This is a genomic window from Rugamonas rubra (genome assembly GCF_900114705.1).
Lineage (GTDB): Bacteria > Pseudomonadota > Gammaproteobacteria > Burkholderiales > Burkholderiaceae_D > Rugamonas > Rugamonas rubra.
Map to the genome: position 1 here is coordinate 56219 of NZ_FOTW01000016.1, position 57445 is coordinate 113663.

Sequence of the window (57445 nt, forward strand, 5' to 3'; positions counted from 1 at the left end):
TGGCGCGCGTGCAGGCCGAGGGCGGCGGCGTCCGGGTTGGTCTCCGGCCGCGCGGCGCCGCCGCGCTGGTCGCCGGCGGCGGCGCCGTGCTCGTCGAGCGGCAGCAGGGGGCAGTTGAACTTCGCGCTGTAGCTTGACAGTTCCACCGAGGACGCGGCCGCCGCCGCGCACAGCAGCGCGCGCGGCGCGGCGTCGGCCAGGATGTGGCGCAGACGGGCGGCGGGCGCGTCCGGCTCCAATGGCACATAGGCGGCGCCCGCCTTCAGCACGGCCAGCATGGCCACCACCAGCGCACTGCCGCGCGACAGCAGCAGCACGACGCGGTCGTCCGCCGCCAGGCCGAGCGCCAGCAGGGCGTGGGCCAGGCGGTTGGCGCGCCGGTTCAACTCGGCGTAGCTGAGCCGTTCGGCGCCGCGGCACAGCGCCAGCGCGTCCGGCGTGGCGGCGGCCTGGCGTTCGAACTGCTGGTGGATCAGGCCGTCGCGCGGATACGGCGTGGCGCTGGCGCTGGCGTTGAAGTCGACCAGCAGTTGCCGCCGCGCCGCCGGCGCCAGCAGCGGCAGGCGGGCCAGCGGCAGCGTGTCGTCGTCGGCCATGGCGGCCAGCAGCACGCGCAGGCTGTCGGCCAGGCGCCGCGCGGTGGCGTTGTTGAACAGGTCGCTGGCGTACTCGATGTGGCCGCTGAGCCGGCGGCCGTCGTCGGCCAGCAGCAGCGACAGGTCGAAGTGGCTGGTGTTCTGCGGCAGGCTGGCTTCGCGCAGCGCCAGTTGCGGCAGCAGGTCGATCTGTTCGCCGCCCGTGTTGTCGAGCGCCAGGACGGTCTGGAACAGCGGTCCGTGGGCCATGCTGCGCGGTGGATTGAGCGCCTCGACCAGGTGGTCGAACGGCAGCTCCTGCTGCTCGTAGGCCGCCAGCGTGGTTGCGCGCACCCGCGCCAGCAGTTCGGCGACGCTCGGATCTCCCTGCAGGCGCAGGCGCAGCGCCAGCGTGTTGACGAAGAAGCCGATCAGCGCCTCCACTTCCGGCCGCTGGCGGTTGGCCACCGGCGTGCCGACGACGATGTCGTCGCCGCCGCTCAGGCGCGCCAGCAGGGAGGACCAGCCGGCCAGCAGCACCATGAACAAGGTGGCGCCGTGGCGCTGGCCGAGGCGGCGCAGCGCCGCGCTGGCGTCGGCCTCCAGCGCGAAGGCGACGCGGCCGCCGCGATAGCTCTGCCGCGCCGGCCGTGGCCGGTCGGTCGGCAGCGCCAGCAGCGCCGGCGCGCCCTCCAGGTGGGTGCGCCAGAACGCCAACTGCCGTTCCAGCGCGGCGCTTTGCGCCGGTTGGCGCTGCCAGGCGGCGTAGTCGGCGTACTGCAGCGCCAGCGGCGGCAGCGGGTCGGGCCGGCCCTGGCTGAAGGCGCCGTACAAGGCGCCCAGCTCGGCCTTGAGCACGCCCATCGACCAGCCGTCCGAGATGATGTGGTGTTGGATCAGCAGCAGTTCGTGCTCGTCCGGAGCCAGCCGCAGCAGCATCACCCGCAGCAGCGGGCCGGCGGCCAGGTCGAAGGGGCGGGCGATCTCGGCGGCGTACAGCGCGCCGCGCGCGGCGCCCTGCTCGTGCTCGTCGAGGTAGCTCAGGTCCTGCTCCAGCAGCGGCGGCACCTGGTCGGCCGGCGCGACGCGCTGCACCGGCGCGCCGTCTAGCATGGCGAAGCGGGTGCGCAGGCTGTCGTGGCGCTGCACGATGCGCGCCAGCGCGGCCTTCAACGCGTCCTCGTGCAACGCGCCGCTGAGCCGGTAGGCCACCGGCATGTGGTAGGCCTGGCCGGCGGCCGGGTCGAGCTGGTTGAGGAACCACAGGCGTTGCTGGGCATGCGACAAGGGCGCCGACTCGGCCGGCGCGCCGGACGTGCCGTCTGCGCCAAGTGCGGCGGCGCCCATCGGCACCCAGCGGGCCGGCGCGGCGCCGCTCAACTGGGCGGCCAGGGCGGCGACGGTCGGGTGTTCGAACAGCACGCGCGGCGCCAGCTCGACGTCGAACTGCTGGCGCAGCCGCGCCATCAGGCGCAGCGCCAGCAGCGAATGGCCGCCCAGCGCGAAGAAATTGTCGTGCCGGCCCACCTGCGGCAGCGCCAGCAGGTCCTGCCACAACAGTGCCAAGGCTTGTTCGCGGTCGCCCTGCGGCGCGCTGTAGTCGCCGTCGGCGGCGTCGGCGCGGGCCGGCGCCGGCAGCGCCTTGCGGTCGACCTTGCCGTTCGCGGTCAAGGGGAAGCGCGCCAGCACCAGCAAGGCGGCGGGCTGCATGTAGACCGGCAGCGCCTGTTTCAGCTCGGCGCGCACGGCGGCCACGTCGATTGGCGCGGCGTCGGCCTGCTGCGCCAGGTAGCCGACCAGGCGCTTGTCGCCGGGGCTGTCCTCGCGCAGCAGCACCAGCGCCTCGCGCACGCCGGCGCAGGCGGCCAGGCGCGCCTCGATCTCGCCCGGCTCGATGCGGAAGCCGCGCAGCTTGACTTGGAAGTCGTTGCGGCCGACGAATTCGATGTTGCCGTCGGCGCGCCATCGTCCCAGGTCGCCGCTGCGGTAGAGGCGGGCGTCGGCGTCGCCGCCGAACGGGTCGGCGATGAAGCGCTCGGCGCTCAGCTCGGGCCGGTTCAGGTAGCCGCGCGCGACACCGTCGCCGCCGATGCAGATCTCGCCGGTGGCGCCGAAGGGTAGCAGCGCGCCGTGCTCGTCGAGGATGCGCACCTGGGTGTTGCCGATCGGCCGGCCGATGGGGATGGCGCCGGCTTGCGCGGCGGCGGCGTCGACCTCGAAGGTGGTGGCGAAGGTGGTGGTCTCGGTCGGGCCGTAGCCGTTGAGCAGATGGCGCGGCCGGCCGGCCTTGGCCAGCACGGCGGCCAGGCGCTTCGGATCGAGCACGTCGCCGCCGGCCAGCAGCCAGGTCAGGCGGCCGAAGGCGGGCGCCAGCGCGTCGGCGTATTCGTGGAACAGGCCGGCCGTCAGCCACAGTGCGGTGGCGCCGCCGGCGAGCAGCGCGTCGTTGAACGCCTGCGGCCGCAGCACCGTGCCCGGCGCCAGCACCAACAGGCGGGCGCCGTTCAGCAGCGCGCCCCAGATCTCCCAGGTGGCGGCGTCGAAGGCCGGGTTGGCGCAATGGGCCACACAGTCGCGCTCGTCGAGCGGGGCGAAACCGCTGTTGAGCGCCAGGCGCAGCACGCTGCGGTGCTCGATCATCACGCCCTTCGGCGCGCCGGTCGAGCCGGAGGTGTACATGACGTAGGCCAGGTGGCGCGCCTGCAGTCCGCTGGCGGCCGGGTCGGGATCGTGCTCGGGCTGGCGCGCCAGGCGCTCGCCGTCGCGCGCCAGCTCGACCAGCGCCGCGCCGCAGTCCAGGCCGGCGACGGCGCTGGCGCTGGCGCACAGCAGCACCTGCGGCGTGGCGTCGGCCAGGATCTCGGCCAGCCGCGCCGGCGGGGTGGCCGGATCGAGCGGCAGATAGGCGCCGCCGGCCTTCAGCACCGCCAAGCTGGCGACCACCATGGCGATGCCGCGCTCGAGCAGCAGGGCGACGCGGCGGTCCGGCCCCACGCCCAGTTCGAGCAGCAGATGGGCCAGGCGGTTGGCGCGGCGGTTCAACTCGGCATAGCTGAGTTGTTCCGACAGATCGTCCAGCGCGATGCGCTCGGGCGCGGCGGCGGCAATCCGCTCGAAGATCTGCTGGATCACGGCCGCGCGGGGATAGTCGCGTGCCGTGTCGTTGAAGTGGACCGGCACCGGCTCGCCGGGGGTGGGAGTATCCAAAACCGAGTTGCTATTGACCATGTCGGGACGTCGCAAAAAGTGTTGAGAAATGGATGGTGGTAACCATCGTTCAGGCCAGCAATCAAACTGATAGTTGATGCATATTTGCCAACGGAAATATAGCACCGTTGTGACAATTTTTAGCAAAAATGTTCTTTTGTCACTTTGAACCAACAGATAATTTTGCCTGTCAAATTGTGGTATTACGCGGGCGGTTTATAGTGCGCATATGGCTCCGTTAGCCGACGTTAACTTACGTTATGAAAGTTTTGCCGGAAAACTGTTTGACTTGCTTGATGCGAGTGCTAGCGTCGGCAATTCGGAAATTTAACAATATGTCAAAATAAAGACACAAAAAATTTACCGAAAACACGATTCTTGTTTTACATTTTTGGTGCGGTGCGGAAATGTACCTGGGGCAAATATCTATGCTGAAAAGATAAGTGTTTTGGCTGCCGTGGCGAGGCGGATTTTTGCCGCCGAAGAGGGCGTCGGCAGGCCGTTTTGCGGCGCAAAAAAAGGCGGCACATGGCCGCCTTCGGGGAGGGGTGGGAGTGTCGTGCTAGCGGCTTAACCAGTAGTCCGGCCGCGCGTAAATCTCTTTGAGCATGTCGATGAAGAAGCGCACCTTGGCCGGCAAATGGCGCTGCTGCGGATACACCGCCACGATGTCGTACTGCGGCAGGGCGAAGTCGTCCAGCACCGTGATCAATTCGCCCGAGGCCAACTGCGACTCGATCTCCCACGACGAACGCCAGGCCAGGCCCAGTCCTTCGGTGGCCCAGCGGTGCAGCAGCTCGCCGTCGTTGCAGTTCAAATTGCCGTCGGCGCGCATGGTCACCTGCTTGCCGTTCTCCTGGAAGTACCAGCCGCGCTGCTGGCCGCCCTGCAGGTTGAAGGCCAGGCAGTTGTGCTGCGCCAGGTCGTCCAGCGTGCGCGGGATGCCGTTGCGCTCGAAGTAGTCCGGCGTGCCGCACACCACGCGGCGGTTGCTAGCCAGTTTGACGGCGACAAAGCTGGGGTCGATGACGCCGCCGATGCGGATGCCGACGTCGTAGCCGTCGCGCACCAGGTCGACCACGCGGTCGGTCAGGTTGAAGGAGATCTGCACGTCGGGATGGGCGCGCACGAAACCGGCGGCGTGCGGCGCCACGTGCTTGCGGCCGAAGGCGGCCGGCGCCGACACGGTGAGGTGGCCGGTGGCGCGGTGGCGGCCCTCGGAGACCATGCGGTCGGCGTGGCCCAGGTCGGCCAACAGCTTGCGGCAGTGGTCGAGGTAGAGCATGCCCTGTTCGGTCAGGGTCAGGTGCCGCGTGGTGCGGTGCATCAGCTTGACGCCGAGGCGTTTTTCCAGCGCGTCGATGCGCCGGCCCAGCATCACCGGGGTGATGTGCTGGCCCAGCGCGGCCTTCACCAGGCTGCCCTTTTCGGCCACGTCAACGAAGGCCTCGATTTGGGTGAGTTTGTCCATGGCCCATTATTCCACAAGTATTCGATACTAGGAGTATCGAATAAAGCGAGGTTTTGTCTTCTTATCACGGCCGCCCTTTGCCGCTACGATGCTCCTCATCAGTTCAAACATCATAGCCCAGGGAGACCAGCATGGCACGCATGACCGCAGCGCAGGCAGCAGCAATCGTTTTGGAAAAAGAGGGCGTACACCAAGTGTTCGGCGTGCCGGGCGCGGCCATCAACCCATTCTACGCGGGTTTGAAGAAGCAGGGAACGATCAAGCACATTTTGGCGCGCCACGTCGAGGGCGCCTCGCACATGGCCGAGGGCTACACCCGCGCCAGCGCCGGCAACATCGGCGTGTGCATCGGCACCTCCGGCCCGGCCGGCACCGACATGATCACCGGGCTCTACTCGGCCCAGGCCGATTCCATACCTATTCTTTGCATTACCGGCCAGGCGCCACGGGCCCGCCTGTACAAGGAGGACTTCCAGGCGGTCGACATCGAGTCCATCGCCAAGCCGGTCACCAAATGGGCCGTCACCGTGCGCGAGCCGGCGCTGGTGCCGATGGTGTTCCAGCAGGCCTTCCACATCATGCGCTCCGGCCGTCCGGGCCCGGTGTTGGTTGACCTGCCGTTCGACGTGCAGATGGCCGAGATCGAGTTCGACCCGGACACCTACCAGCCGCTCGAGCCCTACAAGCCGAAGGCGACCCGCGCCCAGATCGAAAAGGCGCTGGCCATGATGAACGCGGCCGAGCATCCGCTGCTGACCCCGGGCGGCGGCGTCATCAACGCCGACGCGGCCGAGCTGCTGGTGCGGTTCGCCGAGCTGACCGGCGTGCCGGTGGTGCCGACCCTGATGGCCTGGGGCGTGATCCCCGACGACCACAAGCTGATGGTCGGCATGGCCGGCCTGCAGACCAGCCACCGCTACGGCAACGCCACGGTGCTGGCCTCCGACTTCGTGTTCGGCATCGGCAACCGCTGGGCCAACCGCCACACCGGCTCGATCGAGGTCTACACCAAGGACCGCAAGTTCGTCCACATCGACATCGAGCCGACCCAGATCGGCCGCGTCTTCGGCCCCGACTTCGGCATCGTCTCCGACGCCGCCCACGCGCTCATGCTGCTGATCGAGGTGGCCACCGAGTGGCAGGCCGCCGGCAAGCTGCGCGACCGCTCCGCCTGGGTGGCGCAGTGCCAGGAACGCAAGCGCACCATGCAGCGCAAGACCCACTTCGAGCAAGTGCCGGTCAAGCCGCAGCGCGTCTACGAGGAGATGAACCTGGCCTTCGGCCGCGACACCTGCTACGTCAGCACCATCGGCCTGTCGCAGATCGCCGCCGCCCAGTTCCTCCACGTGTACAAGGCCCGCCACTGGATCAACTGCGGCCAGGCCGGCCCGCTCGGCTGGACCATCTCCGCCGCCCTCGGCGTGGTGGCGGCCGATCCCAAGCGCAGCGTGGTGGCCATCTCCGGCGACTACGACTTCCAGTTCATGATCGAGGAGCTGGCCGTCGGCGCGCAGTTCAAGCTGCCCTACCTGCACGTGGTGGTCAACAACTCCTACCTGGGCCTGATCCGCCAGTCGCAGCGCGGCTTCGACATGGACTTCTGCGTCCAGCTGGCCTTCGAGAACATCAACGCGCCGGAACTGAACGGCTACGGCGTCGACCACGTCGCCGTGGTCGAGGGGCTGGGCTGCAAGGCGATCCGCGTCACCAAGCCGGACGATCTGCAGGACGCCTTCAAGCAGGCCAAGGCGTGGATGGAGGAGTTCCGCGTGCCGGTGGTGGTCGAGGTGATCCTCGAGCGCGTCACCAACATCGCGATGGGTGTCGACATCAACAACATCAACGAGTTCGAAGAGCTGGCCCTCAGCGGGGCCGACGCGCCGACCGCGATCGCGCTGCTCGACTGAGCCCAAATCCGCACCCGAACCGAATTGACACGAAAGGAAGCGACATGAGCAAACTGGCAGCAAATCTGACCATGCTATTTAACGAAGTACCGTTCCTCGACCGCTTCGAGGCGGCGGCCGCCGCCGGCTTCAAGGCCGTCGAGTTTCTCTTCCCCTACGCCTACGAGGTGAAGGACTTGGCCTCGCGCCTGCAGGCCAACGGGCTGGAACTGGTGCTGCACAATCTGCCGGCCGGGAACTGGGAGGCCGGCGAGCGTGGCATCGCCTGCCACCCGCAGCGGGTCGAGGAGTTCCGCCAAGGCGTGCAGCAGGCCGCCATCTACGCCAAGGCGTTGGGCGTGAAGCAGCTCAACTGCCTGGTCGGCATTGTGCCGCCGGACGTTAGTTTGGAAAGCGCCGAGCGTACCGTGGTGGCCAACCTGAAGTTCGCCGCCGACGCGCTGAAGAAGGAGGGCATCCGCCTGTTGATCGAGCCGATCAACACCTTCGACATCCCCGGCTTCTTCCTGTCGCGTACCGGCCAGGCGGCCCGCATCATCGAGGCGACCGGATCGGACAACCTGTTCATCCAGTACGACATCTACCACATGCAGCGCATGGAGGGCGAGTTGAGCGCGACCATCAAGGCCTATCTGGCGCTGATCCGCCACGTTCAGCTGGCCGACAACCCGGGCCGCAACGAGCCGGGCAGCGGCGAGATCAACTACCGCTTCCTGTTCGCCCAGTTGGACGCCTTCGGCTACGACGGCTGGGTAGGTTGCGAGTACAAGCCGCGCGGCACCACGCTGGCGGGCCTGGGCTGGCGCGGCGAGCATGGCCTTTAGATACGGGACCACATCGAGGGTCAGACCCTAGGGTCTGACCCTGGTTTCAGCCCTTGGCTTAGCGGCTGTGCAAAACGAACAGCAATCTCACACACAAATGAAAAGGAAGATCATCATGTCTAGAGTCGGATTTATCGGTTTGGGTATCATGGGCGCGCCGATGGCGCAACACCTGCTGGCCGGCGGCCACAAGCTCTACCTGCACGACATCAAGAACCCGCCGTTCGCGCTGATCGAGGCCGGCGCCACCGTCTGCACCTCGGCCGCCGAGGTGGCCATGCGCGCCGACATCATCATCGTCATGGTGCCGGACACGCCGCACGTCGAAGCCGCGCTGTTTGGCGACAAGGGCGTGGCGGAAGGTCTGCGGCCGCGCTCCATCGTGGTCGACATGAGCTCCATCTCGCCGATCGAAACCAAGAAGTTCGCCCGCAAGATCAACGCGCTCGACTGCGACTATCTCGACGCGCCGGTGTCCGGCGGCGAGGTCGGCGCCAAGGCGGCCTCGCTGACCATCATGGTCGGCGGCCCCGAGGCGGCCTTCAACATCGTCAAGCCGCTGTTCGAGATGATGGGCAAGAACATCACCCTGGTCGGCGGCAACGGCGACGGCCAGACCACCAAGGTGGCCAACCAGATCATCGTCGCGCTGACCATCCAGGCGGTGGCCGAGGCGCTGCTGTTCGCCTCCAAGGCCGGCGCCGACCCGGCCAAGGTGCGCGAGGCGCTGATGGGCGGCTTTGCCGCCTCGCGCATCCTCGAGGTGCACGGCGAGCGCATGGTCAAACGCACCTTCAACCCCGGCTTCCGCATCGAGCTGCACCAGAAAGACTTGAACCTGGCCCTGCAAGGCGCCAAGGCGCTCGGCGTCTCGCTGCCCAACACCGCCATGGCGCAGGAGCTGATGAACGCCTGCGCCGCCAACGGCATGGGCGGCCTGGACCACTCGGCGCTGTGCCGCGCCATCGAGCTGATGTCCAACCACCAGATCGCCGAGGCCTGAGCGCGGCGGCTTGACCACGTTTCCCCCAGCGTGGCGGCGGAACGCCCCCCCTTTCGCCTTGCCGCCGCGCTCTTTTATGAAAGCACCAGGATGAGCACCTTCAATCCCCGCCAATTCCTCCTCGACCTGTACGGCAGCGCCGTCGCCGCCGTCAGCGCCGAGAAATGCCTGCCGGCCTATCTGCCCACGCCGCCCGCCAACGGCCGCACGCTGGTGATCGGCGCCGGCAAGGGCGCCGCCGCCATGGCCCGCGCCGTCGAACAGCACTGGCGAGGCGACATTTCCGGCCTGGTTGTGACGCGCTACGGGCACGGCGTCGACTGCCAGCGCATCGAAGTGATCGAAGCGGCCCATCCGGTGCCGGACGCGGCGGGCCTGCGCGCCGCCGGCCGCATGATGGAGATGGTGCGGGGCCTGGGCGAGAACGACCTGGTGCTGTGCCTGATCTCCGGCGGCGGCTCCTCGCTGCTGGCGCTGCCGGCGCCCGGTATCACGCTGGAGCAGAAGCAGGCGATCAACCGCGCCTTGCTGCGCAGCGGCGCCGCCATCTCCGAGATGAACTGCGTGCGCAAGCACCTGTCGGCCATCAAGGGCGGCCGGCTGGCGCTGGCCTGCGCGCCGGCCCGGGTGGTCACGCTGTTGATCTCCGACGTGCCGGGCGACGACCCCGGCATCATCGCCAGCGGCCCGACCCTGCCCGACCCGACCACCTGCGCCGACGCGCTGGCGGTGCTGCGTAAGTACGCCATCGAGCTGCCGGCCGGTGTGCGCGAGCATCTGCAGTCCGGCGCCGGCGAGACGCCAAAGCCGGGCGACCCGCGCTTCGCCCGCAACGAGCACCACGTCATCGCCGTCGCCCAGGACGCGCTGGAGGCGGCGGCGCGGCACGCCTGCGCCGCCGGCATCACGCCCTACATCCTGTCCGACGGCATCGAGGGCGAGTCGCGCGACATCGCCATCATGCACGCCGCCATGGCGCGCCAGGTGGCGGCGCGCGGCCAGCCGTTCCAGCGGCCCTGCGTCATCATCTCCGGCGGCGAGACCACGGTGACGGTGCGCGGCAGCGGCCGGGGCGGGCGCAACGCCGAGTTCCTGCTCAGCCTGGGCGTGGCGCTGGAGGCGCATCCCGCCATCCACGCCATCGCCTGCGACACCGACGGCATCGACGGCTCGGAGGACAACGCCGGCGCCCTGTACGCGCCGGACTCGCTGGCGCGCGGCGAGGCGCTCAAGCTGCGCGCCCGCACTCTGCTGGAAAACAACGACGGCTACGGCTTCTTCAGCGCCCTCGACGACCTGGTGGTCAGCGGCCCGACCCGCACCAACGTCAACGACTTCCGTGCCGTACTGGTGCTGTAGCGCGCCGTCCGTCACACAAAAAAATACACTAGGGGATCACATGCGACGTCTACGCCAGGCCAAAATAGTGGCCACACTCGGCCCAGCCAGCAGCAGCAAGGAGGCCATCCAGGCCTTGTTCGACGCGGGAGCGGACGTGTTCCGCTTCAATTTCAGCCACGGCAGCCACCAGGACCACCAGGCGCGCTGCAACATCGTGCGCGAGATCGAGCGCGCCGCCGGCCGGCCCATCGCCATCCTGGCCGACCTGCAGGGCCCCAAGCTGCGGGTCGGCCAGTTCGCCGAGGGCAGGGTGACGCTGCTGGCCGGCGCCGAGTTCACGCTCGACCGCGACCCGACGCCGGGCGACGTCCACCGCGTCTGCCTGCCGCACCCCGAGCTTTTCGAGGTGGTCGACGCCGGCCAGTCGCTGCTGCTCGACGACGGCAAGCTGCGCCTGGCCGTGCTGGGGCGCGGCGCCGACCGCCGCTCCATCCGCACCCGCGTGGTGAGCGGCGGCGTGCTGTCCGACCGCAAGGGCGTCAACGTGCCCGACGTGGTGCTGCCCATCCCGGCGCTGACCGAGAAAGATTTGCGCGACCTCGACTTCGCGCTCGACATGGGCGCCGACTGGATCGCGCTGTCCTTCGTGCAGCGGCCGGAGGATGTGCTGCAGGCGCGCGCCATCATCGGCGACCGCGCCGCGCTGCTCTCCAAGCTGGAAAAGCCGGCGGCGCTCGACGGCCTCGACGCCATCGTCGCCGTCTCCGACGCCATCATGGTGGCGCGCGGCGACCTGGGTGTGGAGTTGCCGCCCGAGCGCGTGCCCGGCGTGCAGAAGCGCATCCTGCGCGCCTGCCGCCAGCACGGCAAGCCCATCGTCATCGCCACGCAGATGCTCGAATCGATGATCGGCGCGCCGGTGCCGACGCGGGCCGAGGCCTCCGACGTCGCCAGCGCCATCTACGACGGCGCCGACGCCGTGATGCTGTCGGCCGAATCGGCCAGCGGCGCCTACCCGGTCGAGGCGGTGCGGATCATGGACCGCATCATCGGCGAGGTGGAGAAGGACCCGCTGTACCGCCAGATGATAGACGCGCAGAACCAGGCGCCGCAGCCCAACAGTGGCGACGCCATCTGCTCGGCGCTGCGCGACGTGACGCGCATCGTCGGCGCCGTCGCCACCGTCACCTACACCAGCTCCGGCCACACCAGCCTGCGCGCCGCGCGCGAGCGGCCGACGGCGCCCATCCTCAGCGTCACGCCGAACCTGTCGACGGCGCGCCGGCTGGTGCTGGCCTGGGGCGTGCATTCCACCGTCAGCCAGGAGGTGCGCAACGTCGACCGCATGGTGGCGGCGGCCTGCCAGGCCGCGCTGGAACAGGGCTTCGCCGTGGCCGGCGACAGCATCGCCATCACCGCCGGCGTGCCCTTCGGCCAGCCGGGCAGCACCAACCTGCTGCGCATCGCGCAGATCTGGCCGGTGGTGCCGGCGGCGGCGGCCTAGCCGGCGCCGGCCGTGCCAGGCGCTGTGGATGCTCTGCGCCGCCGCCTTGGCCGCAGGGCTGGTGCAGGTGGGGGACGGCTTGTGGCCCCGGGCCAGCCGATTTACTGCACGGCCTGCTAGACTTCTATCTTTCTGTTTTGGAGTACCGTCTATGAATTGGCTGTTTCTCGCCGTCGCCATCGTCGCCGAGGTCATCGCGACCTCCGCCCTCAAGGCCTCGGAAGGCTTCTCCAAACTCGTGCCGTCGACGTTGGTGGTGGTCGGCTACGGCATCGCCTTCTACATGCTGTCGCGCGTGTTGTCGGCCATCCCGGTCGGCATCGCCTATGCGATCTGGTCCGGCGCGGGCATCGTGCTGGTGTCGCTGGTCGGCCTGTTCCTCTATAAGCAAAGGCTGGATTTTCCGGCGATGTTGGGGATAGCGCTCATCATCTCGGGCGTGGTGGTCATGCAGGTGTTCTCCAAGACCTCGGGACACTAGGCCCCGGTTCTTCCCCTTGGATCGTCGCGTCGCCCGCCACCTGCTGGCGCTCCCCGGTGCTCAAACAGCACACCGCCTGGCGCTCGAAGGAATCGCCGCCGGCCACCGGCGGACAGTAGCGTCGCTTGCCGGCGCGCGGCGCCGTCGCACATGACCGTCGGCAATTCATCATTCCCCCGACAATTTGTATTTTTACCACTGGCCGTGGAGGTCGAACTGCCGCCGCGCAAATTGTGGGAACATCGCCATTGCACCCATTGTGCGGTGCGTCAATTCCACAATGAAAGACACCCTGGAGTGCCTTCATTGGCATCAAACACCACGGAGGAGTTGTAATGAAACCACTATTCTCGATCGCCACGGCGGCCCTGGCATTCTGCCTGTTGCCACCTGCGCAGGCCAGCAATCCACTTCCGGCCATGGGCGCCAGCGCCGACGGCACGTCCGTCTCCGGTTTATCGTCGGGCGCCTTTATGGCGGTGCAGTATCAGGTCGCCTATTCCGCCTCGGTCAGCGGGGCCGGCGTGGTGGCCGGCGGGCCGTACTACTGCGCGGCCGGCTTGCTGCTCACCTATTCGGGCATTTGCATGGGCCTGGTGCCGTTTGTGTCGCCCAATGCCGACCTGATGGTGAGGGCCGCCCAGTTCTTCGCCGCCAGCGGCCTGATCGACCCGATCAGCAATTTGCAAAAGGACCGGGTCTACGTCTTCAGCGGCACCATGGACACCGTGGTGCACCAATCGGCGGTCAACGCCACGGTCGCCTTCTTCAAGGGCGCCGGCGTGCCGAAGGAGAATTTGCTCTACGTGAAGACGGTGCCGTCCGGCCACGCGCTGTTGACGCCGGCGTTCGGCAACCACTGCGGCGCCAACGAGGCGCCGTTCATCAGCCGCTGCACCGTGCAGAAGAAGAAATACGACCAGGCGGGCGCGATCTTTTCCCACATCTACGGCAACATCAAGCCGCCGGCCACGGCGCGCACGGGCCAGCTGCTGAGCTTCCGTCAGAACGAGTTCGCCGATCCGTCCAGCAGCATGTCCGAGGACGCCTTTGTGTACGTGCCGGCCAGCTGCGCCAAGGCGGGCAGCTGCAAGGTGCACGTCGCCTTCCACGGCTGCAAGCAGTCGGCCGACGTGGTCGGCGACGACTTCTACGGCAAAAGCAGCTACAACGACTGGGCCGACAGCAACAACATCATCATGCTGTATCCGCAGGTGAGGGCCTCGCTGCCGTTCAACGAGAACGGCTGCTGGGATTGGATAGGCTACACCGGGCCGAACTACGCCTACAAGACCGGCCCGCAGATGAAGGCCGTGCGCGCGATGATAGAGCGGCTGACGTCGCTACCGGCAAGCGCACCAGGTCCGGTCGCGACCGCGCAGTGAAATGGGCGTATTCCGCGCGGCGCGGTTCGGGCCTTAGTTGGCGCGCCGGTGTACCGGCCGGCCGGCGGCGTAGGTGGCGGCCACCGTGCGGTCGTCGCCCAGCATGGCGATGGCGAACAGCAGCTCCTCCAGGTTTTCCGTGCGCTCGGTGCGGCGCGCCAGCAGCGCCGTGGCCTGCGGGTCGAGGACGATGAAGTCGGCCTCGGCGCCGGGCACGAAGCTGCCGATGGTGCCGTCGAGCTGCATGGCGCGGGCGCCGCCCAGCGTGGCCAGGTAGAACATGCGCAGCGCCGGTAGATAGCTGCCGCCCATGCGCGCCACCTTGTAGGCCTCGTTCATGGTTTGCAGCATGGAGAAGGAGGTGCCGCCGCCGACGTCGGTGGCCAGCGACAGCGGCACGCGGGCGGCGTCGGCGCGCTCGAAGTCGAATAGGCCGCTGCCGAGGAACAGGTTGGAGGTGGGGCAGATCGAGATCGCCGAACCGGTCTCGGACATGCGCTGGCGGTCGGCGTCGTCGAGCCAGATGCAGTGGGCGTACATCGAACGCGGCCGCAGCATGCCGTAGCGGTCGTACACGTCCATGTAGCTGCGCGCCTGCGGGAACAGGGACTTGACCCAGGCCACCTCGTCGGTGTTCTCGGCGACGTGGGTTTGCAGATAGGTGTCCGGGTAGGCCTTGGCCAGCGCGCCGGCCAGCTCCAGCTGGGCCTCGCTGGAGGTCGGCGCGAAGCGCGGCGTGATGGCGTACAGCTGGCGGCCGCGCTTGTGCCATTTCTGGATCAGCGCCTCGCTGTCGCGGGCGCCGCTTTCCGGCGTGTCCTGCAAAAACTCGGGGCAGTTCCGGTCCATGAGGACTTTGCCGGCCACCATGCGCAGGTTGCGCGCCTCGCTGGCGCCGAAGAAGGCGTCCACCGACTGCGGGTGCACGGTGCAGTAGACCATGGCGCTGGTGGTGCCGCAGCGCAGCAGCTCGTCGAGGAAGAAGCTGGCCACCTGGGCGGCGTGCGCCGGGTCGGCGAACTTGCGCTCGGTGGGGAAGGTGTACTTGTCCAGCCAGGGCAGCAGGCCGGGCGCCGGCGAGGCGATCATGTCGGTCTGCGGATAGTGGACGTGGGTGTCGATGAAGCCGGGCACGATCAGCTTGCCGCGATAGTCGTGCAGCGGCGTGCCGGGCGGCAGAAAATCGACCAGCTGGGCGTAGTCGCCGGCGACGTGGACGTGGCCGTCGTTGACGATCAACAGGCCGTCCTCGTGCCAGCTGTAGGCGTTCTGGTGGAAGGCCGGGTCGTCGTTGAAGTGCAGCAGGCTGGCGCGATATGCCTGGAAGGCGCCGTTGCTTGGCTGGGCTTGGGTCATGATGTGTTTCCTTGATTCGGTGCGCGGGGCGCGGGTGTGCTCTGGCGGGCGCGCGCGGCGCCGGCCGGTGTTCGGGTGCTGCTTTGGGGGTTGGGACTAGCGCAGGGCTACGGGAATCGACAGCGATGCAGCGCTCCCGCCCCGGCGCTGCCGGAGAGTGAGGCTGGGGGGAGGGCGCGCAGTGGCGCGCCTGCAGGCGTGGTGTGCATCAGCTAAGGCAGTCGGCCGGCGTCGCCGGGGTGGCCACCGTGCTGACGGCGGACGGCGCGGTGCTCGCGGCGCCCGGCAGGGCGGCCAGGTCGAGCGCCTCCCACACCTGCAGCAGCTGGGCGGCGACAGAGACGGCGATGACGGCCGGCGCCTTGTCCTTGATGCCGGGCAGGCCGATCGGGCAGACCATGTCGTTCAGCCGCTCGGCGGGTATGCCGCGCTCGCGCAGGCGGCGCTCGAACTGGCTGCGCTTGGTCTGCGAGCCGATCAGGCCGAACCAGGCGAAGTCGCCGCGCCGCAGGATATGCTCGGACAGCATCTGGTCCAACGCGTGGCTGTGGGTCATCACCAGGAAGGTGGTGCCGGCGTCGGCCTGGGCCACCACCGCCTCGGGCGTATCGGTCGCCTCGACGCGGACGTTGGCCGGCAGGACGGCGGGGAACATGTCGTCGCGCTCGTCGACCCAGGTGACCTGGCAGGGCAGCTCGGCCATCGCGCGCACGATGGCGGCGCCGACGTGGCCGGCGCCGAACAGCACCAGGCGGCGCCGGTAGGGCAGGCAGGAGTCGACCAGCCACTGCTTGCCGCGCTCGTCGACGCGCACCTTGCAGGCCACGCCGGGACCGAGTTTGGGCAGCAGCGCCGGGCCGGGGCCGGACAGCAGGGCGCCGGCGCCGTCGTACAGGGCCGGCGCGGTGACGCTGTCGAGCGAGATCAGGCGCCAGCTGTCCTGGCCGTCGCGCCAGCGCCGCGCCAGCGTGCCGAAGTGGTCGCCGGCCTCGGGCATGATGCGCTCGAAGGCCAGGTGCACCACGCCGCCGCAGCATTGGCCCAGGCTGGGGCCGAGCGGGAAGCGCTCGAGCCGGCGCTCGGCGCGCGCCTCGCCGAGCGGCATGGCCAGCATCTCGCGGGCGATGTCGGTGGCGCGCATCTCCAAGTGGCCGCCGCCGATGGTGTCGAAGGCGTGGTACTGGGTGATCAGCATCTTGGCGCCCGGCTCGCGCGGCGCCGAGCCGGCCACCTGCGCCACCGTCACCAGCACGCGCGGCACCGCCTTGGCGGCCGCCGCCGTGACGGCGTTCAGCGTGGGTCCCATCGAGGTCGCCATGGTGCTACTCCCGCGCCATCGCCCGGACGGCGTCGACGGCGTTGAGGATGGCCTCGCCGGTGGCCGGCGCGTTGAGCGGCGGATTGTGGCGGTGCTGGCCGACGCTGGAAATGGCGTCGCGGATGGCGTAGAACACCGAGAACGGCAGCAGCAGCGGCGGCTCGCCGACCGCCTTGGAGCGGTGGATGCTGTCGGTGACGTTGCGGTTGTCGAACAGGCGCACCTCGAAGTCCTCCGGGCAGTCGGACACGGCGGGGATCTTGTAGGTGGACGGCGCGTGCGTCATCAGCTTGCCGCCGGCGTTCCACCACAGCTCCTCGGTGGTCAACCAGCCCATGCCCTGGATGAAGGCGCCTTCTACCTGGCCGATGTCGAGGGCCGGGTTGAGCGACTTGCCGGCGTCGTATAGCGCGTTCACCTTGAGCAGCTTCCATTCGCCGGTCAGCGTGTCGACCACCACCTCGGACACCGAGGCGCCGTAGGCGAAGTAGGAGAACGGGTTGCCGCTCATGGTCTTGGGGTCCCAGTGCAGGCCGGGCGTGGCGTAGAAGCCGTCCGACCACAGCTGGACGCGGGCCAGGTAGGCCTGCTGCACCAGTTCCGGGAAGGGCACCGCGACGCCGTTGACGTGGACGAAGCCGGCCGCGAAGCGCACCTCGTCAAGCGTACCGCCGTGGCGCTTGACGGCGAACTCGGCCAGCCGCTGGCCGATGGTGTGGGCGGCGTCCTGCGCCGCCTTGCCGTTCAAGTCGGCGCCGGTGGAGGCCGCCGTGGCCGAAGTGTTGGCCACCTTGCTGGTGTCGGTCGCGGTGGCGCGCACCATCGCCAGCGGGATGCCCAGCTCGTGCGCCACCACCTGGCAGACCTTGGTGTTGATGCCCTGGCCCATCTCGGTGCCGCCGTGGTTGACCAGCACCGAGCCGTCGGTGTAGACGTGCACCAGCGCGCCGGCCTGGTTGAAGTGGGTGACGTTGAAGGCGATGCCGAACTTGACCGGCGTGAGCGCCAGGCCGCGCTTGAGCACCGGGCTGCCAGCGTTGAAGGCGTTGATCTCGGCGCGGCGGCGGCGGTAGGCGCTGCTTTCCTCCAGTTCGTCGACCAGGGCGTGGATGACGTTGTCGACCACCTTTTGCTGGTACTGGGTGACGTTGCGGCCCTCCTCGTCGTTGCGGCCGTAGAAGTTGATCTTGCGGACGTCGAGCGCGTCCATGCCCAGGTTGCGGGCGATCTCGTCGACGATGTATTCGATGGCGATGGCGCCCTGCGGCCCGCCGAAGCCGCGGAAGGCGGTGTTGGACTGGGTGTTGGTCTTGCCGGCCATGGCGCGGATGTCGACGTCGGCCAGGTAGTAGGCGTTGTCGAAGTGGCAGACGGCGCGCGTCGCCACCGGGGCCGACAGGTCGGCAGAGAAGCCGGCGCGGGTGACCATTTCGACGCGCGCGGCGACGATGCGGCCGTCGTCGCCGTAGCCGACCTCGTATTCATAGTAGAAGCAGTGGCGCTTGCCGGTCACCAGCATGTCGTCGTCGCGGTCGGCGCGCAGCTTGACCGGGCGCTTGAGCAGCTTGGCGCTGATGGCGGCGCAGGCGGCCCACAGCGCCGACTGCGACTCCTTGCCGCCGAAGGCGCCGCCCATGCGGCGGCACTCGACCACCACCTGGTTGGAATTGATGTGCAGGGCGTGGGCGACGACGTGCTGCATCTCGGTCGGGTGCTGGGTCGAGCATTGCACCAGTATGCAGTTGTCCTCCTTCGGAATGGCGTAGGAGATCTGGCCTTCCAGGTAGAACTGCTCCTGGCCGCCGACGTAGAGCTGGCCCTTGGCGATGTGCTTGGACCGCTTGAAGGCCGCCTCGGCGTCGCCGCGTTGCAGGCGCATCGGCGGCACGACGAAGGACTTGGCGTCGCGCGCCGCCTGCGGCGTGAGGATGGCGGGCAGCTCGGCGTATTGAATGTCGGCCTTGCGCACGGCGCGGCGGGCGTTGTCGTGCGAGTCGGCGACGACGATGAAGATCGGCTGGCCGACGTATTCGACCAGGCCTGCGGACAGGATCGGGTCGTCGTGGATGATCGGTCCGCAGTCGTTGGTGCCGGGGATGTCCTGATGGGTGTAGACCGCCTTCACGCCGGGCATGGCGCGCACTGCGTCGAAGTTCATCGAGACGATGTTGGCGTGCGCCTTGGCCGACAAGCCCAGCGCGGCGTGCAGCGTGCCTTGCGCCTCGGGGATGTCGTCGGTGTAGGTGGCCTCGCCCAGCACGTGCAAGACGGCCGATTCGTGCGGGCGGGACTGGCCCACCTCGGCCCAGGCCATGGCTGGCGCGTCGTTCGGCTGGTTCAGGAACGCTTCCGATTTGCTGTTCATGCTACGGCGCCTCCTTCAACGAATTGTTTGGCACAATCATCGGCGTAGCTGAACGCGTTGATCGATTGGATGGCTTGGGCGTCGTCCGGACGGGTCTCCAGCCAGAAGCGGCGCAGCAGGTTTTGCGCGGTCTTCATGCGGTAGGCGGCGCTGGCGCGCATGTCGCTCAGCGGCGTGTAGTCCAGCGCCAGCGCGGCCATGGCGGCATTCAGCGTGGCCTCGGTCCAGGGCTGGCCGTTCATCGCCGCCTCGGCCAGCGGGGCGCGGCGCGAGGTGGCGGCCATGCCGCCGTAGGCCACCTTGGCGTTGTGCACCACGCCGTCGCGCAGCTCGATGGAGTAGGCGGCGCAGACGGCGGAGATGTCCTGGTCGTAGCGCTTGGCCAGTTTGTAGGTGCGGAACTGGACGCCGGCGCACGGCAGCGGAATGCGCACCGCTTCGACAAACTCGCCCGGCTGCCAGTTCTTCTTCATATAGTCGAGGTAGAAGTCCTGCAGCAGCATGCTGCGCTGGCCTTTGTCGTTGCGCAGCACGATCTCGGCGCCGAGCGCGATCATCCACGGCGCCGAATCGCCGATCGGCGAGCCGTTGGCGACGCTGCCGCCCAGGGTGCCGGTGTTGCGTATCGGCTGGGAGGCGAAGCGCTGCCACATTTCCGTCAGCTCGTCCTTGTAGTGGGCGCAGACGGCGGCGTAGGCGTCGTTCAGCGAAACGGCGGCGCCGATGTGCAGCATGCCGTCCTTCTCTTCCATTTGGTGCAGCTCGGCGACCATGCGCACATAGATCATGTCGCCCAGGTCGCGCATCTGTTTGGTGACCCACAGGCCGACGTCGGTGGAGCCGGCGACGATGGTGGCGCCGGGTTTGGCGGCGCGCAGCTCGGCCAGCTCGGCCAGGGTGCGCGGCGCGTAGAAGGTTTGGCCCGCGTGGCTGTAGCTGAACATACGCTCGCGCTGGATGGCTTGCAGCGTGGCCTTCAAGGCGGCGCGGTCGAAGCTGACCGGCGGCAGTTCGCCCATGCGGCGGGCCGCTTCGATGATGGGCCGGTAGCCGGTGCAGCGGCACAGGTTGCCGGACAGGGTTTCGTCGATGGTCTTGCGGCAGGGCGCCTCGGCGACGCCTTCCTGTTTCAGGTACAAGCTCCACAGCGACATGGCGAAGCCCGGCGTGCAAAAACCGCACTGGGAGCCGTGGCATTCCACCAAGGCTTGCTGCACCGGGTGCATGGCGCCGTCGGCCTGCTTCAGGTCCTCGACCGAGAAGACGGCCTTGCCATCCAAGGTGGGCAGGAACTGGATGCAGGAGTTGACCGACTTGAGCGACAGTTCGTCGCCCTGCAGCTCGGCCACCACCACGGTGCAGGCGCCGCAGTCGCCCTCGGCACAGCCTTCCTTGGTGCCGGTGCAGTGCAGGTCCTCGCGCAGGTGCTGCAGCAGGGTGCGGGTCGGTGCGCCATCCGAAACGGAATGGACTTCGCCGCGATAGAAGAAACGAATTGGTTCAGACATGAATGCTCCGCGCTGATTGGATGGCGATGTTGTTCAGGTTAGCAGCCGTGCGCCGAAAAACCAATGGGCTGGGGGCGATGGCTACTATGCACGTATGAATATATAACTGCTGCGGGGTATGAGCCGGCGCTGATAATGCCGTGTTTTTTTGGTTCTAAATACGCCGGCGTGACGCCGGCCTCACCCCGTAAGCAAGGGGTCTGACCCCGTACGGGGTCAGACCCCGGCCGTGGCGACTAGGGTTGGGGTGGACGCAAGTGACGCTCAAGGCTTGGGCTGGAAGCTGCGCAGGAAGTCGAGCAGGATCACGGCCGAGGTTTCGGCGTCGTCCGCGGTCATCGTCTCCAGCGGGTTGTGGCTGATGCCGCCGTTGCCGCAGCGGGTGAACAGCATGGCCACGTCGGTCATGCGGGCCAGCGCCATGGCGTCGTGGCCGGCGCCGGACGGCAGCTCGAACACCTCGACGCCGGCGCGCTCGGTGGCGGCGGCCAGCTGGCGCACCAGCCACGGCGCGCAGGGCGCGGCCGGCGCCGACATGATCTTGTGCAGCTTGAAGTCGATTTGGCGGCGCGCGCAGATGGCCTCGGCCTGCTGGAGGATGTCGGCCACGGCGGCGTCGCGGGTGGCGTCGTCGGCGGCGCGGATATCGAGCGACAGCTTGCAGGCGCCGGGGATCACGTTGACCGAACCGTCCGGCACCTGCAACTGGCCGACCGTGCCGACCAGCGACGGCGCCTGGGCGCAGCGGCTCTCCACATACAGCACGATCTCGGCGGCGGCGGCGGCGGCGTCCTTGCGCATGTTCATCGGCGTGGTGCCGGCGTGGCTGGCCAGCCCGGTCAGCTCGACCTGGTAGCGGCAGCTGCCGGCGATGGAACTGACCACACCGGTGGGCAGGTCGCGGCCCAGCAGCACCGGACCTTGTTCGATGTGGACTTCGACGAAGGCCAGCACCTCGGCCGGGTCGCGGGCGATGGCGGCGATCTGGCCGACGTCGTGGCCGGCCTCGGCCAGCGCGGCGCGCATGCTGACGCCGTCGGCGTCGAGCTTGTCGAGCAGGGACTGGTCGAACTGGCCGATGACGGCGTTGCTGCCCAAGAAGGTGCTTTGGTAGCGCACGCCTTCCTCCTCGCAGAAGCCGATCACCTCGAAGTGGAAGGGCAGGCGCTCGCCGCGCTCGTGCAGATGCTTGACGATGGCGATCGGCAGCAGGATGCCCTCGCGGCCGTCGTACTTGCCGCCGTTGCGCACCGTGTCGTAGTGCGAGCCGGTGAGCAGGGACTTGGCGTTCGGCTGGTCCGACAGATAGCGGCCGACCACGTTGCCGACCGCGTCGATGTGCACCACCATGCCGGCCTCGCGCATCCACGTTGCCAACTGGGCGGCGGTTTTCTGGTGCGCCGCGGTCATGTAGGCGCAGGTGAGGTTGTCGGCGTCGTCGCTCCAGGCGCCGATCACCTCGGCCCATTCCATGATGGTGGCGCCGAACCGCAGCTCGATGTCGAGTAGCGCGTTCAGGCGCATCTCGGCGATGCGGCCGATCTGGCGCAGGCACTCGGCCTGCTCGTCGTCGCGCTGCGAGCGCAGGCGGCGGGCGAAGTGGCCGGTGATCTGCTGGCGGCTCAAGCCGTTGCCGGTCGGGCCTTTGACGGCAAGGATGAAGGGGAAGCCGAACTTGGCGTTGTAGGCGGCGTTGAGGCGGTGCAGCTCGGCCAGTTCGCTGGCGCTGCAATGGGTGAGGCCGGCCTGGGCCTGCTCGCCGGTGGACTCGGCGGTCAATTCGCCGGCCAGCGCGGCCTTGCCGGCCAGCTCGGGGTGGGCGCGGATCAGGCCCAGTTGCTCGTCGACGGAAGCCGCGCGCACCACGCCCTGCAGCGCGATCTTCAGCGCGGCGACACTACGGAAGGGCCGCTGCGCGGCGGCGCGCTGCGGAATCCACGGCGAATGCTCATACAGGCCGTGCAGTAGGGCGGTGAATTCGGCGGCGTCGCAGCGGTTCAACTGTTCCAGGGTGATCGTCATTGTGCTCAGGCGGTCCCACCAGCCTGTCTCCTCGTGTGAATGGTTCGGCGCGTGGGACCGCTCGCCGTTCATGCGGATGCGGCGCGCTGGCGCCGTCCGTGCTTATATGACGAATAATATAGTGTTGCGCCGCCGGCAATATACGCCCGCAGCCATAACAAGGTTCAGCGCGGGAATATGGAAAGTGTTGCCCGAAGGCCGCAACAACAGGCGGGGTCAGTGCCGACATTCGGACATTCACGCGCTGAATGTCCGAATGTCGGCACTGACCCCGGGGGGGATTTGGGGTTATTTGGCGGTGAGGGCTTGGGCTGCTTGGGTGATTTGGTCGCGCAGCCATTTATGCTCGGGGGCGGCGTGGACTCGCTCGTGCCACAACTGGTAGAAGCGCATCGGCGGGAAGCGCAGCGGCACGGTGAAGGTCTTGATCGGCAGGTTGCGCTCGAAGAAGCGCAGGTATTGCCGGCCGGTGGTCAGCACCAGGTCGGTCTGCGTGAGCATGTGCGGCATCAGGCCGAAGTAGGCGGACTCGACCACCACGTTGCGCTCGTGGCCGTGCTGCTGCAAATAGGTGTCGATCACGCCGTAGTAGCCGGACAGGGTGGGCGAGGGCGCCACGTGCGGCAGGCTCAGGTAGTCGTCCAGGGTCATGTCGTCGGCGCCGGTGCGCTTGGCGTAGGGGCTGTCGGCGCGCATGGCGCAGACGATGGGGTCTTCGAACAGCGGCGACAGGTGCAGGTGCTCGGGCGGCGCGTCCCAGTTGGCGATCAAGAGGTCGAGGTCGCCGTCGGACAGCATGCGGATCGAGTCGACCTCGGCGCCCAGGCTATGGATGACGATGCGGCTTTTCGGCGACTCGCGTCGCAATCTCGCCACAATGTTGGGTAGAAATTGGATGTCGAGATAATCCGGCGCTCCGATGCGGAAGACGCGGCTTTCGTCCATCGAGGCGAACGGCGTTTTGTGCAAAAACAGTTGGCTGACCTCGTCGAGGATGCGTTTGGCGGGCTTTTTCAGACTCTCGCCGTGTTGCGTCGGCACCATGCCGCGTCCGCCGCGCACCAGCAGCGGGTCGCCGGTCAGCTCGCGCAGCTTGCGCAGCGAGGCGGAAATGGACGGCTGTGGTTGGTCCAGTTTGAGCGCGACGCGCGAGACGTTTTTCTCGCACAGCAGCAGGTACAAAATGCGGATCAGGTGGAGGTCGAGGTGGTCGGGGAGTTGGGCCATGGCGGGGTCTATAACGTGGTTTCTATTTTTAATATACGTCGATTCCAATGAGAATAGCCAGATTTAGTTTTATCGTTCATGCCACACCATGCACTTGCTGTGCTTGGTGTTCAACTCGGTCGCAGCGGAGCTTTTAAAGTTCGCGACCAATAGGGAAATCATCCCAGTCGTCTGGAGCGCCCGCGGTGGCAGACGAGTCAAATACCATCATGGAGACAACATGGAATTGCTCGCTTACGGCGTGGATTGGCTTAATCTATTGGTGCGCTGGTTGCACCTGATCACGGGCATCGCCTGGATCGGCGCCTCGTTTTACTTCGTTTGGCTGGACAACAGCATCCGCCCGCCCAAACCGGGCTCGGACCTGGCCAAAAAAGGCGTGTCGGGCGAGTTGTGGGCGGTGCACGGCGGCGGTTTCTACAATCCGCAGAAGTATCTGGTGTCGCCGGCCGAGCTGCCGGCGGACTTGCACTGGTTTAAGTGGGAGGCCTACGCGACGTGGTTGTCGGGCTTCGCGCTGTTGTTCATCGTCTACTATTTCAACGCTTCGGCGATGATGATCGACAAGTCGGTGGCCGACCTGAGCCAGTGGCAAGCCATCGGCGTCGGCCTCGGCACCTTGCTGCTGGGCTGGACCGTCTACGATCTGCTGTGCCGCTCGCCGCTGGGGCAGAAGGACGGGCTGCTGGGCATGGTGATGTTCGTCTTTATCGTGGCGACGGCCTTCGTGCTGACCAAGCTGCTCAGCGGCCGCGCCGCCTACATCCACGTCGGCGCGATGATCGGCACGATGATGGTCGGTAATGTCTTGATGCTGATTATTCCCGGCCAGCGCAAACTGGTCGAGGCGATGGAGCAGGGCAAGTCGCCCGATCCCATCCACGGCAAGAAGGCCAAGCAGCGCAGCGTACACAACAATTACTTTACGCTGCCGGTGTTGCTCATCATGATTAGCAACCACTATGCGATGACCTACAGCCATTCGTATAGCTGGTTGTTGCTGGGCGCGATCATCGCCGCTGGCGTGCTGATCCGTCACTTCTTCAATCTGCGCCACCACGGCCGCACGGCTTGGGGCTTCCCGGCCGCCGGTGTGGCGATTCTGCTCGCGGTGGCCGTGGCCATCGCGCCGCGTCCGGTGGCCAAGGCCGCGCCCATGGCCCAGGCCGTTATTGCCGGCGGTGCCGCCGCCATCGGCGCAGGCCACGCTGGCTGCAACGGCGGCGCCGACGCCGCAGCGACGGCCGGCGCCGCCCACGGCGCCGACTTCAACCGGGTGCAGGCCATCGTCACCCAGCGCTGCGTCAGCTGCCACGCGGCGCAGACCACCCAGCCGGGCTTTGCCACGGCGCCGGCCGGCGTGATGCTGCACACGGCCGAGTTGATCCGTCAGAACGCGGCGAAGATCAACCAGCAGGCGGTGGTGCTGAAGTCTATGCCGATCGGCAATATGACCAACATCACGCCGGAGGAGCGCGCCGAGATCGGCGCCTGGTTCGCCGCCGGGGCTAACTGAGCGCAGCGGCCAACGGCGCAGTGCCAGCGGCAGCCAGGGTCAGACCCTAGGGTCTGACCCTCGGGTTGCGCCGCTGGCAACATCTTCAGACCCTAGGGTCTGACCCTCGGGTTGCGCCGCTGGCAACATCTTCAGACCCTAGGGTCTGACCCTCGGGTTGCGCCGCTGGCAACATCTTCCGGGCCGTTTGGCGGCCCACGTTTTTCCGCTCGTCCATCCGCTCCGTCCTCCCGCGCCCGCGCCGGGACGACGGGCGCGGCTGGTCGCGCCCATACACAATTGAATATAGAGAGAATCATCATGAGCACAACAACCATCAATGGTTTCAACCTGACGGCCGCGCAAGTGGTGGCCGTGGCCCGCGACCGCCACATCGAGGTGGCGCTGGCCGCCTCTTCGCGCGCAGCGCTAAAGGAAAGCCGCGACTACATCGAGGCGACCTGGATGCACGACGAGGCGCCGATGATGTACAGCTTCAACACCGGCGTCGGCATGCTGAAGGATACCCGCGTCAAGGTCGCGGACATCGTGCTGTTCCAGACCCAGCTGATCAAGGCGCACGCCGCCGGCATGGGCGAACCGTTCTCGGAGGAGGTCAGCCGGGCCACGATGCTGCTGCGCGCCAACGCCTTCGCCAGCAACTATTCGGCGCCGCGCGTCGAGGTGGTCGACCGCCTGCTGGCCTTCGTCAACGCCGGCATCCACCCGATCATGCCGCAGAAGGGCTCGGTCGGCGCCTCGGGCGACCTGGCGCCGCTGGCCTACCTGGCCGCCGCCATCGCCGGCTTCCCCGAGGCGGAGGTGATGTATGACGGCCGCCGCATGTCGGCGCCGGAGGCGATCCAGCTGTCCGGCGTCGGCCCGGTGGTGTTCGAGCTGAAGGCCAAGGACGCCTCGGCGCTGATCAACGGCTGCACCGTGTCGCTGGCGGTGGCGCTGCTGGCCGCCGCCGACGCGCGCAACATGCTGTCCGACGCCTGCCTGTCGCTGGGCCTGACCCTGGAGGCGATGCGCGCCGAAATGGCCGCCTTCGATCCGCGCATCCACGCGGCGCGGCCGCACGCGGGCCAGATCAAGACCGCCGCCATCGTGCGCAACTTGCTGGAGGGCTCGACCCGCACCACCCATGCCGCCCGCTCGGTGCAGTTCCCCGAGGAGCTGCGCCGCACCGACATCCCCTACACCGAGCGCATCCAGGACGTGTATTCGCTGCGCTGCGCGCCGCAGGTCTACGGCCCGGTGTTCGACGCGCTCGACTACATCGACACCATCCTCGACAAGGAAACCAACTCGGCCACCGACAATCCGCTGATCTTCGGCAAGGACGGCGGCGGCTTCGAGATCATCTCCGGCGGCAATTTCCACGGCCAGTACCTGGCCCAGGCGATGGACCTGCTGGCGATGGCCGTGGCCGACCTGGGCAGCATTGTCGAGCGCCGCGTCGCCCGGCTGATCGATCCGACCCTGTCCTGGGGGCTGCCGCGCAACCTGATGTCGGGCGTGCGCGGTGTCAACACCGGCTATCCGGTGGTGCAGTGTTCGCTCAGCTCGCTGGTGATGGAGAACCGCACGCTGTGCATGCCGGGCAGCGTGGATAGCATTCCGGCCAAGGGCAATAGCGAGGACCACGTGTCGAACTCGACCTGGTGCGCGCGCAAGGCCGCCGTTGTTGTATCGAACACACAATATATTGTCGGTGTAGAAATGTTACTTGCGGCCCAGGCGCTGACGATGACGGAGTCGCTGCTGCCCGGGTTTGTGCTCGGCAAGGGCACCCAGGCGGCCTACGACTCGGTGCGTGGGCAGATCGCCGCCTGCCTCGACGGCGACCGCTGGTTGCACGCCGACATAGAGATGGCGCGCTCCTTCGTGGTCAGCGGCTCGGTGCGCAAGGCGGTCGAGGCGAAGATCGGGAGTTTTGTCTAACTACCGCCGCACCTTCGAAAAGGAGGGAAGTGGGGGGGCAAAACGGCAGGAACTGCGCTTTGCCCCGCCCGATATAGGAATCCACTGATAGGAAGTATCCGCTTTGCCGGACATGGCGAAGAAGGGGCTGGGCTATGGTCACACCCGGGTCACACCCAGATCATCCGCCGGTTGTTCCCCTGTTTAATCGGCGCATGACACATAGAACTATATAAAAAGAGAACAAGGAGACGCAAAATGTTGTTACTAGAAAAGTTTTTCAAGCTGAAAGAGAATGGGACGGATGTGCGCACCGAGCTGGTCGCCGGCCTCACCACCTTCCTGACGATGGCCTACATCATCTTCGTCAACCCCTCCATCCTCGGCGACGCCGGCATGCCCAAGGGCGCCGTGTTCGTTGCCACCTGCGTGGCGGCGGCGCTGGGCTGCCTCATCATGGGCCTGTACGCCAACTATCCCATCGCGCTGGCGCCGGGCATGGGGCTGAACGCCTATTTCGCCTACGTGGTGGTGAAGGGCATGGGCATGCCGTGGGAAATGGCGCTGGGCGCGGTCTTCATTTCCGGCTGCCTGTTCCTGTTCGTCAGTGTGTTCAAGTTGCGCGAGATTATCGTCAACGGCATTCCGCATTCGATACGCACCGCGATCACCGTCGGCATCGGCTTGTTCCTCGGCCTGATTTCGCTGAAGAGCGCCGGCATCGTCGTCGCCAACCCGGCCACGCTGGTGTCGGTGGGCGACCTGCACAAGGCGCCGCCGCTGCTGGCCATCATCGGCTTTTTCATCATCGTCGCGCTGGACCGTCTGGCGGTGAAGGGCGCGATTCTGATCGGCATCCTGGCCGTGACGGTGCTCAGCTTCTTCGTCGGCGGCAACCACTTCGACGGTCTGGTGGCCGCGCCGCCGTCGCTGGCGCCGACCTTGTTCAAGCTCGACATCATGGGCGCGCTGTCGGTCGGCCTGCTCAATGTGGTGCTGGTGTTCTTCCTGGTGGAATTGTTTGACGCGACCGGCACCCTGATGGGGGTGGCCAACCGCGCCGGCCTGCTGGTCAACGGCAAGATGGAACGCCTCAACAAGGCCTTGATGGCCGACAGCTGCGCCATTGCCGCCGGCTCGCTGCTGGGCACCTCCAGCACCACCGCCTACATTGAAAGCGCCGCCGGCGTGCAAGCGGGCGGCCGCACCGGCCTGACCGCTGTCGCCGTGGCCGTGCTGTTCCTGGCCTGCCTGTTCATTTCGCCGTTGGCCGGCGTGGTGCCGTCCTACGCGACGGCGCCGGCGCTGCTGTACGTGGCCTGCCTGATGCTGCGCGAACTGGTCGACATCGACTGGTCCGACACCACGGAAAGCGTGCCGGCCGCCATTGCCGCGCTGACCATGCCGTTCACCTATTCGATCGCCCTGGGCGTGGCTTTCGGCTTCATCTCCTACGCGGTGTTGAAGCTGTTGACCGGCCGGGTGCGCGAAGTGCGTCCTGTCATTTGGGCGATCGCATGCGTGTTCACGTTCAAGTTCGTCTATCTCGGCGCGGGCTGAGCGGGCGGCACCCATTCGCGCCCGGCGGCGCCACCGCTGCGCTGCCGGCCGCATCGTCAATTCAATTGGACTACATAAAAAATGTTTAACACTACAAAGAGACACCTTCCACAACTGTTGTGCATCGCCTGCCTTGGCCTGGCCGGCGCGGCCCAGGCCGCCGACTGGAGCGACACCTCGATCAGCTATCGCACCGGCAACGACTACCGCGAGCCGTTCAATCCGCAGGACATTTCCAAGCACATCTTCGCGCTGACCCACGTCAGCGGCTACAAGTACGGCAGCAACTTCTTCAACGCCGACTTCCTCATCTCGGACAAGAACGATCCCGCCTCCTTGAACCAGGGCGGCGGTGCGCAGGAGGCCTACATCCTCTACCGCAACACCTTCGACCTGGGCAAGATTAGCGGCAAGGCCATCAAGTTCGGCCCGGTTAGCGGCGTCGGCATCACGGCCGGCTTCGACGTCAACACCAAGAACGACGTCGGCTATAACTCGCGCAAGCGCATGCTGGTGCTGGGGCCGACCTTGATGTGGGACGTGCCGGGCCATTTGAACACCAGCCTGCTGCTGCTCAACGAGAGCAACGCGCCGAGCGGCGCCTTCGCGCCGATTTCCGGCGTGACCGGCCGCTATACCTACAAGACGCACGCGATGCTGGCGGCCGATTGGTCCATTCCAGTTAGTTCGCTGGTGGCTTTTGAAGGCTACGCCAACTTCATCGCCGCCAAGGGCAAGGACGAGGTAGGCCGCGACACCGGCGCCGAAACCAATATCGACATGCAGCTGATGCTCGACGTGGGCGCGCTGGCAGGCAGCGCCAAGAACACCTTCCGCGTCGGCGTCGAGTACCAGTACTGGCGCAACAAGTTCGGCAACACCTCGGCCACCACCGGCGGCCGGGGCAATGTCGCCAAGACGCCGATGCTGCGCGCCGAGTACCACTTCTAAGCGGGTTTCGCCCCCGGCGCGCGCGTTGCCGTCGCCGGGGTGTTGGACGCCACTCGATCGAACCTGACTCCACGGAACAACAACCACAGCCCGGTGACGATCTCGCTGACAAACATCGGGGCGAAGCCGAACTGGGTCAGGGCCGCGTGTTCCGGCAGGACGAAGTTGGTCAGGCTGACCAGCACCACCAGAACCGAGGCGACAATGCCGAAGACGGCCTGAACCTTTGGCAAATAGGCCGATTTCAGGAACAGGCTGAAGAACAGGATGGAGCCGCAACTGAAGAACAAGGTCGAGGTATTGAAGAGGACAAAATGGCTGTGGCGCGCCAGCGTCATCAGCGCCTGCCACTGCTCCACGGCGCCGCCGGCACTGTTGAAGGCGGTATAAATCCGCAATTGTTCGAAGCTGAAGACGAGGGCGACCGCGCCGATGAAGGTTTCGCCGAGGCGAAACAGCAGGGCCATTTGCGCCAGGCGCTCGTTGACCGGCTTCACGGCGACATACAGGCCGTAGGCCAGCGCGATGGTGCACAGCGGCGTCAACACCTGCAGCGCCAGCGCGAGCCGGTATAGATGCTCGGAGGCGCCGGCATTGCGCGCGGCGGCGGCAAAGTCGCCATCGCCGACGATGCCGGCAATGATGAATTCACCGCTCATGTACATGACAATCAGCAGCAAATAGACAAAGCCGGCCAGGCGGGCGTAAAACATCTGTGTCTCTCGAACCGAAGAATTTTGCGTCATGGGTCTTTCTTTCTGTGATGTTCATAAAATATAGTACTGTTACAAGCTTGGTAACCCGCAAAGACTATCCTGAAAGCACGAGTAAGAACATGACTTTAAGCTTCAATGACATGATCCCAGGTTGCAGCCTGCCCCGAAGCGATGGCTGAGCTGACGGTCGCGGCCGGCGTTGCGCGTGGATTGTTGGACCTGGCGGTGGCCAAGGGCGCCAGCCGGGAAGTGTTGGCGCAGCGCGCGGCGATCGAGTTGAGCGTCCTGGAAGACCAGGACAACCGTGTGCCCTTCGCCAGCTATGTCGCGCTGATGCGGGCAGGCAAGGAACTGTGCGGCGATCCCGCGCTGGCGCTGCACTACGCCGAGGAGATCGACCTGTCCGAAGTGTCCATCGTCGGCCTGCTCGGCCACGCCTCGGCCACCATGATCGACGCCTTCGCGCAGTTGAACCGTTACGGCCAGCTGGTGGTCGAGGTGGAGGTTGAGGGCGTGGCCGTCGCCGACCGCTTCCAGCTTGTGCCGAGCAATGGCGAGCTTTGGCTGGTCGATACGCGCCAGCGCCCCAACGATTGCCCCGAGCTGACCGAGTCGACCTTCGCCCGCATGGTGTGCGGCACCCGCCGCTTCGGCGACACGCCGTTCGTCAAGGCAGGGTCAGGATGACCTTGACGCTGTCGTCCACCGCCGACTTTTCGATGTAGCCGATGGCGTTGAGGTCGGCCACGATGGCTTTCTTGACCTCGGCCGTGGAGTGCATCTCGATCGGCGCGACGCCCTTGCCGGTGAAGACGATCTTGGCCCAGGCCGCCTTGACCTGGGAGATGTCCTTGCCGGAGATCTTCTGGTAGAACTCGGCGCGGATCGGCGATTTTTCCGCCTGGTCGAGCGGCACGAACATGGTCGACTTGCCGAGGAAGAACTGGGACGCCTGCTCGGAGAACATGCGGGTGGCCGGGTTCTTCGGGTTGACGACGACCACGATTTCAATCGCCAGCGCCTGGGCGGCGGCGCACATGAGGCTGAGACCGACCAGGGCGGTCCGGAAAGGCTTGTTCATATATTTTCTCGCTAGAAATCAAGACCGGCAGCCTGCGCTGCGGCCCTGTTCATCAAAATGGCCGTCGAACTCGCTGGTCGGCGTTCAGAACACGGTTTGCCAGGACGCCGTCAGCAGGTCGGAGTTACCGGTGAACAGCCACTTCGACTCGTCCTTGATGCGGTCGTACTGCAGTTTGAAGGCCTGCGAGGAGGTGAAGTCCCAGCGGTAGCTGAGCGACTTGGTGCTGTGTTTTTCGGTGCCGGTCGGCCAGTAGGCGGCCCGCTCGCGGAATTGCGACCAGGACAGCATGACCGTGTGGGCGCCCCATTTTCGGCCGCCCGAATAGGACTGGGCGGTGTAGGTGTTCTTGACGGTGGGGCGGTCGATGTAGTTGAGCTCGCTACGCAGTATCCAGTCCTTGTAGTCGACGTTGAGCGAGAGGCCGTAGAAGGATTGGCCGACGTCGTTGACGAAGTCGCCGTTGGCGCCGGTCATCACCGGCGAACGCACGCCGTTGACCACGGCAAAACGCTCGACCACGGTGTGCATGTAGACGCCGCGCGCGGTGACGATGTCGTTGCTGACGTCCAGATAACCGCCATACATTTTCTTCCAGCTCTCGTCGATTGTGCTCGAATAGTAGATATTGCCGAGCAGGGTGTTGTCCTTGGTCTTGCGCTGGCCGAGCCAGAGATTGCCGTTCACGTTCCAATCGCCCACCGAGCCGGAATACAGCACGTTGGCGCCGTCGTAGGAATAGATTTGCCAGGCATATAAATCCTGCGACGGTCGAACCCACGGATAGGCGTAGCCGACGTACATATAATCGGAGTAGTAATACAGCGGCAGACGCTTGCGGCCGAATTGCACGGTCCAAGTGTCGTCTATTTTATAACTGCCGTAGGCCCAATCGGCGTTCAGGGAGCTATCGGCGCCGCGCGCGACCAATTGAACGGTGGCGGAAATTTGCGGTGTGAATTTGAAATTGCCCTGGACTCCGGCTAGCGATTCCGGCGCCAGATCGGTCTTGTGATATTGGTAGACGCCGGCGTATTCGTAATTGCTCACGAAGCAGGGGCACTCATAGCTGACGCCCGGCTTGGTGCTCAGGGTGTACGGGGCGGTGCCGCCTTGGCCGGTGGTAGGGTCGCCACTCAGCACGCGGCCGGCGGTGACTTGGGCGAAGCCGCTGAAGCTGGTATCGACCGCCTGGGCGGTGGAAGCCAAGGTGCCGAATAGCGCAAACATCGCCAGTGGTAGTTGTTTCAAGCGCATGGCCCCGTCCTTTTTTATTGGAAATAAATAAATTCGCTGAAAACGAATTTACTATTCACAAATGAAAAAATCAAGCTGGGAGGAAACTTATGTCTTTTTTTGGTGAATATTCCAATTCGCCATGTTTTATTCCAATACTATAATATTGATTTTTGCGAAACCTGAATAGTGAAATGTTTAGTTAATGTAAAAATTATTTTCGGGAAAGTTAATCGAGAATATATGCCCGTCTGGCAGAATCAAGGTTCGACCGAATGCGAGCGCTTCAAGCAGCGCAGGACGAAGGTCGAGCGGCTGTGGCGCAGGCCGGGCAGGCGGTACAGTTTGCGGCGCAGGAATTCCTCGTAGCCGGCGGTGCCGGCCACCGCCACCTTGATCAGGTAGTCGTATTCGCCGGTCAACAGGTAGGCCTCCATCACCTCCGGCAGGTCGGCCAGCGCCTGGCCGAATTTTTCGAAGATCTCGTCGTCGTGGCGGTCCAGCGTTACCTCGATGATGACGGTGTCCGGGAAGCCCAGCGCCTTCTGGCTGAGCAGGGCGGTGTAGCCCTCGATCACGCCGTGCTCCTCCAGCGCGCGCACGCGGTTCCAGCAGGGCGTGGTGGACAGGCCGACCTTTTCGGCCAGCTTGGTGTTGCTCAGGCGGCCGTCGAGGCGCAGTTCGCGCAGGATGCGGCGGTCGATTTCGTCGAGTTGGGCTTGATGGTCCATGGGTCTTTGTCGGCTAAGTAGAATATTCCATTGAATGGCTATTGTATGGTGTTTTCTTCTTCATTTGACGCCATTTCGCATAAAGTATGGAAGCCTATTTTGCGGCTGGCTGGCTATAGTGGAGGCATGAATACTTCCACTTCCCCCCATAAAAAGGTTTTCCGCTTCTGCGTGGAGAACGACGCCGCCATCGCCACGCTGGAGGGCGCGCTGGCGATTGTTCGCCGCCTGGGGATCGATTTGTGCAGCCTGCGCACCAGCGCGGGCGAGCAGGGCATGGAGGTGCAGCTGCGTCTGGCGGCGGCGGAGGAGGAGCCGCTGGTGCTGTGCCGCATGCGGCTGCACAATGTGGTCGGCATCCTGGGCGTTCGCGAGATGCCGGTGCTGGCCCGCGCAACGATGTTGCGGCGGGTGCCGGCGGCGGGGCAGGATGTGCGGCGCAGCGCGGCCTGAGGTGGCGCGCCGTGGCAAGCCGGCGCCCACTAACAGGTGTCGTGGGCGGCGGCGAGCGTATTAGCCCTTCAGGTAGGCGTACTTGAACAGGAAGATCGCGGCGATCACCCAGACCACCGGCCTGACCTGGCGCGCGCGGCCGGTCAGCAGCTTGAGGCCGGCGTAGGTCATGAAGCCGAAGGCGATGCCGTGGGCGATCGAGTAGGTGAAGGGGATGGCCAGCGCGGTGATGGCCGCCGGCACGCTCTCGGTGGTGTCGCTCCAGTCCACCTCGGTCAGGTCGCGCAGCATCAGGCAGGCGACGAACAGCAGCGCCGGCGCGGTGGCGTAGGCCGGCACCACGCCGGCGATCGGCGCGATGAACAGGCTGGCCAGGAACAGCAGGGCCACCACCACGGCGGTCAGGCCGGTGCGGCCACCGGCCTGCACGCCGGCCGCGCTCTCGATGTAGGCGGTGGTGCTGGAGGTGCCGAGCATGGAGCCGGCGACGATGGCGCAGCTGTCGGCCATCAACGCCTTGTTCAGGCGGACCATTTTGCCGTCGACCAGCAGGCCGCCACGGGCGGCCACGCCCATCAGGGTGCCGGTGGCGTCGAACAGCTCGACCAGGAAGAACACCAGCACCACGTTGAGGATGCCGACCGAGAAGGCGGCCTTGGGGTCGAAGGCGAACAGCGTGGCGTCGATCGACGGCGGCAGCGAGACGAAGCCCTGGAAGGTGTTGCCGCCGATGAAGAAGCTGAGCACGGTGACGGCGATGATGCCGATCAAAATGGCGCCAGGCACGCGCAGGCGGTCCAGCGCGACGATCAACAGGAAGCCGGTGATGGCCATGACGGCGGCGGGCTTGTGCAGGTCGCCCACCGAGACCAGGGTGGCCGGGTTGGCGACCACGATGCCGGAGCTCTTCAAGGCGATCAGCGCGAGGAACAGGCCGAGGCCGACGGTGATGGCGCTGCGCAGCGAGTGCGGGATGCCGTTGACGATTTGCTCGCGCACCTTGAACAGGCTGACCAGAATGAACAGGCAGCCGGAGATGAACACGGCGCCCAGCGCGGTCTGCCAGGGCACGCCCATGCCCAGCACGACGGCGTAGGCGAAGTAGGCGTTCAGGCCCATGCCGGGCGCCATGCCGATCGGGTAGTTGGCGTACAGGCCCATGATGAGGGTGCCGACGGCGGCGGCCAGGCAGGTGGCGACGAAGACGGCGTCCTTCGGCATGCCGGCGTCGGCCAGGATGGTCGGGTTCACGAAGATGATGTAGGCCATCGTCAGGAAGGTGGTGAGGCCTGCGATGAGCTCGGTGCGGACGTTGCTGCCGTGCTCTTTGAGCTTGAAGAATGTATCGAGAGTGGACAAGTGCGTCTCCGTGAATTTGCCAGTGGTCCCGCGCGCGCGGGCCGATAGGATATCACGGATGGTGATGTGGCCGGCGTTGGGGCGGCCGCCAACGCCGGCGCGGGCCGGCAGCTCCGGCAAAAAATCCAGTGGCGCGGACGTAGGGTCAGACCCTGAGGGTCTGACCCTGGCTTCGGCGTGGCGTGCCGACGCGTTAGTCCAGCTTGAGGGCGCGGGCGACGTCCTCCCAGGCCACATACTTGAAGTTCTGCGCGCCGTCCGGCAGGCGCTTGTAGCCGTCCTGCACCACCAGCATGCCCTTGGCGTAGGCGCCGCCCAGGTTGGCCGAGGTGACGTCCAGGCCGTCCGTCTCCGAGGTGCCGTCGATGCCGGCGGCCAGGTTGAAGCCGATGCGGAAGCCGCCGCGCACCTTGTATGGCGGCCGCGCGTCGAGCACCACGTAGCTGTTGCTGCCTTGGCTGGACACCACCAGGTAGTCGGCCTTGGCGCCGTGGTACAGGGCCATGCCTTCGACGTCGGCGGTCAGGTGCGGGCCGACCGGCAGTGCCATGGCCAGCGCGTCCGGCTTGGCGGCGTCGGCCGAGGTGACCCACACGCCGCGCTTCTCCTCGCCCAGATACAGGCGGGCGTTGCGGTCGTCGGCGACGCAGCCCTCGGGCTGGCTGGCCACCTTGAACTTGCGCAGCAGCGTGCTGGCGAAGCGGCCGTCCTGGCGGCCGATGCGGTACTGCAGGAAGGTGCCGTCCTTGTCATTGATGAAGACCTCGAGGCCGCCGGCCGCCGGCTGGTAGGAGCAGATGCCGTAGATTTTATCCAGCCCGGTGGGGAAGCGCGCCGCCTCGTTGACGTCGCCGTTGGCGTCGATGTTGAACAGCACCAGGGTGTTGTCGTCGCGCTGGGTGGCCACGGCCAGGTCGTAGCGCTGCTGGTCGATCTGCACGTTCTGGCGCAGGTCGACGTTGTTCAGACGGCCCACCTCCAGCAGTTGCAGCTGCTTGCCTTGCAGGTCGTAGACCAGCAGGCCTTGCTTCTTGTTGGTGCCAAGGACGCGCGAGGCGGAACGGTCGGTCGGATGCAGCCAGATGGCTGGATCGTCGGCGGCGTCGCCGGGGCGGGCCATCGGCTCTGTCTGGGCGCGCGGCTCGATGATGGGCAGCGGTGCCGCCTGCGTGGCTGTGGCTTTGGGGGCCTGCCAGGCCAGCGGGCGGATCTGCCAGGACTTGGCGCCTTCGTCGGGCAGCAGCAACTGCGTCAGCGGCTGCGCGCGCGCCGGCGTGGCGACGGAACCGGTGCCGGCTGCTGCTGCTGCTGCTGCTGCTGCGGTTCCAGTACGGCCACCTGCGGCGGAAGCCGCATCGGCGCCGGTGGCGGCACCGGCGCCGAGGTGCACGGCCAGCTGCTTGGCGCCGCCCGCGCTTTGCCGGCCGACGGCTTGCCACACGCCGTCGCGCTGGCGCAGCAGGTGCAGCGTTTTGCCTTTGGCGTCGAGCAGGGCGACGCCGCCGCCCGGCAGCACGGCCAACGCGCCGGCGCCGTCCTCCAGCTTGCCGTAGGGCGCGCGCAGGGCCACCGGCTCGCGGCTGCCCACGCCTTCGGCGTCGGCGTCGTAGGCCCACAGGCCGACGCCGCTTTCGCTGACCAGCAGCGTTTGGCTGGCGTCGTCGACGCGGCAGTGCTTGACGTGCGGTGGCAGCGCCAGCTTGCGCACCAATTGGCGCTGCTCACCGTGCAGCACCCATTGTTCCGCCTGGCCGTCTTTGGCGATCAGGAACAGGTGGTCGAGCTGCTGCGCGTCGCGGAACAGGCAGGCGGACTCGATGCCGTGGCTCGGCGCCGGCAGCTGCGCTTGTGGGCGCAGCTGGCCGGCCTTGGTGTCGGCGATGATGATCTGGGCGCGGTTGGTGTTGGCGTCCAGGACCATGGCCAGGGCGCCGTCGGCGTGGCTGCGGATGTCGAGCTGCTTGGCGCGCATCGGCAGCGCGGCGCGCTCCTTGCCGGCGGCGTCGAGCAGGTGCAGGCCATGCTTGTCCAGGGTCAGCCAGCCGCCGTCGGGCAGCGCGGCCAGCTCCTGCGCGCGGGCGGTGGCGCCCGGCGTGTGTTGGATGGCGCTGCTGGCGGCGAAGGCCGGCGTGGTCAGCACGGTCAGCAGGGCGGCGCCGACGGCGCTCTTAATAGTATGGTTGCTCATTTCAGTCTTCTTGGTTGTTGTGGTGGTTAGAACAGATTGGCCTTCAGGCTGATCTTGTAGGTGCGGCCGTACTGCTCGAACTGGGCGTTGTGGCCCTTGCTGCCCTGGTAGACGTAGTACTTCTCGTTGTTGATGTTGGCCGCGTCGAACACCAGTTGCAGCTGCTTGTTGATCTGGTAGGCGAAGGAGAAGTCGAGCTGCTTCTGCGTGTCGACGATGCGGTCCTGCGCCGGGTTGAGGATGTCGGCGCCCAGCTCCAGCAGGTAGGGCGACTTGTAGTTGAGCGCCAGCCGGGTGCTGACGGCGCCGCTCTCGTAGCCCAGCATCAGGTTGAGCATGCGGTCGGACTGGCCGGGCATGTCGATGCTGCGGCCCAGCGTCTTCTTCGCCGCCAGGTCGTAGCGGGCGATGTGGGCGCTGGAGTCGGACCAGGTGCCGTTGGCGCCGACGATCAGACGGTTCCAAGGCGCCGGCAGCATGCGCAGCGGCTGGCTGTAGGACAGCTCCAGGCCGCGCACGCTGGCCGTGTCGCCGTTGGCGAAGGAGGTGGCGGTGGTGTAGCCGGCCCACTTGCCGCTGCCGGCCAGGTTGGTGGTGTAGGTGAAGTTCTTGATGTCCTTGTGGAAGAGGTAGGCCGAAACGGCGCCACCGTCGGCGCCGAGCATGCGCTCGATGCCCAGGTCCAGATTGGTCGACTTGAGCGGCGCCAGGTCCGGGTTGCCGATGCTCGCCTCCGTGGCGCTGGCCAAGCTGACGCCGGGCGCCAGCTGGCTGAAGTTGGCGCGCACCACGGCGTGGGTCCAGGCGGCGCGCACGCTGGTCTTGTGGTCGACGTCGTAGCGCAGCTGGACCGAGGGCAGCCAGTTGGTGTAGGAGCGCTCGCGCTGCAGCGGCGTGACGACCGCGCCGCTGACCTGCGAACCGGAGGCCTCGAAGCGGGTGCGCTCGGCGCGCACGCCGGCCAGCAGGTGCCAGGCGTCGAGGGTCAGGCTATCCTGCAGGTAGGCGGCGTCGATGTTCTCGTTCATCTTGTAGTCGTTGATGGTCGATTCGAGCGCCAGGCGGGCGGCATTGCGGTCCAGGCCGGCGACGCGGGCGCGTATCAGCGCCGGGTCGATGGCGCTGCCAATGCGGCCGAGCGGGTAGTCCAACTCCCGGCCCTGGACGAAGCCGGCCATCGACACGCCGCCGGCGCCCCAGTAATTGGGGCTGGAGCTCTTGGCGCTGTTGTACTGCCACTGGTTGGTGTCGTTGGTCTTCTCGCGGCGGCTGGCCTTGAGGCCGAACTTCAAGGTCGAGCGGGCCTGGCCCAGGTCGAACTCGTGGCTCAGGTCGACGCGCGCCTGGTTGGCCTTGTCGGCCGAGTAGCGCTGCTGCAGGCTGATGGCGTTCAGGCTGTAGTTGGCCGGGTCGTAGATGCTGTTCGGCGCCACCAGGTGGGGCTGGACGCCGTCGGTGAAGCCGACGCCGGCGAAGTTGGAGGTGCCACGGAAGCGGCCGTCGTTCAGCGCCTCCGGGGTGTCCTCGTCGGCCTTGTTGGCGGAGCCGGACAAGGCCAGCTTCCAGTCGCCGAACTGCTGCTCGGTGCCCAGCACGAAGGAGCGGATGGTCTGGGTGTATTTGCGCTGGCGGATGCGGCGCTCGGCGCGCGCGCTGGCGCTGGCGCCCTCGGCCACGGCGCCGCCGGCGATGTTGCTGATGGTCAGACGGTCGCGCACCTCGTCGTCGCTGAAGCGGCTGAGGAAGCTGCGCAGGTAGAAGCTGCTGCCGTCGGCCGGGCGGTAGTCGAGGTTCAGCGCGAAGGCGTTGCGCTCGCGGACCGGCAGGTAGTCGCGCAGCTCGAAGCCGCCCAGGCGCTCGCCGTCCCAGGCACCGCCGGTCTCCACGTTGTCCGAGCCGAACTTGCGCTTTTCCAGACTCAGGCCGGCGGCCACGCCCAGCTTGCCATCCATGAAGCGCTGCGCGCCCAGCAGGGAGGCGTTGGGGCTGGTCTTGCCGGTGTTCTGGTCGTAGCTGGCGCCGGCGCTGGCCGACAGCAGGCGGCCCGGCAGGTCGAAGGCGGACAGCGACTTGACCTCGACGGTGGCGCCTAGCGAGCTGGCGTCCTGGTCCGGCGTCAGCGTTTTGGTCACCTCCAGCGAGCGGATCAAACCGGCCGGCAGCACGTCCAGCGCCACGGCGCGGCGGCCCGCCTCGGGCGAGGGCACCAGCGCGCCGTTGATGGTGACGTTGTTCAGGTCCGGCCCCATGCCGCGCACGGTGATGTAGCGGCCCTCGCCCTGGTCGCGCTGCACCGACACGCCCGGCAGGCGGGCCAGCGCCTCGGCGGCGTTCTTGTCCGGCAGGCCGCCGATGTCGTCGCTGCTGATGACGCTGATGATGTTGTCGGCCTTCTCCTGCGCCGCGATCGCCTTGCTCATGGCGACGCGCTGGCCGGTGACGACCACGCGCGAGCGGTGCTCGGAGTCGGCGGCGGCGCCGCTGTCGGCATCGGCCGTGTTGGCGACGGCGTGGCCGGCCAACAGGGTCAGCGCGGCGACGGCCAGGACGGACAGGCGGCAGCCGTGCTGTGGTTCGCCGCGGGTGGAGGAGGGCAGGTTCATAGAGGTCATGGTGAGGTCTTGGAAAAGAAGAAAGTGGCCGGATTCTAGGCAGCCAATATGTCCGTCCCGTGACACGCGGCGGCGCCGGCACGGCGAAAACGGCCGTGGCGGCCCGTTTGGCGTGGTGGCAGCGCGGAGATGAGCCGGATTGACCCGGCGAAGCCGCCGATGGCGTCGGTTTAGCTCGCATCGACGCCGCCCGTCACGCCGCCAAGTCATGAGGCGGTTGGACACAGAAGGCACGCCAGCGGCAACGACCCAGGGTCATACAGCCGGGGTCAGCAGCAGCCGGGGTCAGCAGCCGGGGTCAGTGCCGACATTCGGACACGGACTGGGCTGTAGAGCGTTTCGGCCGTATGGCGCCTATTGTTGAGGTCGTGTCTGAATGTCGGCACTGACCCCGGGGGAGGGGGGGGATTTTTCGTCTGCATCGGTGAGCTGTTTGCACCTGTTGCCGAGACGCGACGGCGGCGGCGCTATTGTCATCGTGCGGTCATCAAGCGCCGCTAAGCTGCGGCACCACCCATTCCACTTGCCCTCCGCCACCATGCTCCGTCTGCACCGCCTCACCCTGTTCTCCGCCGGCCTGGCCCTGGTGGTCTGGTATCTGCTGTACGCCAATATAGGCACGGCCAAGCCCTTCTACCACTGGAAGTGGATGGACATCGTCAGCGAGGGCGGCACCGCGCTGATGGCCGGGGTCTGGCTGCTGTTCACGCTGAGCAGCCGGCCCGGCGGCCGCGTGACCAATCTGCTGGCCGGCGGCCTGGCGGCGATCATGCTGGGCTCCTGGGCCGACTGCCTCGACGAGTTTTTCCACATCGGCAAAGAGCAGATCTGGGACAATTGGCTGGAGGCGCTGGTGCCCTGCGGGATGCTGCTGCTCACCGGCGGCATGTATTACTGGCGCCAGGAGCAGATCCGCCTGAACGACCACCTGCGCAAGCGCGAGCGCCTGTTCCGAGACCACCGCGCCTTCGACCGCATCACCCAGCTGGCCAACGCCGACTACCTGCGCGACCAGATCCGCCTGGAGCAGTCCGGCCGGCCCGGCGTCGACTGCGCGCTGGTGCTGCTCGATATCGACCGCTTCCACCTGATCAACCGCGAGTTCGGCCAGCAGGAGGGCGACCGCGTGCTGCAGGCGGTCGGCCACATGCTGCTGCTGAACCTGCGCGGCGACGATCTGCTGTGCCGCTACGCCGGCGACCGCTTCGCCATCCTGATGCCGGACACCGCGCTGGCCGACGCCGAGGCGCTGGCCAGCCACCTGTGCGCGATGGTCGGCCAGATGCGCCACCACGGCAAGGCCGGCCGCGTGCCGGTCAGCCTGCGCCACGCCTGTTCGATGGCCGACGCGGAGCCGGACGCGCTGCTCGGCGCCCTGAGCCGCGCCGTCGAGACGCCGGCCGCGCGCACCGCCGGCATGGTTGACAGCGGCGCCGCCGCCAGCTCCGGCGCGGGCGCCGACGCCTACCGTGCCGGTGGCCATGGCGACGCGCCAGCGGGCGGGCATCCGCCGCGCGCCGCCGCGCCGGCATGATCGCCTATCGCGGCGCGGGCGAGGCCTGCATCGCCGCGCAGCACCAGCCGGCGCTGGTGCTCGACTACGCGCGCAGCCGCGACGCCGACGGCGTCCACCTGCTGCGCGACACCGGCCTGGACGCCAGCGACATTCCCGCCGCCGGCCGCGCCGTCAGTCCGTTGCAGTACGCCCAGCTAATCCGCAACGTGCTGCGCGAGCTCGATAGCGCCGACACCAGCTTCATGCTGGGCCAGCAGATGCTGCCCGGGCACTACGGCGAGATCAGCCACGCCCTGCTGCACGCGCAGACGCTGCGCCAGGCGCTGCAGATCCTGTGCGAGTTCGCCAGCCGCCTATGTCCGCTGCTGCGGCCGCGCTGGCGCGAGGAGGGCGCGCTGGCCGTGGTCTACTGGATGGACAGCTTCGGCCTGCCGGCGCTGCGCCCGGCGCTGGTGGAGATGCACATGACGGCGCTGGTGGCGATGTGCCGCTGGCTCAGCGGCGAGCGGCTGCCGTGGCGCTTCTGCTTCAACCGCGCCAGTCCGCGCCACACCGAGCAGCACCAGGTGCACCTGGGCCAGGAGCTGCGCTTCGACTGCCACCTGGACGCCATGCTGATCGACGCCGCCTGGCTGGACCGGCCCTGGCCGCGCGGCAGCGCGATGGCCGCCTCGGTGGCGCTGCGCGCCGTCGAGCTGGAGGCGGCGCGCGCGCCGCTGCATCCCGGCCTGCTCGACGCGCTGTACGACTTCCTGCTCGAGCGGGTGCGCGGCGCGCCGACCTTGGAGCTGACGGCGGCGGCCTTCGACGTCAGCCCGGCCACGCTGAAGCGCCACCTGCTGCGCCACGGCAGCCACTTCCAGGCCGAGCTGGACCAGGTGCGCACCCACGTCGCCATCTACCTGTTCCAGACCCGCCGCGCCGACAACGACACCGTCGCCGCCTACCTCGGCTTCCACGACGCCACCAACTTCCGCCGCTCGTTCAAGCGCTGGACCGGGCAGACGCCGGGGCTGCTGCGGGATGCGCTGCACGTTTGAGGCGCGCGGCGGAGTGGCCGGAACGGTCAGTCGAAAAACTGCATGCCCGCGTAGGGGTTTGCCCTGCATTGGGCTAGTCGCGAGCTTAACCAACGATAGACATAGCCATAGTTCGCCGAGGGAGAGGTATGCGCCGCCATCCCAGGCGGCTACGGCGCGGAAGCCTAAAACACGTGTGTAAAAGTCTAGGCTTCTCGCCAAGTTAGTGACGGCGAGAGTAAGGTGATTAATACCTGTAAGCACGGAAGTCCTTGAGTCGGAAGCCTTGAGGAGGTAATCTTAGCAAAATAGCAGGGGCATTGCTTGAAGGCCGACATCGGCCAGGAGCGGTCGTTCGAGCGGTGTTTGCAGCGCCAAAGCACTGCTAAGTCGGCGTTCCGGGTTTTTACAATGAGGAGGTAGACCAACGTGATCCAGCTTGACCCTAATTATGCCGTCTCAGATATCGATACGCTTGAGAGACTTTATGGTGCGCCCGCTGCTGCATCGGTTAAGAAGGAAGTCGCCTACGTGCATCCACAGTATCGGAAATTTATCGAGGCTGCGCCCTTTGTACTCCTCGCAACAAGTGGATCAGAGGGAATGGATCTGTCGCCGCGAGGCGACTCGGCCGGATTCGTCCGCGTTCACGATGCGAACACCTTGCTCCTACCGGACCGGCGGGGAAACAACCGGATAGATAGCTTGCGCAATATTCTTCATGACCCGCGCGTTGCTCTCCTGTTCGTGATACCTGGGATTGGGGAAACACTTCGGGTTGTGGGCAAAGCATCGATCCACCTCGACCCAGACTTGCTTACGACGTTTTGTGTTGATGGGAAGCCCCCTCGGTCCGTGTTGGTGATCAAGGTTGAAGCTGTTTTCTTCCAGTGCTCCCGTGCCGTGCTGCGGTCGAGCCTTTGGGATCATTCTAGGCACGTCGCCCGGGATGATCTGCCGAGTCCAGGGAAGATTCTTGCGGAGGTGAGTGATGGGGCAATTGATGGTCTAAAGTACGATGCTGACTTGCCCGAGCGCCTAAAATCCACTATGTACTGACGATTTTGGTCTACGAGATTTCATCTCCACCAAATGGTCGCGATCCGGCGCGCCGATGGCAGCATGATCGGCTGGATCGACCCGCGGGCTTGACCGGCGGCTGTGGGGCGGAAGCCACCGATCAATTCGTTTGAACCGGCGACAACGCCTTGCGATGCTGTTTCAAGTTTTGGGAAAAACTGTGGCGATAGCAAGAGTGCGCACACCACAATAAGGAAGCACACCCCCGGCGACGGATGTACGGCCTGCAACGCGGCAACAGCAAGCGCGTATGCCGATAAGGCCCACATCATCGAACCCTTCATGCCGCACAGACTACTGGATTATCAGTGTCGAAGGGGCCTGTGCCAAAGGAGGCAAGGAGCGAAAGGCAGCATCGCCGCACTACGGCATACGTTCGCCAAAGCTGCGCTGTCGCAAGGATAGACCATGCGGGCGCGCCGGAAAGGATTGTGATCGACCAAAGCGGCTCCAAGAGGGAAGACATTGATGAAGATGCCGTCGGCGCCTCGGTATAGTCGAAACCCTGCGCATTTGGCGAAGCCCTGCGGCATTTGGCGATGCCTGGCTGCGCCTAGTCGCAGCCACCACCTGACCACGTTCGCAATTCCTATAGTGATCATTCTTCTCAAACACGCAAGGAAAAAACATGCGACACGCGATCAAGCTCCCTTGTCTTATTGCTTCGTTGGTTCTGGCCATGACACACACCACACTGCTATATGCTGCCGGATTCCAGCGTGGTGTTGCTGCGGATCCCGACGGCAAGCCGCTGGAGATTGGCATCTGGTATCCGAGCCACGCGGCGCCGAAGTCGATGTCCATCGGGGCAACAACAATGTCAGTCGCGGTCGACGCCCCGATAGAAGGACGGGGCTTGCCGCTGGTGGTGATGTCGCACGGCACCGGAGGCTCTTTCCTGGGGCACTACGACACGGCCATTGCCTTGGCCGACGCGGGCTATGTTGTCGCGGCCGTCACCCATACGGGCGACAACTATGCCGACCGGAGCCGTAGCATATTCATCATGGACCGCCCTAAGCAAATGAGCCGTGTGATTGACCATATGTTGTCAAGCTGGGGCGACCATGCGGCGATTGACGCTGCACGTATCGGGATATTTGGATTTTCTGCAGGCGGGTTTACCGCGCTGGTAAGCATCGGCGGGCTTGCCGATTTCTCTAAGATACGCCCGATGTGCCGTGAACACCCGGAAGATTTTGCTTGCCAGTTGATAGCGAAGACCGCGCAGGCGGCTAGCGCGCCGCCCGAATCAATTCTTGCGCAGGATCGTCGCATTGCGGCTGCCGTTGTCGCTGCCCCGGCTCTGGGCTTCACGTTCGCATCGGACGGATTGAAGAACGTCACGGTACCCGTGCAACTCTGGCGTGCCGAGGACGACGTCATTTTGCCGCACCCCCGTTACGCTGAAGCGGTTAGACGGGCTCTTCCCATAGCACCTGACTACCGCGTGGTGCCAAAAGCCGGCCATTTCGACTTCCTGGCGCCTTGCGGTCCCGCACTTGCGAGTATCGTGCCGATCATTTGCAAAAGCGAACCTGGCTTCGATAGGCTGGCGTTTCACCAAACCTTTAACACTGCGGTAGTCGATTTTTTCGACAAAAGTTTGAAGCAAAATTGAATCGCCTCGCAGGCCGTGTATGTCGAGCGTAGCTGCTTTGCCATGCCAATTTGACAAGTGATATCGCACTGGCTTTGCCATTGTGCGTCGTGGCAGACGCCGCGTGTCGCTTGGGGCTATGGAGCTCGTAGCGCCATCTACCTGTTCCAGACCAGCCGCGCCGACAACGACACTGGCGCCGCCTACTTCGGCATCCACGACGCGACCAATTTCCGCCGCTCGTTCAAGCGCTGGACCGGGCAGACGCCGGGGCTGCTGCGGGACGCGTTGCACGTGTGAGCGGCGCGGCGAAGTCGCAGCCGCCTTCGGACGTGAAGCTTGCGTCGCGCTGTGTCGCCGTGGACAATCTAGCCTCGCCGGCGGCGATTTTACAGCTCGTTTACGCAAGCACGCGCAGTCGATACGCGGTTTTTACATGCGAGCTGCTAGCATCAACAAGGCCAACGTGGGTATCGGCCGCTTGGTCGCAACGGCGCCGGCGCGTTGCCACGATTCGATGCCTGGGCATCGCTGTCCGGTGGCGAACTCGTATAGATAGGTGGTTTTCCGATATGCATTTTTTGATCCTTGTCGCCCTCATTGCCCTGAGCGGACTGTTCGCGCTGTGCGAAATGAGCATTGTCGCGTCCAAGAAAAGCCGCCTGCAGACGCTGATCGACGGGGGCGACCGAGGCGCCGCCGCAGCGCTGGCCCTGGCCAACGACCCCAACCGCCTGTTGGCCACCACGCAGCTCGGTTTGACCTTTGTCACCCTGGTGGAAGGTTCCTTCGGTTCCATCAGTTTTTCCGGGCAGGTCAGCGCGCTGATCCCCGACTGGGATTGGGTTGCCCCCTGGAAGGAGAAGGCTGCGGCATTTTTCGTTCTCGCGCTCATCACCGCCGCCACCTTGGTGCTGGGCGAAATGTTGCCCAAGCGTGCCGCGCTGGTGCGACCCGAGGCGATCGCGCGCCTGATGGCGCCGCCGGCATTGCGATTGATCACGATTCTGAGTCCGCTCATCACTGTCTTGTCGTTTTGCACCAACCGCCTGATGGCCGCCCTTGGCCTGCCGTTGGTGCGGTCGGAAGCCGTCAGCGCCGAGGATGTCGAGACGATGATCGAAGCGGCGGGCCAATCGGGTCTGATCACGGCACGCGAAAAAGCCATCATGGACAATGTTTGGCGCTTGGACGAACGCAAGGTCGGCGCCATCATGACGCCGCGCCAGGACATTCGCTACATCGACATTGACAAGCCTTACGGCGAAAACCTCGACACGTTCATGCAACATCCGAGACTCCGCCTGGTTGTCGCCCAAGGCGGACTCGATCAGGTCTTGGGCATGGCGCCAACCCGGCGCTGGACCGAGGCGTTGATGGGCCAGTTGCGCGACGGTAAACAAGAGGCACGAATAGACTGGGCGGCCGATCTGGGCCGGATACATAGAATTCCCAACTCGCTCACTTTGATCGAGACCCTGGAGTCGTTTCGCGCCCACAACACCCATGCCGGACTGGTCTACAACGAGTTCGGCCAGGTCGAAGGCATCATCTCGATGGCCGATCTGATGGATGCGCTCGTTGGTGAAGTTCTCCAGGACGCCGACCAGGAAACGTTAATCCGCAAAGACAAGGGAACGACGGGACGTTGGCTGATTGATGGAATGACGTCGATCTCCGACACCAAGGCCGCACTGGGCATCAATGAGTTGCCGGGTGAACGGCAAGGCAATTATCAAACAGCGGGAGGATTCGCGCTGTGGATGATCGGGCGCGCGAAAATGCGTCTGCCGAAGGTCGCCGACAGCTTTGAGTACGATGGCTTACGTTGTGAAGTTGTCGATATCGATCAACGGAATGGCTACCGAATCGAGCATCTCCGCTTCGAGCGGATCGGCCATGCCGACCCCGTGGAATCGATGCCGGCGGAACAGGTGTCGCCGGGATAGCCCGTTATCGCCGGCAAAGTGGCCCTGTTCTGCTCGACTCGCCCGGCCTTGCCTTGGGGAGTCAGAGTGTGGAGAATGATTGTGGCAAAGGCGGCAATGTGGCGGAGTCCAGCTTGGGGCACCGGAATTGAGTAACGCAGAACAGTCCAAGCCGCGCAGCTTGGGCTCTTCTATGTTTACGGTCCGTCGAGTCGCAGTGTCGGTTTTTCGCGCCGCCGGTAGAACGCGGCAAACTGATCCGCATAGCGTTGCCGGCTGTCCTGGCTCAGCCTGGCTTCGACGCTGTGGCGCAGCGCCTGGGCCCCCTCCCGCGTCCCCAGAATGCCGTCTATCTTTTGTGCCGTCGCCTTGCCCCAAGCCGTCCTCGGGCAGGCCAAGCCGAACTTGATCGTTTTCGTATTGTTGGCAATGGCGAAGCTGCGCAACTGGGTCAGTTTGTGGTGGCGGCTTTGGTAATATGACAGCATGAAATCATAATCGATGGTGTAGTCGGCGCGGCTGAGCAGCATACTTTGGAGGATGGCTTCGCCGTAGCCGCTGATCGCGGTCAGCTTGAGCGAGGCGTCCGGAGGCCGCTGTCGTAGCGTGGCGTCCAGCCGCGCGCCGAAGCTGCGCTTTTCGCTGATCAAGCCGCGCAGTTCGCGCATGGCTAGCAGACGCGGCAGATCGACTTCCTGCCTTGCGTTGAGCGGCAGCGCGGCCGCCACCTCGGGCCGCACCACCAAATGCAAGGGTGGAAGCACGCCTGTCTCGATGATGTGGGCTTTTTTCCGCCGCTCGGGCGTGATCAATGTAAACGAATAGCAGGCCGGCTTGCCCGCTTCCAGCATTGCCCAGCTGCGTTTTAAATTGGCATAGACGAAGCGGTGCTCGACCTCCGGCCAATGCGCGGCCACGTAGGCGACTTGTGTGTCGATGATCCCGGAGCCGGGCTGGTTGTGATTGGTGCGTATCGATACCGGCGGCAAATCCGGAATTAGCCAGGTCATCACCGCTTGCGCTGGCGCGACATTGTGCAGGGTCAAGGTCATTGCCAGCAACAGAAGGCGCATGGGAGTCCCCTAGTTCACTGTGTCAGGCTATTATCGCCACAGTTGGGGCTGAAAACACGGGATGCGGTGAAATTTTCTGACGGGGAAGACCGAAACGGCACGCCATGCCACAGCCTGCGGCCCGTGACACGCCTTCGGGGCGCTCGCCGCCAGCGGTGATGCCGCCGCGCCAAGGGCGGCCGTCCGCCGTACTCGACACGGCTGATGCTGCAGATCCTGATGCTCCGGCAACGCTACCCGCTGGCCGGCGCCGGCACGCTGGTGCACGAGCAGCTCCAGTTCACCCCAGCGTATCCCATCCTGCCACATTTCATTGGATACGCCCGCCGTTTGTCCTTACTCTGATTCCTGCCATGCCAGTTTGCCAAGTCGCCCACACGCGGGCATGCTGCGCAGACATTCAATGGTTTCAGACTCTTGCTAAAGGACAGCTCCGTGAAAAGAAGAAATTTGCTCAAAATGGCGGCGCTGCCGCTGGTCCCCGGCGCTCTGTGGAGCGGATTCGCCGGCACGGCGTGGGCCGCCCCCATGTCGAAAAAGCTCGCCCGTTCCCGCGTGCGCCCCGGGCAGCCCGGCTGGCCGTCGGCGGCGAGCTGGGACGGCTTGAAGAAGAACGTGGCGGGCCGACTGCTCAAGCTCACGCCATTTTTCACCGGCTGCGAGGCCGACGCTAGCGGTCCGGCCTGCAAGGAAGCGCTGAGCCACCTGACCAGCGCCTTCGACATCGGCGACCAAGCCGCCTTGACGCAGACCAGCGGCTGGCTCGACGCCTGGGCCTCGCGGCCAAGCGCCTACGCGCTGGCCGCCAAGAACACGGCCGACATCGTCGCGGCGGTGAACTTCGCCCGCGAACACAATCTGCGCCTGGTCGTCAAAGGCGGTGGGCACAGCTACCAGGGCACCTCGGACGCGCCCGATTCGCTGCTGGTGTGGACGCGGCAGATGAACCAGGTGACCCTGCACGCCGACTTCGTGGCGCAAGGCTGCGCCGGCTTGGCCGCGCCGCAGCCGGCGGTCAGCCTGGGCGCCGGCGCGATGTGGATAGACGCCTACGACGCCGTGATCACGCGCGGTGGCCGCTATGTGCAGGGCGGCGGCTGCACCACGGTCGGCGTAGCCGGTCTGGTGCAGAGCGGCGGCTTCGGCAACTTCTCCAAGATGTATGGGACGGCCGCCGCCGGCCTGCTGGAGGCGGAGGTGGTCACGGCCGACGGCGTGGTCCGCATCGCCAACGCCCGCAGGAATCCCGATCTGTTCTGGGCGCTCAAGGGCGGTGGCGGCGGCAGTGTCGGCGTGGTCACCCGGCTGACCTTGCGCACGCGCGAGCTGCCGGAGACCTTCGGCGCTGTCTTCTTCACCGTCAAGGCGTCGTCGGACGCGGCCTATCGCACCTTGATCGCCAAGCTCGTCGCCTTCTACGCCGGCGCGCTGTTCAACCAGCACTGGGGCGAGCAGATCGGCTTCAACACCGACAACCGCGTCGATGTCGCTATGGTCTTCCAGGGCCTGAGCCAGCAGCAGGCGGCGGAGGTGTGGGCGCCGTTGCTGGCGTGGTTGCGCCGGCGGGAGGAGTATGTCTTCGAGAAGGAGCTACAAGTGCTCGCCTTGCCAGCCCGGCATTTTTGGGACGCCGACTTCTTCAAGAAGCACGCGCCGGGCTTCATGGTGGCCGACGAGCGGCCCGCCGCGCCGGCCCATCACGCGCAGTGGAAGGGCGACTTGGGCGAGGCCGGCTGGTTCATCCACGGCTATAAGTCGGCGTGGCTGCCGGCATCGCTGCTGGGGATGGATCGCCAGGCCGATTTGGCCGAGGCGATATTCCGCTGCACCCGCCATTGGCGCGTCGGCTTCCACTTCAACAAGGGGCTGGCCGGCGCGCCGGCCGCCGAAATCGACGCGGCGCGCGACACGGCGATGAACCCGCAGGTGTTGGACGCCTTCGCGCTGGCCATCATCGCCGGCGGCGACGGGCCGCAGTACCCGGGCATGCCGGGCGGCGCCGCCGACCCGGCCCGCGGCAGGGATAGGGCGCGCTCGATCGGCAGGGCGATGGACGAGATGATGAAGGTGGCGCCGGGCGCCGGCTGCTACGTGTCGGAAAGCGACTACTTCCTGGCCGACTGGCAGGCCGCCTTCTGGGGCGGCAACCACGCCAGGCTGGCGCGGGTGAAGGCACGCTACGACCCGGACGGGCTGTTCTTTGTGCGCCACGGCGTGGGCAGCGAGGCATGGAGCGAGGACGGCTTTAGCCGCCTGCCGGGGACGGCGCGGCGGGGCTAAACAGGCGGGGCTGTTGCATGTCGTGGGGAAAGATGCGAAAAGGTAACAAGCTGCGACGCCGATTTGCTACACTTATTTGCACCGTAGCCGGCGGCCCGCCCGCCGGCGCACGTCCCCCAACCGCAGACCGCAGGGTGCAAACAATGATGGAGTTCTCGCCGCAGCAGGAGGGCCGGGTGCTGGTGCTGACTCCGGCCGGCCGCGTCGACCAGGCCCACGTCGACGATTTCCAGCTGGCCCTGGCCGGCTTTCTGCCCGGCTGCACCGCCGGCACGGCGCTGCTGCTCGACCTGTCCAAGGTGGACTTCATCAGCAGCATCGGCCTGCGCGCGCTGATGCTGGCCATCCGGCAGATCAAGGCGCAGGGCGGGCGCATGGCGCTGGCCGCGTTGTCGCCGCTGGTGCGCGAGGTGTTCAGCATCAGCCGCTTCGACATGTTGTTCGAGATCTTCCCAGACCGCGCCGGCGCGCTGGCCGCGCTGAATCCGCCGACTTCGTCCGGGCCGCTGGACGGGCCGGGCGGGGCGGCATGAAGGCGCGCATTTGGGGCGCGCGCGGCTCGCTGCCGGTGGCGCTGAACCACAAGCAGGTGCGGGCCAAGCTGGAGACGGCGCTGCGCGGCGCCATCGGCCGCCAGTTGGACGACGACGCCAAGATCGCCGCCTATCTCGACGAGGAGTTGGGCTTCGAGGTCAGCGGCACCTACGGCGGCAACTCCAGCTGCGTCGAGGTGGAGGTGTGGGACCAGGCCAACACGCGCGAGCACGTCATCCTCGACATGGGTTCCGGCGTGCGCCAGCTGGGCGGCGCCAAGCTGGCCCGCTACGGCGCCGGCAATCCGCAGACCTACCATGTGTTCATGTCCCACCTGCACTGGGACCACATCATGGGCTTCCCCTTCTTCACGCCGGCCTACATTCCGGGCAACCGCATTATCTTTTACGGCTGCCACGAGCAGTTGGAGACGGCCATGCGGCGCCAGCAGGAGGCGATCAGCTTCCCGGTCAGCTTCGACCAGCTGGGCGCGACCATCGAGTTCCGCTGCATGCTGCCGGGCGTGGCGCTGGAGATCAACGGCCTGCGCGTGACGGCCAAGCTGCAGCTGCACGCCGGCGACTCCTACGGCTACCGGCTCGAGCACGGCGGCCGCGCCATGGTCTACAGCACCGACTCGGAGCACAAGCTGGGCGACGTGGAGGCCGGCGCGGCCTTCGTCGAGTTCTTCCGCGACGCCGACCTGGTCATCTTCGACGCCATGTATTCGCTGGCCGATTCGATCTCGGTGAAGGCCGACTGGGGGCACTCGAGCAACGTGGTCGGCGTCGAGCTGTGCCAGCTGGCCGGGGTGCGCCAGCTGTGCTTGTTCCACCACGAGCCGATCTACGACGACGCGCAGATCGGCCGCGTGCTGGCCGAGACGCGGCGCTACGCGCAGATCACCGGCGAGGCGCCGTTGAAGATCGTGTCGGCCTATGACGGCATGGAAATCGACCTCTAGGCGCGCATGCCGCGCCGGCTGAGCCGCTGGGCGGCGCGCGCCCTGGACCTGGCGCGCGCCGGCCGGGGCCGGCCGCTGGCCGCCGCGCTGGCGCTGCCGCTGGCGGCGGCGCTGGCCTGGCCGGACGACGGCGCGATGCCGGCGTTGCGGCTGGCCCTGTTCGACGCCTACCAACTGCTGCTGCCGCGCCAGCGTCTGTCCGGGCCGGTGCAGATCGTCGCCGTGGACGAGGCGGCGTTGATGCGCTACGGCCAGTGGCCGTGGCCGCGCACGCGCTTGGCCGAGCTGATCGACGCGGCGGCGGCGCAACGGCCGCTGGCCATCGGCCTGGACCTGCTGATGCCGGAGGCCGACGCCTCCTCGCCGGAAGCCTTGGCGGCGCGGCTGGCGCCCGGCGCGCTGCGCGACGGCCTGGCGGCGCTGCCGTCCAACGACCAGGCGCTGGCCGCCGCCATGCGGCGCGCGCCGGTGGTGCTGGCGGTCGCCGGCTTCGACTACGCCGCCGCCGGCAGCCGCGACGTGCTGCGCGCCTGGCCGGTGCGGCTGACCATGGCAGGCGCCGCCTTGGGCGCGCTGCCGCCGCACGTGCCGCGCTATCCGCGCGCGCTGGGCAGCCTGCAGCTGCTGCAGGCGGCCGCCAGCGGCCAGGGCCTGGTGTCGGCCGATCTGGAGAAGGGCGTGGTGCGGCGCGTGCCGCTGCTGGGCGCGGTCGGCGGCACGCTGGTGCCGGGGCTGTCGCTGGAGCTGCTGCGGGTGGCCACCGGCGCCGACGCCGTCGAGATCCACGCCGGACCCGACGGCGTGCGCGCCATCGCGGTGGGCGACCTGCGGGTGGCGACCCGGGCCGACGGCGCGGTATGGGTCAACTATTCAGCGCCGGCGCCGCAGCGCTACATCTCGGCGCTGGACCTGATGCAGGGCCGCTTGGCGCCGGACGCGCTGCGCGACAAGATCGTCATCGTCGCGTTGACCGGCCTTGGCCTGGCCGACTACAAGACCAACGCGCGCGGCGATCTGCTGCCCGGCGTGGACGTGCACGCCCAGCTGATCGAGAGCTTTTTCGACGGCGCCCAGTTGCGCCGGCCCGCCGCCATGCGCTGGGCCGAGGCGCTGTGCTTCGCCCTGCTGGCCGGCGGCCTGGTCTGGCTGCTGCCGCGCCTGCGCCTGCTGCGCGCGCTGCCGCTCAGCGCGGCGCTGGCCGGCCTGCTGTTCGGCGCCGGCCTGGCGCTGTTCCGCGCCGGCCTGCTGTTCGACGCCGCCGGCGTGGCCGGCGCGCTGGGGCTGGTCTGCCTGAGCCTGTGGGCCAACCTGTTCGGCGCGGCGGTGCGCGCGCGGCACGGCAGCGAGCGGGCCTTGCGCGTCGCGCGCGAGGCGGCGGCCACGCTGGCCGGCGAGTTGAACGCGGCGCGGCGCATCCAGATGGCCAGCCTGCCGCAGGCGGCCAGCGCCTTCCCCGGCGAGACCCGCTTCGCGCTGGACGCGCTGTTGGAGCCGGCGCGCGAGGTGGGCGGCGACCTGTACGACTTCTTCATGCTGGACCGGCGCCGCCTGTTCTTCCTGCTCGGCGACGTCTCCGGCAAGGGCCTGCCGGCCAGCCTGTTCATGGTGGTGGCCAAGGCCTTGTCGAAGAGCGTGGCGCTGCGCGGCGAGGCGGGCATGGCGGCCATCATCTACCAGGCCAACCGCGAGCTGCTGCGCGAGAACCCGGAGAGCCTGTTCGTCACCTGCGTGGCCGCCATCCTCGACGCCGACAGCGGCGAGCTTGTGCTGTGCAACGCCGGCCACGACGCGCCCCGGCTGCTGTCCGGCGCTGCGGTCGAGCGCCTGCGCGGCGCCGACGGGCCGCCCTTGTGCGTCATCGAGGACTTCGACTACCCGGTGCAGCGCTACCAGCTGCGGCCCGGCGACTGCCTGTGCCTGAACACCGACGGCGTCACCGAGGCGATGGACGCGGCCGGCCGGGTGTACGGCAATGTGCGCTTGGATAGCCTGTTGGCCGGGCGGGGCGGCGCGAGCCCGGCGGAGGTGGTGCGCGCCGTGCGCGAGGACGTGCGCGCGCATGTGGGCGCGGCCGAGCCGTCGGACGATTTGGCGCTGTTGGTGTTGCGCTGGAACGGACCTGCCGCTTAGCCCGGCGCGGCGCGGCTCAGCGCACGCGGATTTCCACCCGGCGGTTGCGCGGCTCGGCGACGCGGTCGCGGGTCGGCACCAGCGGCTCACGCTCGCCGCGCCCGCTGGCGCTGATGCTGTCGGCGGCGATGCCCACCTCCACCAGTATCTGCTTGACCGCCAGCGCGCGCTTGAGCGACAGCTCGTCGTTGTAGGCGCTGGTGTCGACGGTGTCGGTGTGGCCAATGACGACGATCTCCGGCGCCGGCCGCCTCGCCAGCTCCAGCTTGATCTGCTCCAGCCGGGCGAGCGATTCCGGCACCAGCGCCTCGGTGGCCGTGTCGAAGTAGAGCAGGAAGACGGCGGCGCGCTGCGGCAGCGCGGCCAGCGTGGCGGCGTAGCGCTGCTGGACGGCGCCGGCCGTCTCGCTGGCGGTGCTGACGGCGCCGTCGCGGCCGATGGCCACGCTCAGGTAGGGCTGGTCCAGCACGGTTTGGCCGGCGGCCGTGACGATGACGACGGCGCTGGCGCGGCCGTCCTGGCTGGGCAGCAGCACCACGCGCTCGCTCGGCGCGCGTTGCGACTGCGCCAGCGCGGCCAGCGCGCAGACGATCCAGATCAGCGCCGCACCCATGCTAGGGCTGGCCCGCGCCAACGTCGATCAGGAACTCGGTGCCGCGCACGCCAAGGACCGAGCTGGGGGTGCGGAACTGCACCGCGCCGGGCGACTGCTTGGACAGCTTGCCGGAGATGACGCCCATGGTGCCGCGCTTGACGGTGGCGTCCAAGCTTCCCTCGTGGGTGGTCGGGTTGAAGGCGAACTTCTCCAGCCAGACGTGGCTGTTCGGCCCCACCGACAACAGCGTCTCGTCGCGCAGCGTGACGCCGACGCTGCCGTCGGCGCCGGTGACGATGCGGTCGCTGCGCATCAAGGCGGCGCCGGGCAGGGCGGGGGACGGCTTGCCATCGCGCTCGATGACGGCCTGGCCCTTGCTGGTCTTGACCATGCCGGCCGGGAGTTCGGCGGCCTGCGTCTGGCCGGATAGCGCGAGCAGTGTGGCGGCGGCGATGCAGATGTGGCGGAATCGGATCATCGTCGTTCTCCTCGGCTGAGCATTCCGATAATATGCTCGTATGAGCGGATTGGGAAACGATTTGGACCCGGACAGTGGCGCAAACGGCACGCCGGGGCGGCGCTTTGCCGCCCGTCTGGAGCTGCTGCCGCAGCTGCAGGCCTATGTGGCCGATGTCTTGCGCGGCGCCGGTTTGGGGCCGGAGCGGGTCGGCTGCGCCGAGCTGATACTCGAGGAGCTGTTCCGCAACAGCGTGTTGCACGGCTATGCCGGCGTGGCCGACGGCGCCGTGTGGCTGGTCGCCGACGGCAGCTGCTTTTCCTTCGAAGACGCCGCGCCGCCCTTCAATCCTTTGCTCGACCCGCCGCCGCCAAGCGCGCCGGTGGCCGGGCTGGCCGCCGAGGCGCAGCCGGTCGGCGGCGTTGGGCTGCTGTTGATACGCGGCCTGGGCCGCGCCGTCTCGTATGCCCGCGTGGCAGACCGCAACCGCATCGTGGTCGACCTGGGACTTTGAGTGTGTTGCTGTGCATCTTGGCGCTCAATTCGACTTGATTTGACGCAGTGTAAGGATGCATTGACAAATCACTCTTGCCAGGCCATTCCAAACGTAGGCTTAAACTTCACTGTCCGCAGGCCGATGGACCATTTGGAAGCGACCGCTTGACTCAAGTTGTCTGCGCCACCAGCACTGCCCTTCTTCATTCGCTGTTGTTACTTTTTGTGATGTTCTTCCTCCAGTAAAAGTTCATGATGGCCAAGCAGCACCGAAGAGAAATCCATCTATCTGGCAAAAAATTTTGACGGAGGAAACATGTTCCACAGCATCAGGCCCTTGGGAAACCATCACTGCTGCAATACTCAGTGCCGCGTTCCCCCATCTCCCACATTAATCGCCCAACTCTATGCCCGTTTCCTTGAACTGAAGGAAAATCGCCGAATCGACCTAGGTGCAACCTTCGAGGATTACTACCGATTCTGGCGCTCAAGCCGTCGGGGAGAAAATTTCGTCGGTTTGGACGACGGCGCTCTTGCACATGGCACCAGTACCGAGAAGCAGCTGATTGACCGCCCTTCCAAGCAGCTGAACGGCCAAATCCAGACCTTGGTACTGCTGGTAGATTTCCCCGACAAACCGCACAACGAAAATCGCAGCGCTTCGTTTTTCAAGCAGATGCTCTTCAGCCAAGGCGGCGTCTTCCCGAGCGGAAGCATGCGCGATTTCTACCGGGAAGTAAGTGGTTACGACAACGATTCCGGGAGGGGAATTGACGTGCAGGGGGAGGTTTTTGGCTGGTACAGGATGCCAAATAGCCTAGCGTCCTATGCTGACGGCAATTCAGGCATGGGAGACTCGTACCCAAGAAACGCGCAGGGGCTTGCTTACGACGCGATTACCGCCGCAATCGCGGACGGCGTTGACTTCTCGAAGTACGACGTTCTCGGAGAAGGAATCGTGACAGCGCTGTTCATTGTCCATGCAGGCGGCGGCGCGGAAACAACGGGCAGCAGGGACGACATATGGAGCCATAAATGGATTATTCCGGATGGATTGCAAGTCACTCCGAAGATAAAGGCGCAGACCTATCTAACGGTCCCTGAAGACTGCAATATGGGGGTTTGCGCGCACGAATGGGGGCACCTAGCGGCACGCTGGGCAGATTACTATGACACAGGGCGGTCGAAATGGTCACTTTCCAACGGCCTGGGAAACTATTGCCTCATGGCATCTGGATCATGGGGGAACAACGGCCTTACGCCGTCCTATCCTAACGGGATGCTCAGGATGTTCCAAGGCTGGGTTTCTCCAGTTGAGGTAAAGAAAACAACCGAGAACATCAGGCTGACGCCGGCCGCAGAGGGTGGAGGAATTGCATTCATCCGGAATCCGCAAAGGATGTCCGGCGACCAATACATAATCGTCGAATACCGGAGGAAAACCGGACAGGATGCATACTTGCCCGGTCAAGGCATTGCCATTTACGTGGTAGACGAAAGTATAGACAACGTCAACGACGAAGAGGGTTTGGCCATCGAACTCATCCAGGCGGATGGGCGACGCGACCTGGCAAAAATCTTCGGCAGCGGAAACAGGGGGGACTCGAACGACTTGTATCCTTCTCTCGGAAATGGAATGGCCGGAGAAAGCACAAAACCGCCACTGAACCTGCCCGACGGGAAATGGAGCGGGGTCGCCATAACGGTGCGAGGAATCCCGGGGGAAGACCAGATGGCGATTGACGTCGTAATGTCATAGCCCGTGGCAGCGTCGCAAAAATTCAATGCCCGCCCATTTGTATGGGAAAGGCATTGAATTGGGTACATTTCTTTAGACTGTTCTAGACGTTTTAGCCCGGGTCGTCCAGAACGGGCCACACACCCGGTAGGCAGCCGCGCCAGTTCAGGCGGTGCGGCCGGCCAGCTTAGGCTGCTTGACGCGGGCATCCAGGCTCAGCGCGCCGGCACCGAA

At 66.4% G+C, this 57445-nt stretch carries 45 protein-coding genes and 2 pseudogenes (2 of these 47 cut by a window edge); 26 read left to right on the forward strand and 21 right to left on the reverse strand.

Annotation, left to right across the window (positions count from 1 at the left end):
• Positions 1–3782: the 5' portion of a non-ribosomal peptide synthetase gene (locus BM252_RS17110; RefSeq protein WP_174900566.1), read on the reverse strand. Its footprint begins 1495 nt before the window's first position; 3782 of the gene's 5277 nt are visible here — the first part of the coding sequence; the start codon lies at positions 3780–3782; the stop codon falls past the left edge of the window.
• A gap of 562 nt (positions 3783–4344) precedes the next feature.
• The gene (locus BM252_RS17115; RefSeq protein ID WP_093388881.1) at positions 4345–5253 is read right to left on the reverse strand and encodes a LysR family transcriptional regulator; all 909 of its coding nucleotides are present in this window, start codon (positions 5251–5253) and stop codon (positions 4345–4347) included.
• A gap of 131 nt (positions 5254–5384) precedes the next feature.
• Between BM252_RS17115 and gcl the strand changes: the two genes are divergently transcribed.
• The 7 genes from gcl to BM252_RS17150 all read left to right on the forward strand — a co-directional run bounded on the left by gcl (position 5385) and on the right by BM252_RS17150 (position 13698).
• Positions 5385–7160, forward strand: a complete 1776-nt coding sequence (gcl, locus tag BM252_RS17120) for a glyoxylate carboligase (RefSeq protein ID WP_093388882.1) — start codon at positions 5385–5387, stop codon at positions 7158–7160.
• 44 nt (positions 7161–7204) lie between these two features.
• A complete protein-coding gene (hyi, locus tag BM252_RS17125) occupies positions 7205–7984 on the forward strand; it encodes a hydroxypyruvate isomerase (RefSeq protein WP_093388883.1) in 780 nt (259 codons plus the stop codon).
• A 67-nt stretch (positions 7985–8051) separates the two neighbouring features.
• Complete coding sequence (locus tag BM252_RS17130) at positions 8052–8987, forward strand: 2-hydroxy-3-oxopropionate reductase (protein WP_281249359.1); 936 nt, start codon at positions 8052–8054, stop codon at positions 8985–8987.
• Between the two features lie 90 nt (positions 8988–9077).
• A complete protein-coding gene (locus BM252_RS17135; RefSeq protein WP_093388885.1) occupies positions 9078–10346 on the forward strand; it encodes a glycerate kinase type-2 family protein in 1269 nt (422 codons plus the stop codon).
• 40 nt (positions 10347–10386) lie between these two features.
• Complete coding sequence (pyk, locus tag BM252_RS17140; RefSeq protein WP_093388886.1) at positions 10387–11832, forward strand: pyruvate kinase; 1446 nt, start codon at positions 10387–10389, stop codon at positions 11830–11832.
• Positions 11833–11983: 151 nt separating this feature from the next.
• On the forward strand, positions 11984–12313 hold the full coding sequence (locus BM252_RS17145) for a DMT family transporter (protein ID WP_093388887.1): 330 nt from the start codon (positions 11984–11986) through the stop codon (positions 12311–12313).
• Between the two features lie 335 nt (positions 12314–12648).
• Positions 12649–13698, forward strand: a complete 1050-nt coding sequence (locus BM252_RS17150) for an extracellular catalytic domain type 2 short-chain-length polyhydroxyalkanoate depolymerase (RefSeq protein WP_093388888.1) — start codon at positions 12649–12651, stop codon at positions 13696–13698.
• A 33-nt stretch (positions 13699–13731) separates the two neighbouring features.
• On the opposite strand, the gene guaD is transcribed toward BM252_RS17150, so the two are convergent.
• From guaD to BM252_RS17180, 6 genes are all read right to left on the reverse strand, one after another.
• Positions 13732–15054: a guanine deaminase gene (gene guaD, locus BM252_RS17155; RefSeq protein ID WP_093388889.1), complete on the reverse strand. Its 1323-nt coding sequence runs from the start codon at positions 15052–15054 to the stop codon at positions 13732–13734.
• Between the two features lie 208 nt (positions 15055–15262).
• Positions 15263–16372: a xanthine dehydrogenase accessory protein XdhC gene (gene xdhC, locus BM252_RS17160; RefSeq protein WP_245774308.1), complete on the reverse strand. Its 1110-nt coding sequence runs from the start codon at positions 16370–16372 to the stop codon at positions 15263–15265.
• A 4-nt stretch (positions 16373–16376) separates the two neighbouring features.
• Positions 16377–18737 (reverse strand): xanthine dehydrogenase molybdopterin binding subunit, encoded by a 2361-nt coding sequence (xdhB, locus tag BM252_RS17165; RefSeq protein ID WP_093388891.1) that lies wholly within the window; start codon positions 18735–18737, stop codon positions 16377–16379.
• A complete protein-coding gene (xdhA, locus tag BM252_RS17170; protein ID WP_093388892.1) occupies positions 18734–20245 on the reverse strand; it encodes a xanthine dehydrogenase small subunit in 1512 nt (503 codons plus the stop codon). The genes xdhB and xdhA overlap by 4 nt, the downstream gene beginning before the upstream one ends.
• Positions 20246–20509: 264 nt before the next feature.
• A complete protein-coding gene (locus BM252_RS17175; protein ID WP_093388893.1) occupies positions 20510–22267 on the reverse strand; it encodes an allantoate amidohydrolase in 1758 nt (585 codons plus the stop codon).
• Positions 22268–22555: 288 nt separating this feature from the next.
• Positions 22556–23494 (reverse strand): LysR family transcriptional regulator, encoded by a 939-nt coding sequence (locus tag BM252_RS17180; protein ID WP_093388894.1) that lies wholly within the window; start codon positions 23492–23494, stop codon positions 22556–22558.
• A 220-nt stretch (positions 23495–23714) separates the two neighbouring features.
• Here BM252_RS17180 and BM252_RS17185 point away from each other — a divergent pair, with 220 nt between their 5' ends.
• The 4 genes from BM252_RS17185 to BM252_RS17200 all read left to right on the forward strand — a co-directional run bounded on the left by BM252_RS17185 (position 23715) and on the right by BM252_RS17200 (position 29426).
• Positions 23715–25010 carry a urate hydroxylase PuuD gene (locus tag BM252_RS17185; protein WP_093388895.1) on the forward strand — a complete coding sequence of 432 codons (1296 nt, stop codon included), beginning with the start codon at positions 23715–23717 and terminating at the stop codon, positions 25008–25010.
• 300 nt (positions 25011–25310) lie between these two features.
• Entirely contained in the window at positions 25311–26936 is a 1626-nt protein-coding gene (locus BM252_RS17190) for an HAL/PAL/TAL family ammonia-lyase (RefSeq protein ID WP_093388896.1), read from the forward strand.
• A gap of 237 nt (positions 26937–27173) precedes the next feature.
• On the forward strand, positions 27174–28475 hold the full coding sequence (locus BM252_RS17195; protein ID WP_093388897.1) for an NCS2 family permease: 1302 nt from the start codon (positions 27174–27176) through the stop codon (positions 28473–28475).
• An 81-nt stretch (positions 28476–28556) separates the two neighbouring features.
• Complete coding sequence (locus BM252_RS17200; protein WP_093388898.1) at positions 28557–29426, forward strand: outer envelope protein; 870 nt, start codon at positions 28557–28559, stop codon at positions 29424–29426.
• Here BM252_RS17200 and BM252_RS17205 read toward each other — a convergent pair.
• A complete protein-coding gene (locus BM252_RS17205) occupies positions 29423–30172 on the reverse strand; it encodes a DUF4386 domain-containing protein (protein ID WP_093388899.1) in 750 nt (249 codons plus the stop codon). The two genes, BM252_RS17200 and BM252_RS17205, sit on opposite strands and share 4 nt — an antisense overlap.
• 141 nt (positions 30173–30313) lie before the next feature.
• Between BM252_RS17205 and BM252_RS17210 the strand changes: the two genes are divergently transcribed.
• Positions 30314–30829, forward strand: a complete 516-nt coding sequence (locus tag BM252_RS17210) for an AraC family transcriptional regulator ligand-binding domain-containing protein (protein ID WP_093388900.1) — start codon at positions 30314–30316, stop codon at positions 30827–30829.
• Here the strand turns inward: BM252_RS17210 and BM252_RS17215 are convergent.
• The 3 genes from BM252_RS17215 to BM252_RS17225 all read right to left on the reverse strand — a co-directional run bounded on the left by BM252_RS17215 (position 30810) and on the right by BM252_RS17225 (position 33190).
• Positions 30810–31181, reverse strand: a complete 372-nt coding sequence (locus BM252_RS17215) for a type 2 periplasmic-binding domain-containing protein (RefSeq protein WP_093388992.1) — start codon at positions 31179–31181, stop codon at positions 30810–30812. The genes BM252_RS17210 and BM252_RS17215 overlap by 20 nt on opposite strands.
• A 126-nt stretch (positions 31182–31307) precedes the next feature.
• Positions 31308–32480 (reverse strand): hypothetical protein, encoded by a 1173-nt coding sequence (locus BM252_RS17220; RefSeq protein WP_245774310.1) that lies wholly within the window; start codon positions 32478–32480, stop codon positions 31308–31310.
• A gap of 239 nt (positions 32481–32719) precedes the next feature.
• Entirely contained in the window at positions 32720–33190 is a 471-nt protein-coding gene (locus BM252_RS17225; protein ID WP_093388902.1) for an Lrp/AsnC family transcriptional regulator, read from the reverse strand.
• A gap of 126 nt (positions 33191–33316) precedes the next feature.
• Here BM252_RS17225 and BM252_RS17230 point away from each other — a divergent pair, with 126 nt between their 5' ends.
• On the forward strand, positions 33317–33643 hold the full coding sequence (locus tag BM252_RS17230; protein WP_174900567.1) for a hypothetical protein: 327 nt from the start codon (positions 33317–33319) through the stop codon (positions 33641–33643).
• Between the two features lie 60 nt (positions 33644–33703).
• Here the strand turns inward: BM252_RS17230 and BM252_RS17235 are convergent, their stop codons facing one another.
• The 3 genes from BM252_RS17235 to BM252_RS17245 form a co-directional block, all read right to left on the reverse strand.
• On the reverse strand, positions 33704–35002 hold the full coding sequence (locus tag BM252_RS17235; protein ID WP_093388993.1) for an NCS2 family permease: 1299 nt from the start codon (positions 35000–35002) through the stop codon (positions 33704–33706).
• Positions 35003–35195: 193 nt separating this feature from the next.
• Complete coding sequence (locus BM252_RS17240; RefSeq protein ID WP_093388903.1) at positions 35196–37190, reverse strand: phytase; 1995 nt, start codon at positions 37188–37190, stop codon at positions 35196–35198.
• 26 nt (positions 37191–37216) lie between these two features.
• Positions 37217–39802: a TonB-dependent receptor gene (locus BM252_RS17245; protein WP_245774311.1), complete on the reverse strand. Its 2586-nt coding sequence runs from the start codon at positions 39800–39802 to the stop codon at positions 37217–37219.
• Between the two features lie 538 nt (positions 39803–40340).
• Here BM252_RS17245 and BM252_RS17250 point away from each other — a divergent pair.
• Both BM252_RS17250 and BM252_RS17255 read left to right on the forward strand, forming a co-directional pair.
• Positions 40341–41336, forward strand: a complete 996-nt coding sequence (locus BM252_RS17250) for a GGDEF domain-containing protein (RefSeq protein ID WP_093388994.1) — start codon at positions 40341–40343, stop codon at positions 41334–41336.
• Positions 41333–42358 (forward strand): AraC family transcriptional regulator, encoded by a 1026-nt coding sequence (locus tag BM252_RS17255; RefSeq protein ID WP_093388905.1) that lies wholly within the window; start codon positions 41333–41335, stop codon positions 42356–42358. The genes BM252_RS17250 and BM252_RS17255 overlap by 4 nt, the downstream gene beginning before the upstream one ends.
• Positions 42359–42394: 36 nt before the next feature.
• Here BM252_RS17255 and BM252_RS17260 read toward each other — a convergent pair.
• Positions 42395–42601 (reverse strand): annotated as a pseudogene (locus BM252_RS17260) (VOC family protein); the annotation flags it as partial.
• A 168-nt stretch (positions 42602–42769) separates the two neighbouring features.
• Here BM252_RS17260 and BM252_RS17265 point away from each other — a divergent pair.
• Positions 42770–43396, forward strand: a complete 627-nt coding sequence (locus tag BM252_RS17265) for a pyridoxamine 5'-phosphate oxidase family protein (protein WP_093388995.1) — start codon at positions 42770–42772, stop codon at positions 43394–43396.
• Between the two features lie 20 nt (positions 43397–43416).
• Here the strand turns inward: BM252_RS17265 and BM252_RS30235 are convergent, their stop codons facing one another.
• Positions 43417–43689 carry a hypothetical protein gene (locus BM252_RS30235; RefSeq protein WP_139236566.1) on the reverse strand — a complete coding sequence of 91 codons (273 nt, stop codon included), beginning with the start codon at positions 43687–43689 and terminating at the stop codon, positions 43417–43419.
• A 356-nt stretch (positions 43690–44045) separates the two neighbouring features.
• Here BM252_RS30235 and BM252_RS17270 point away from each other — a divergent pair, with 356 nt between their 5' ends.
• The 3 genes from BM252_RS17270 to BM252_RS17280 all read left to right on the forward strand — a co-directional run bounded on the left by BM252_RS17270 (position 44046) and on the right by BM252_RS17280 (position 46966).
• Positions 44046–45038: an alpha/beta hydrolase family protein gene (locus tag BM252_RS17270; RefSeq protein WP_093388906.1), complete on the forward strand. Its 993-nt coding sequence runs from the start codon at positions 44046–44048 to the stop codon at positions 45036–45038.
• Positions 45039–45095: 57 nt separating this feature from the next.
• On the forward strand, positions 45096–45317 hold the full coding sequence (locus BM252_RS17275; RefSeq protein WP_093388907.1) for a hypothetical protein: 222 nt from the start codon (positions 45096–45098) through the stop codon (positions 45315–45317).
• Between the two features lie 272 nt (positions 45318–45589).
• On the forward strand, positions 45590–46966 hold the full coding sequence (locus tag BM252_RS17280) for a hemolysin family protein (RefSeq protein ID WP_093388908.1): 1377 nt from the start codon (positions 45590–45592) through the stop codon (positions 46964–46966).
• Positions 46967–47142: 176 nt separating this feature from the next.
• Here BM252_RS17280 and BM252_RS17285 read toward each other — a convergent pair whose 3' ends face one another.
• A complete protein-coding gene (locus BM252_RS17285) occupies positions 47143–48018 on the reverse strand; it encodes a TIGR02285 family protein (RefSeq protein WP_245774312.1) in 876 nt (291 codons plus the stop codon).
• A 204-nt stretch (positions 48019–48222) separates the two neighbouring features.
• Here BM252_RS17285 and BM252_RS31090 point away from each other — a divergent pair, with 204 nt between their 5' ends.
• The 5 genes from BM252_RS31090 to BM252_RS17305 all read left to right on the forward strand — a co-directional run bounded on the left by BM252_RS31090 (position 48223) and on the right by BM252_RS17305 (position 53926).
• Positions 48223–48363, forward strand: a complete 141-nt coding sequence (locus tag BM252_RS31090; RefSeq protein WP_174900568.1) for a hypothetical protein — start codon at positions 48223–48225, stop codon at positions 48361–48363.
• Between the two features lie 90 nt (positions 48364–48453).
• The gene (locus tag BM252_RS17290) at positions 48454–50298 is read left to right on the forward strand and encodes an FAD-binding oxidoreductase (protein WP_093388997.1); all 1845 of its coding nucleotides are present in this window, start codon (positions 48454–48456) and stop codon (positions 50296–50298) included.
• Positions 50299–50441: 143 nt separating this feature from the next.
• Positions 50442–50831 carry an STAS domain-containing protein gene (locus BM252_RS17295; protein WP_245774313.1) on the forward strand — a complete coding sequence of 130 codons (390 nt, stop codon included), beginning with the start codon at positions 50442–50444 and terminating at the stop codon, positions 50829–50831.
• The gene (locus tag BM252_RS17300; RefSeq protein ID WP_093388910.1) at positions 50828–51796 is read left to right on the forward strand and encodes an MBL fold metallo-hydrolase; all 969 of its coding nucleotides are present in this window, start codon (positions 50828–50830) and stop codon (positions 51794–51796) included. Before BM252_RS17295 ends, BM252_RS17300 begins: the two co-directional genes overlap by 4 nt.
• Positions 51797–51802: 6 nt before the next feature.
• Positions 51803–53926 (forward strand): SpoIIE family protein phosphatase, encoded by a 2124-nt coding sequence (locus tag BM252_RS17305; protein WP_093388911.1) that lies wholly within the window; start codon positions 51803–51805, stop codon positions 53924–53926.
• A gap of 16 nt (positions 53927–53942) precedes the next feature.
• On the opposite strand, the gene BM252_RS17310 is transcribed toward BM252_RS17305, so the two are convergent.
• On the reverse strand, positions 53943–54539 hold the full coding sequence (locus BM252_RS17310; protein WP_093388912.1) for an OmpA family protein: 597 nt from the start codon (positions 54537–54539) through the stop codon (positions 53943–53945).
• A gap of 1 nt (position 54540) precedes the next feature.
• Positions 54541–54999 (reverse strand): FecR family protein, encoded by a 459-nt coding sequence (locus BM252_RS17315; RefSeq protein WP_093388913.1) that lies wholly within the window; start codon positions 54997–54999, stop codon positions 54541–54543.
• Positions 55000–55039: 40 nt separating this feature from the next.
• Here BM252_RS17315 and BM252_RS17320 point away from each other — a divergent pair, with 40 nt between their 5' ends.
• Positions 55040–55492, forward strand: coding sequence for an ATP-binding protein (locus BM252_RS17320; protein WP_093388914.1), 453 nt, complete (start codon positions 55040–55042; stop codon positions 55490–55492).
• A 297-nt stretch (positions 55493–55789) separates the two neighbouring features.
• On the forward strand, positions 55790–57232 hold the full coding sequence (locus tag BM252_RS17325) for a M6 family metalloprotease domain-containing protein (RefSeq protein WP_093388915.1): 1443 nt from the start codon (positions 55790–55792) through the stop codon (positions 57230–57232).
• 144 nt (positions 57233–57376) lie between these two features.
• Here BM252_RS17325 and BM252_RS17330 read toward each other — a convergent pair.
• Positions 57377–57445 (reverse strand): annotated as a pseudogene (locus BM252_RS17330) (LysR family transcriptional regulator); its annotated part runs 84 nt beyond the window's last position; the annotation flags it as partial.

Excerpts from the sequence above, each read along its gene's own strand:
- BM252_RS17185 (WP_093388895.1), top strand. The coding sequence starts at position 23,715 with ATGGAATTGCTCGCTTACGGCGTGGATTGGCTTAATCTATTGGTGCGC.
- BM252_RS17195 (WP_093388897.1), top strand. The coding sequence starts at position 27,174 with ATGTTGTTACTAGAAAAGTTTTTCAAGCTGAAAGAGAATGGGACGGAT.
- BM252_RS17240 (WP_093388903.1), bottom strand. The coding sequence starts at position 37,190 with ATGAGCAACCATACTATTAAGAGCGCCGTCGGCGCCGCCCTGCTGACC.
- BM252_RS17205 (WP_093388899.1), bottom strand. The coding sequence starts at position 30,172 with ATGACGCAAAATTCTTCGGTTCGAGAGACACAGATGTTTTACGCCCGC.
- BM252_RS17230 (WP_174900567.1), top strand. The coding sequence starts at position 33,317 with ATGAATACTTCCACTTCCCCCCATAAAAAGGTTTTCCGCTTCTGCGTG.
- xdhA (WP_093388892.1), bottom strand. The coding sequence starts at position 20,245 with ATGTCTGAACCAATTCGTTTCTTCTATCGCGGCGAAGTCCATTCCGTT.
- BM252_RS17145 (WP_093388887.1), top strand. The coding sequence starts at position 11,984 with ATGAATTGGCTGTTTCTCGCCGTCGCCATCGTCGCCGAGGTCATCGCG.
- BM252_RS17220 (WP_245774310.1), bottom strand. The coding sequence starts at position 32,480 with ATGCGCTTGAAACAACTACCACTGGCGATGTTTGCGCTATTCGGCACC.
- BM252_RS17215 (WP_093388992.1), bottom strand. The coding sequence starts at position 31,181 with ATGTGCGCCGCCGCCCAGGCGCTGGCGATTGAAATCGTGGTCGTCGTC.
- BM252_RS17210 (WP_093388900.1), top strand. The coding sequence starts at position 30,314 with ATGGCTGAGCTGACGGTCGCGGCCGGCGTTGCGCGTGGATTGTTGGAC.
- BM252_RS17225 (WP_093388902.1), bottom strand. The coding sequence starts at position 33,190 with ATGGACCATCAAGCCCAACTCGACGAAATCGACCGCCGCATCCTGCGC.
- BM252_RS17245 (WP_245774311.1), bottom strand. The coding sequence starts at position 39,802 with ATGACCTCTATGAACCTGCCCTCCTCCACCCGCGGCGAACCACAGCAC.
- guaD (WP_093388889.1), bottom strand. The coding sequence starts at position 15,054 with ATGACCCAAGCCCAGCCAAGCAACGGCGCCTTCCAGGCATATCGCGCC.
- BM252_RS17180 (WP_093388894.1), bottom strand. The coding sequence starts at position 23,494 with ATGGCCCAACTCCCCGACCACCTCGACCTCCACCTGATCCGCATTTTG.
- BM252_RS17310 (WP_093388912.1), bottom strand. The coding sequence starts at position 54,539 with ATGGGTGCGGCGCTGATCTGGATCGTCTGCGCGCTGGCCGCGCTGGCG.
- BM252_RS30235 (WP_139236566.1), bottom strand. The coding sequence starts at position 43,689 with ATGATGTGGGCCTTATCGGCATACGCGCTTGCTGTTGCCGCGTTGCAG.
- BM252_RS17305 (WP_093388911.1), top strand. The coding sequence starts at position 51,803 with ATGCCGCGCCGGCTGAGCCGCTGGGCGGCGCGCGCCCTGGACCTGGCG.
- pyk (WP_093388886.1), top strand. The coding sequence starts at position 10,387 with ATGCGACGTCTACGCCAGGCCAAAATAGTGGCCACACTCGGCCCAGCC.
- BM252_RS17250 (WP_093388994.1), top strand. The coding sequence starts at position 40,341 with ATGCTCCGTCTGCACCGCCTCACCCTGTTCTCCGCCGGCCTGGCCCTG.
- BM252_RS17255 (WP_093388905.1), top strand. The coding sequence starts at position 41,333 with ATGATCGCCTATCGCGGCGCGGGCGAGGCCTGCATCGCCGCGCAGCAC.
- BM252_RS17320 (WP_093388914.1), top strand. The coding sequence starts at position 55,040 with ATGAGCGGATTGGGAAACGATTTGGACCCGGACAGTGGCGCAAACGGC.
- BM252_RS17325 (WP_093388915.1), top strand. The coding sequence starts at position 55,790 with ATGTTCCACAGCATCAGGCCCTTGGGAAACCATCACTGCTGCAATACT.
- hyi (WP_093388883.1), top strand. The coding sequence starts at position 7,205 with ATGAGCAAACTGGCAGCAAATCTGACCATGCTATTTAACGAAGTACCG.
- BM252_RS17295 (WP_245774313.1), top strand. The coding sequence starts at position 50,442 with ATGATGGAGTTCTCGCCGCAGCAGGAGGGCCGGGTGCTGGTGCTGACT.
- BM252_RS17190 (WP_093388896.1), top strand. The coding sequence starts at position 25,311 with ATGAGCACAACAACCATCAATGGTTTCAACCTGACGGCCGCGCAAGTG.
- gcl (WP_093388882.1), top strand. The coding sequence starts at position 5,385 with ATGGCACGCATGACCGCAGCGCAGGCAGCAGCAATCGTTTTGGAAAAA.
- xdhB (WP_093388891.1), bottom strand. The coding sequence starts at position 18,737 with ATGAACAGCAAATCGGAAGCGTTCCTGAACCAGCCGAACGACGCGCCA.
- xdhC (WP_245774308.1), bottom strand. The coding sequence starts at position 16,372 with ATGGCGACCTCGATGGGACCCACGCTGAACGCCGTCACGGCGGCGGCC.
- BM252_RS17150 (WP_093388888.1), top strand. The coding sequence starts at position 12,649 with ATGAAACCACTATTCTCGATCGCCACGGCGGCCCTGGCATTCTGCCTG.
- BM252_RS17200 (WP_093388898.1), top strand. The coding sequence starts at position 28,557 with ATGTTTAACACTACAAAGAGACACCTTCCACAACTGTTGTGCATCGCC.
- BM252_RS17285 (WP_245774312.1), bottom strand. The coding sequence starts at position 48,018 with ATGCGCCTTCTGTTGCTGGCAATGACCTTGACCCTGCACAATGTCGCG.
- BM252_RS17135 (WP_093388885.1), top strand. The coding sequence starts at position 9,078 with ATGAGCACCTTCAATCCCCGCCAATTCCTCCTCGACCTGTACGGCAGC.
- BM252_RS17315 (WP_093388913.1), bottom strand. The coding sequence starts at position 54,999 with ATGATCCGATTCCGCCACATCTGCATCGCCGCCGCCACACTGCTCGCG.
- BM252_RS17115 (WP_093388881.1), bottom strand. The coding sequence starts at position 5,253 with ATGGACAAACTCACCCAAATCGAGGCCTTCGTTGACGTGGCCGAAAAG.
- BM252_RS31090 (WP_174900568.1), top strand. The coding sequence starts at position 48,223 with ATGCTGCAGATCCTGATGCTCCGGCAACGCTACCCGCTGGCCGGCGCC.
- BM252_RS17280 (WP_093388908.1), top strand. The coding sequence starts at position 45,590 with ATGCATTTTTTGATCCTTGTCGCCCTCATTGCCCTGAGCGGACTGTTC.
- BM252_RS17270 (WP_093388906.1), top strand. The coding sequence starts at position 44,046 with ATGCGACACGCGATCAAGCTCCCTTGTCTTATTGCTTCGTTGGTTCTG.
- BM252_RS17300 (WP_093388910.1), top strand. The coding sequence starts at position 50,828 with ATGAAGGCGCGCATTTGGGGCGCGCGCGGCTCGCTGCCGGTGGCGCTG.
- BM252_RS17175 (WP_093388893.1), bottom strand. The coding sequence starts at position 22,267 with ATGACGATCACCCTGGAACAGTTGAACCGCTGCGACGCCGCCGAATTC.